Annotated in this window: 55 protein-coding genes, 1 pseudogene and 1 riboswitch (1 of these 57 cut by a window edge); of the genes and pseudogenes, 27 read left to right on the top strand and 29 right to left on the bottom strand. The window is 75.6% G+C overall.

The window, feature by feature from the left end; all coding sequences use genetic code 11:
- Positions 1-322, bottom strand: partial view of a VOC family protein gene (locus ACI79W_RS14045; protein WP_456562702.1) — the 5' portion only. It extends 164 nt beyond the left edge of the window; the window shows 322 of its 486 coding nt (coding positions 1-322); its start codon is at positions 320-322; the stop codon falls past the left edge of the window.
- Positions 323-661: 339 nt separating this feature from the next.
- On the opposite strand from ACI79W_RS14045, the gene ACI79W_RS14040 reads away from it, so the two are divergent.
- Positions 662-856: a hypothetical protein gene (locus tag ACI79W_RS14040; protein WP_456562701.1), complete on the top strand. Its 195-nt coding sequence runs from the start codon at positions 662-664 to the stop codon at positions 854-856.
- Positions 857-1,155: 299 nt separating this feature from the next.
- Here the strand turns inward: ACI79W_RS14040 and ACI79W_RS14035 are convergent, their stop codons facing one another.
- The 4 genes from ACI79W_RS14035 to ACI79W_RS14020 all read right to left on the bottom strand — a co-directional run bounded on the left by ACI79W_RS14035 (position 1,156) and on the right by ACI79W_RS14020 (position 6,561).
- The gene (locus ACI79W_RS14035; RefSeq protein ID WP_456562700.1) at positions 1,156-4,944 is read right to left on the bottom strand and encodes a DNA polymerase III subunit alpha; all 3,789 of its coding nucleotides are present in this window, start codon (positions 4,942-4,944) and stop codon (positions 1,156-1,158) included.
- A complete protein-coding gene (locus tag ACI79W_RS14030; protein ID WP_456562699.1) occupies positions 4,941-5,432 on the bottom strand; it encodes an SAV_6107 family HEPN domain-containing protein in 492 nt (163 codons plus the stop codon). Before ACI79W_RS14030 ends, ACI79W_RS14035 begins: the two co-directional genes overlap by 4 nt.
- Positions 5,432-5,755: a DUF6504 family protein gene (locus ACI79W_RS14025; RefSeq protein ID WP_456562698.1), complete on the bottom strand. Its 324-nt coding sequence runs from the start codon at positions 5,753-5,755 to the stop codon at positions 5,432-5,434. The genes ACI79W_RS14030 and ACI79W_RS14025 overlap by 1 nt, the downstream gene beginning before the upstream one ends.
- Positions 5,756-5,889: 134 nt before the next feature.
- Positions 5,890-6,561 carry a hypothetical protein gene (locus ACI79W_RS14020; RefSeq protein WP_456562697.1) on the bottom strand — a complete coding sequence of 224 codons (672 nt, stop codon included), beginning with the start codon at positions 6,559-6,561 and terminating at the stop codon, positions 5,890-5,892.
- 142 nt (positions 6,562-6,703) lie between these two features.
- Between ACI79W_RS14020 and ACI79W_RS14015 the strand changes: the two genes are divergently transcribed.
- The 6 genes from ACI79W_RS14015 to ACI79W_RS13990 are packed head-to-tail and all read left to right on the top strand — an operon-like array spanning position 6,704 to position 12,134.
- Positions 6,704-7,270, top strand: coding sequence for a YbaK/EbsC family protein (locus ACI79W_RS14015; protein ID WP_456562696.1), 567 nt, complete (start codon positions 6,704-6,706; stop codon positions 7,268-7,270).
- The gene (locus ACI79W_RS14010; protein WP_456562695.1) at positions 7,267-7,860 is read left to right on the top strand and encodes a GNAT family N-acetyltransferase; all 594 of its coding nucleotides are present in this window, start codon (positions 7,267-7,269) and stop codon (positions 7,858-7,860) included. The genes ACI79W_RS14015 and ACI79W_RS14010 overlap by 4 nt, the downstream gene beginning before the upstream one ends.
- Positions 7,857-9,521 carry a phytoene desaturase family protein gene (locus tag ACI79W_RS14005; RefSeq protein WP_456562694.1) on the top strand — a complete coding sequence of 555 codons (1,665 nt, stop codon included), beginning with the start codon at positions 7,857-7,859 and terminating at the stop codon, positions 9,519-9,521. The genes ACI79W_RS14010 and ACI79W_RS14005 overlap by 4 nt, the downstream gene beginning before the upstream one ends.
- On the top strand, positions 9,518-10,327 hold the full coding sequence (locus tag ACI79W_RS14000; RefSeq protein ID WP_456562693.1) for a carotenoid biosynthesis protein: 810 nt from the start codon (positions 9,518-9,520) through the stop codon (positions 10,325-10,327). The genes ACI79W_RS14005 and ACI79W_RS14000 overlap by 4 nt, the downstream gene beginning before the upstream one ends.
- Positions 10,324-11,463: a glycosyltransferase gene (locus tag ACI79W_RS13995; RefSeq protein WP_456562692.1), complete on the top strand. Its 1,140-nt coding sequence runs from the start codon at positions 10,324-10,326 to the stop codon at positions 11,461-11,463. The genes ACI79W_RS14000 and ACI79W_RS13995 overlap by 4 nt, the downstream gene beginning before the upstream one ends.
- Positions 11,460-12,134, top strand: a complete 675-nt coding sequence (locus ACI79W_RS13990; RefSeq protein WP_456562691.1) for a flavin reductase family protein — start codon at positions 11,460-11,462, stop codon at positions 12,132-12,134. The genes ACI79W_RS13995 and ACI79W_RS13990 overlap by 4 nt, the downstream gene beginning before the upstream one ends.
- 12 nt (positions 12,135-12,146) lie before the next feature.
- Here ACI79W_RS13990 and ACI79W_RS13985 read toward each other — a convergent pair whose 3' ends face one another.
- Positions 12,147-13,124, bottom strand: coding sequence for a carbohydrate kinase family protein (locus ACI79W_RS13985; protein ID WP_456562690.1), 978 nt, complete (start codon positions 13,122-13,124; stop codon positions 12,147-12,149).
- Positions 13,125-13,264: 140 nt separating this feature from the next.
- Positions 13,265-13,963, bottom strand: coding sequence for a CDP-alcohol phosphatidyltransferase family protein (locus ACI79W_RS13980; protein WP_456562689.1), 699 nt, complete (start codon positions 13,961-13,963; stop codon positions 13,265-13,267).
- 65 nt (positions 13,964-14,028) lie between these two features.
- Here ACI79W_RS13980 and ACI79W_RS13975 point away from each other — a divergent pair, with 65 nt between their 5' ends.
- Complete coding sequence (locus ACI79W_RS13975) at positions 14,029-14,829, top strand: lipase family alpha/beta hydrolase (RefSeq protein ID WP_456562688.1); 801 nt, start codon at positions 14,029-14,031, stop codon at positions 14,827-14,829.
- Here the strand turns inward: ACI79W_RS13975 and ACI79W_RS13970 are convergent.
- The 4 genes from ACI79W_RS13970 to ACI79W_RS13955 all read right to left on the bottom strand — a co-directional run bounded on the left by ACI79W_RS13970 (position 14,826) and on the right by ACI79W_RS13955 (position 18,325).
- Positions 14,826-15,635, bottom strand: a complete 810-nt coding sequence (locus tag ACI79W_RS13970; RefSeq protein WP_456562687.1) for an ABC transporter permease — start codon at positions 15,633-15,635, stop codon at positions 14,826-14,828. The genes ACI79W_RS13975 and ACI79W_RS13970 overlap by 4 nt on opposite strands.
- Positions 15,632-16,552, bottom strand: coding sequence for an ATP-binding cassette domain-containing protein (locus ACI79W_RS13965; RefSeq protein ID WP_456562686.1), 921 nt, complete (start codon positions 16,550-16,552; stop codon positions 15,632-15,634). The genes ACI79W_RS13970 and ACI79W_RS13965 overlap by 4 nt, the downstream gene beginning before the upstream one ends.
- Positions 16,549-17,658, bottom strand: a complete 1,110-nt coding sequence (locus tag ACI79W_RS13960; protein WP_456562685.1) for a sigma-E factor regulatory protein RseB domain-containing protein — start codon at positions 17,656-17,658, stop codon at positions 16,549-16,551. The genes ACI79W_RS13965 and ACI79W_RS13960 overlap by 4 nt, the downstream gene beginning before the upstream one ends.
- Before the next feature lie 85 nt (positions 17,659-17,743).
- The gene (locus tag ACI79W_RS13955; protein WP_456562684.1) at positions 17,744-18,325 is read right to left on the bottom strand and encodes a TetR/AcrR family transcriptional regulator; all 582 of its coding nucleotides are present in this window, start codon (positions 18,323-18,325) and stop codon (positions 17,744-17,746) included.
- A gap of 80 nt (positions 18,326-18,405) precedes the next feature.
- Here ACI79W_RS13955 and ACI79W_RS13950 point away from each other — a divergent pair, with 80 nt between their 5' ends.
- Positions 18,406-19,947, top strand: a complete 1,542-nt coding sequence (locus ACI79W_RS13950) for an AMP-binding protein (protein ID WP_456562683.1) — start codon at positions 18,406-18,408, stop codon at positions 19,945-19,947.
- Positions 19,917-20,711, top strand: a complete 795-nt coding sequence (locus tag ACI79W_RS13945; RefSeq protein WP_456562682.1) for a crotonase/enoyl-CoA hydratase family protein — start codon at positions 19,917-19,919, stop codon at positions 20,709-20,711. Before ACI79W_RS13950 ends, ACI79W_RS13945 begins: the two co-directional genes overlap by 31 nt.
- Positions 20,712-20,755: 44 nt before the next feature.
- Here the strand turns inward: ACI79W_RS13945 and ACI79W_RS13940 are convergent, their stop codons facing one another.
- Positions 20,756-21,133 (bottom strand): hypothetical protein, encoded by a 378-nt coding sequence (locus ACI79W_RS13940; protein WP_456562681.1) that lies wholly within the window; start codon positions 21,131-21,133, stop codon positions 20,756-20,758.
- A gap of 91 nt (positions 21,134-21,224) precedes the next feature.
- On the opposite strand from ACI79W_RS13940, the gene ACI79W_RS13935 reads away from it, so the two are divergent.
- Entirely contained in the window at positions 21,225-21,863 is a 639-nt protein-coding gene (locus tag ACI79W_RS13935; RefSeq protein WP_456562680.1) for a hypothetical protein, read from the top strand.
- Between the two features lie 4 nt (positions 21,864-21,867).
- On the opposite strand, the gene metF is transcribed toward ACI79W_RS13935, so the two are convergent.
- A complete protein-coding gene (gene metF, locus ACI79W_RS13930) occupies positions 21,868-22,773 on the bottom strand; it encodes a methylenetetrahydrofolate reductase [NAD(P)H] (protein WP_456562679.1) in 906 nt (301 codons plus the stop codon).
- Positions 22,774-22,903: 130 nt separating this feature from the next.
- On the opposite strand from metF, the gene ACI79W_RS13925 reads away from it, so the two are divergent.
- From ACI79W_RS13925 to ACI79W_RS13915, 3 genes are read left to right on the top strand one after another with little or no spacing between them, the layout of a single operon-like run.
- A complete protein-coding gene (locus ACI79W_RS13925; protein WP_456562678.1) occupies positions 22,904-24,100 on the top strand; it encodes a polyprenyl synthetase family protein in 1,197 nt (398 codons plus the stop codon).
- Complete coding sequence (gene crtI, locus ACI79W_RS13920) at positions 24,100-25,611, top strand: phytoene desaturase family protein (RefSeq protein ID WP_456562677.1); 1,512 nt, start codon at positions 24,100-24,102, stop codon at positions 25,609-25,611. Before ACI79W_RS13925 ends, crtI begins: the two co-directional genes overlap by 1 nt.
- On the top strand, positions 25,611-26,558 hold the full coding sequence (locus ACI79W_RS13915) for a phytoene/squalene synthase family protein (RefSeq protein ID WP_456562676.1): 948 nt from the start codon (positions 25,611-25,613) through the stop codon (positions 26,556-26,558). The genes crtI and ACI79W_RS13915 overlap by 1 nt, the downstream gene beginning before the upstream one ends.
- On the opposite strand, the pseudogene ACI79W_RS13910 reads toward ACI79W_RS13915, so the two are convergent.
- The 3 genes and pseudogenes from ACI79W_RS13910 to ACI79W_RS13900 form a co-directional block, all read right to left on the bottom strand.
- Positions 26,555-26,734, bottom strand: a pseudogene (locus ACI79W_RS13910) (lycopene cyclase domain-containing protein); the annotation flags it as partial. The gene ACI79W_RS13915 and the pseudogene ACI79W_RS13910 overlap by 4 nt on opposite strands.
- 26 nt (positions 26,735-26,760) lie before the next feature.
- Positions 26,761-27,126 carry a lycopene cyclase domain-containing protein gene (locus tag ACI79W_RS13905; RefSeq protein WP_456562675.1) on the bottom strand — a complete coding sequence of 122 codons (366 nt, stop codon included), beginning with the start codon at positions 27,124-27,126 and terminating at the stop codon, positions 26,761-26,763.
- A 43-nt stretch (positions 27,127-27,169) separates the two neighbouring features.
- Entirely contained in the window at positions 27,170-27,493 is a 324-nt protein-coding gene (locus ACI79W_RS13900) for an Rv2175c family DNA-binding protein (RefSeq protein WP_456562674.1), read from the bottom strand.
- A 13-nt stretch (positions 27,494-27,506) separates the two neighbouring features.
- On the opposite strand from ACI79W_RS13900, the gene ACI79W_RS13895 reads away from it, so the two are divergent.
- From ACI79W_RS13895 to ACI79W_RS13880, 4 genes are all read left to right on the top strand, one after another.
- A complete protein-coding gene (locus tag ACI79W_RS13895; protein WP_456562673.1) occupies positions 27,507-28,643 on the top strand; it encodes an alpha-hydroxy acid oxidase in 1,137 nt (378 codons plus the stop codon).
- Between the two features lie 4 nt (positions 28,644-28,647).
- Positions 28,648-28,732: riboswitch (ZMP/ZTP riboswitch) on the top strand.
- Positions 28,733-28,756: 24 nt separating this feature from the next.
- Positions 28,757-30,223 carry a glycine hydroxymethyltransferase gene (locus ACI79W_RS13890; protein ID WP_456562672.1) on the top strand — a complete coding sequence of 489 codons (1,467 nt, stop codon included), beginning with the start codon at positions 28,757-28,759 and terminating at the stop codon, positions 30,221-30,223.
- A gap of 174 nt (positions 30,224-30,397) precedes the next feature.
- The gene (gene pknB / locus ACI79W_RS13885) at positions 30,398-32,383 is read left to right on the top strand and encodes a Stk1 family PASTA domain-containing Ser/Thr kinase (protein WP_456562671.1); all 1,986 of its coding nucleotides are present in this window, start codon (positions 30,398-30,400) and stop codon (positions 32,381-32,383) included.
- A gap of 4 nt (positions 32,384-32,387) precedes the next feature.
- The gene (locus ACI79W_RS13880; RefSeq protein ID WP_456562670.1) at positions 32,388-33,293 is read left to right on the top strand and encodes a deoxyribonuclease IV; all 906 of its coding nucleotides are present in this window, start codon (positions 32,388-32,390) and stop codon (positions 33,291-33,293) included.
- A gap of 97 nt (positions 33,294-33,390) precedes the next feature.
- On the opposite strand, the gene ACI79W_RS13875 is transcribed toward ACI79W_RS13880, so the two are convergent.
- From ACI79W_RS13875 to ACI79W_RS13865, 3 genes are all read right to left on the bottom strand, one after another.
- On the bottom strand, positions 33,391-34,407 hold the full coding sequence (locus tag ACI79W_RS13875; protein WP_456562669.1) for a threonine aldolase family protein: 1,017 nt from the start codon (positions 34,405-34,407) through the stop codon (positions 33,391-33,393).
- A 69-nt stretch (positions 34,408-34,476) separates the two neighbouring features.
- Positions 34,477-35,814, bottom strand: coding sequence for a class II 3-deoxy-7-phosphoheptulonate synthase (locus ACI79W_RS13870; protein ID WP_456562668.1), 1,338 nt, complete (start codon positions 35,812-35,814; stop codon positions 34,477-34,479).
- 93 nt (positions 35,815-35,907) lie between these two features.
- Positions 35,908-36,933: a 6-phosphofructokinase gene (locus ACI79W_RS13865; protein WP_456562667.1), complete on the bottom strand. Its 1,026-nt coding sequence runs from the start codon at positions 36,931-36,933 to the stop codon at positions 35,908-35,910.
- Between the two features lie 50 nt (positions 36,934-36,983).
- Here ACI79W_RS13865 and ACI79W_RS13860 point away from each other — a divergent pair, with 50 nt between their 5' ends.
- Together ACI79W_RS13860 and ACI79W_RS13855 are read left to right on the top strand one after the other, a co-directional pair.
- Positions 36,984-37,895 (top strand): SDR family oxidoreductase, encoded by a 912-nt coding sequence (locus tag ACI79W_RS13860; RefSeq protein WP_456562666.1) that lies wholly within the window; start codon positions 36,984-36,986, stop codon positions 37,893-37,895.
- Positions 37,896-38,024: 129 nt separating this feature from the next.
- On the top strand, positions 38,025-40,175 hold the full coding sequence (locus ACI79W_RS13855; RefSeq protein WP_456562665.1) for a methyl-accepting chemotaxis protein: 2,151 nt from the start codon (positions 38,025-38,027) through the stop codon (positions 40,173-40,175).
- Between the two features lie 36 nt (positions 40,176-40,211).
- Here the strand turns inward: ACI79W_RS13855 and ACI79W_RS13850 are convergent, their stop codons facing one another.
- A complete protein-coding gene (locus ACI79W_RS13850) occupies positions 40,212-40,697 on the bottom strand; it encodes a polyadenylate-specific 3'-exoribonuclease AS (RefSeq protein ID WP_456562664.1) in 486 nt (161 codons plus the stop codon).
- 37 nt (positions 40,698-40,734) lie between these two features.
- Complete coding sequence (locus ACI79W_RS13845) at positions 40,735-41,643, bottom strand: SDR family oxidoreductase (protein WP_456562663.1); 909 nt, start codon at positions 41,641-41,643, stop codon at positions 40,735-40,737.
- 102 nt (positions 41,644-41,745) lie between these two features.
- Between ACI79W_RS13845 and ACI79W_RS13840 the strand changes: the two genes are divergently transcribed.
- The 3 genes from ACI79W_RS13840 to ACI79W_RS13830 are packed head-to-tail and all read left to right on the top strand — an operon-like array spanning position 41,746 to position 44,838.
- The gene (locus ACI79W_RS13840; protein WP_456562662.1) at positions 41,746-43,275 is read left to right on the top strand and encodes a flavin-containing monooxygenase; all 1,530 of its coding nucleotides are present in this window, start codon (positions 41,746-41,748) and stop codon (positions 43,273-43,275) included.
- A complete protein-coding gene (locus ACI79W_RS13835; protein ID WP_456562661.1) occupies positions 43,272-44,225 on the top strand; it encodes an alpha/beta fold hydrolase in 954 nt (317 codons plus the stop codon). The genes ACI79W_RS13840 and ACI79W_RS13835 overlap by 4 nt, the downstream gene beginning before the upstream one ends.
- Before the next feature lie 16 nt (positions 44,226-44,241).
- Entirely contained in the window at positions 44,242-44,838 is a 597-nt protein-coding gene (locus ACI79W_RS13830) for a TetR/AcrR family transcriptional regulator (protein ID WP_456562660.1), read from the top strand.
- On the opposite strand, the gene ACI79W_RS13825 is transcribed toward ACI79W_RS13830, so the two are convergent.
- Positions 44,835-45,596 (bottom strand): lysophospholipid acyltransferase family protein, encoded by a 762-nt coding sequence (locus ACI79W_RS13825; RefSeq protein ID WP_456562659.1) that lies wholly within the window; start codon positions 45,594-45,596, stop codon positions 44,835-44,837. The two genes, ACI79W_RS13830 and ACI79W_RS13825, sit on opposite strands and share 4 nt — an antisense overlap.
- A 109-nt stretch (positions 45,597-45,705) precedes the next feature.
- Here ACI79W_RS13825 and ACI79W_RS13820 point away from each other — a divergent pair, with 109 nt between their 5' ends.
- The 3 genes from ACI79W_RS13820 to ACI79W_RS13810 are packed head-to-tail and all read left to right on the top strand — an operon-like array spanning position 45,706 to position 48,429.
- Positions 45,706-46,524, top strand: coding sequence for an alpha/beta hydrolase (locus tag ACI79W_RS13820; RefSeq protein ID WP_456562658.1), 819 nt, complete (start codon positions 45,706-45,708; stop codon positions 46,522-46,524).
- A complete protein-coding gene (locus ACI79W_RS13815; protein ID WP_456562657.1) occupies positions 46,521-47,201 on the top strand; it encodes a hypothetical protein in 681 nt (226 codons plus the stop codon). The genes ACI79W_RS13820 and ACI79W_RS13815 overlap by 4 nt, the downstream gene beginning before the upstream one ends.
- A gap of 1 nt (position 47,202) precedes the next feature.
- Positions 47,203-48,429 (top strand): ornithine cyclodeaminase, nickel-pincer nucleotide-dependent, encoded by a 1,227-nt coding sequence (locus tag ACI79W_RS13810; protein WP_456562656.1) that lies wholly within the window; start codon positions 47,203-47,205, stop codon positions 48,427-48,429.
- A gap of 106 nt (positions 48,430-48,535) precedes the next feature.
- Here ACI79W_RS13810 and ACI79W_RS13805 read toward each other — a convergent pair whose 3' ends face one another.
- From ACI79W_RS13805 to ACI79W_RS13790, 4 genes are read right to left on the bottom strand one after another with little or no spacing between them, the layout of a single operon-like run.
- On the bottom strand, positions 48,536-49,510 hold the full coding sequence (locus ACI79W_RS13805) for an ROK family glucokinase (RefSeq protein ID WP_456562655.1): 975 nt from the start codon (positions 49,508-49,510) through the stop codon (positions 48,536-48,538).
- 11 nt (positions 49,511-49,521) lie between these two features.
- Positions 49,522-49,845, bottom strand: a complete 324-nt coding sequence (locus ACI79W_RS13800; RefSeq protein ID WP_456562654.1) for a hypothetical protein — start codon at positions 49,843-49,845, stop codon at positions 49,522-49,524.
- Positions 49,842-50,990 carry an ArsA family ATPase gene (locus ACI79W_RS13795; RefSeq protein ID WP_456562653.1) on the bottom strand — a complete coding sequence of 383 codons (1,149 nt, stop codon included), beginning with the start codon at positions 50,988-50,990 and terminating at the stop codon, positions 49,842-49,844. Before ACI79W_RS13795 ends, ACI79W_RS13800 begins: the two co-directional genes overlap by 4 nt.
- A 6-nt stretch (positions 50,991-50,996) precedes the next feature.
- Positions 50,997-51,428 (bottom strand): SRPBCC family protein, encoded by a 432-nt coding sequence (locus ACI79W_RS13790; RefSeq protein WP_456562652.1) that lies wholly within the window; start codon positions 51,426-51,428, stop codon positions 50,997-50,999.
- Between the two features lie 157 nt (positions 51,429-51,585).
- Here ACI79W_RS13790 and ACI79W_RS13785 point away from each other — a divergent pair, with 157 nt between their 5' ends.
- Complete coding sequence (locus ACI79W_RS13785; RefSeq protein ID WP_456562651.1) at positions 51,586-53,379, top strand: AMP-dependent synthetase/ligase; 1,794 nt, start codon at positions 51,586-51,588, stop codon at positions 53,377-53,379.
- 43 nt (positions 53,380-53,422) lie between these two features.
- On the opposite strand, the gene ACI79W_RS13780 is transcribed toward ACI79W_RS13785, so the two are convergent.
- From ACI79W_RS13780 to ACI79W_RS13770, 3 genes are all read right to left on the bottom strand, one after another.
- Positions 53,423-54,547: a glycosyltransferase family 4 protein gene (locus ACI79W_RS13780; RefSeq protein WP_456562650.1), complete on the bottom strand. Its 1,125-nt coding sequence runs from the start codon at positions 54,545-54,547 to the stop codon at positions 53,423-53,425.
- Positions 54,544-55,809 (bottom strand): M48 family metallopeptidase, encoded by a 1,266-nt coding sequence (locus ACI79W_RS13775; RefSeq protein ID WP_456562649.1) that lies wholly within the window; start codon positions 55,807-55,809, stop codon positions 54,544-54,546. The genes ACI79W_RS13780 and ACI79W_RS13775 overlap by 4 nt, the downstream gene beginning before the upstream one ends.
- 27 nt (positions 55,810-55,836) lie before the next feature.
- Positions 55,837-55,945, bottom strand: a 109-nt coding sequence (locus tag ACI79W_RS13770; protein WP_456561255.1) for an integrase core domain-containing protein, incomplete at its 5' end; no start/stop codon positions are given.

Genomic DNA, 55,945 nt, shown 5'->3' with positions numbered 1-55,945 from the left:
TGAGCCAGCCGCACATGCTTTCCTCCCCGCCGTCGGTCAGCCGGTCCCAGTAGTGGTCGGCCTCCTCCTGGTCGGCGCACATGATCTGGAAGGAAACCGCCTCGTTGAACGGGAACTGCGGGCCGCCGTTGAGGGCGGTGTACTCCTGGCCGTCGAGGGTGAAGTCGACGGTCAGGACGTCGCCCTCCTGCATCGGCGGGGGCATGCCGGGGCCGTAGCGGGTGACCTCGCCGATGCGGGAGTTCGGGAAGACCGAGGTGTACAGCGTCGCCGCCTCCTCGGCCTGGCCGTCGAACCACAGGCACGGGATCTGCTTGGGCATGGGGGGCGTTCCTCCTCCTTCTCCGAGCGCCGGCCGGGCGCCGGTGTCGCAACGTTGGACGCCTGCCGCGGGCCGGACTCATCGGTGGGCGGGCGGGTCGGTCGGCGCCGCCCACGCAGGCCGCACGAGATCGGCGTAGCGCTGGTGAGCGGCCGCGCCGGGGTGCACCCCGGCACCGGCGACCAGGACGGGCGAGGGAACAGACGCGCAGGTCGGAGGTCACCAGGGCCGTCCTGTCGGCCCGGCCCGGCCGGGTCGGGCGACCGCGCCGATCGTTTACCGTCCGGCGCCCCGAGGGCACTGGTGGCAGGTCGACGTCGCCTACCACGAGGAGATCCCATGGCCCGCTCCACCCGCCCTCGTACGCTCCGCCGGACCGCAGCCGCGTTCGCCCTCGCCGCGGCCGCCCTCACGACGGCCGCCTGCGGTGACGACGTCGTCGACGACGGCGTGGAGCAGAACATCCAGGAGGGCGTGGACGAGGTCGAGCAGGAGGTGGACGAGGCCACCGAGCCCGAGGGCGGCAACGGCTGAGCCGGGACGCCGGCGGAGCCCCGGGTGGTCCGGTCCCCGGTGGGGTGGGGGCCGCCGGCCTCCTGGCCGTGACGACCGTCCTCGGTGCGGGTCTGGTGCTCCTCGGTGCGGCGGTGGCCGTGCTGCCGGTGCAGGTCGCCGTGGCGCGGACCGAGCGACCGATCCGGATGTGGCACGTGTCGGAGGCGCTGCCGCGCGGGCAGCGGTACCCCTCCGACATCGGCATCGCGGTCCTCCCGCTCGCCGGGCCCTTCGGGCCCACCGCGGACCTGCGAGCGGTGGGGCAAGAGGGCCCTGCCTCAGTGGCCGGAACTGCCGGGGCTGGAGTGCCAGAGCTTCCGCGGCGGCCCGGCGGCGGCGCGGCGGGCCGCGACCTTGGTCTCGTCGCCGGCGGGCTTGATGTCGGCGTAGGGCGACATCCGGAAGCCGGTCGGGTGGACGAGGACCGGCCGCACGACCACCGGCCGGGAACCGTGCGAGGCGGCGGCCCCGGCGATCGCCTGCTCGGTGTACTCCCCCGGCGCAGCCATCAGCTCCCGGACGCCGTCCAGCCCGTCGGCCTCCCACGCCTCGTGCAGCGCCGGGAGCTCCCACGCCCCGGTGGCCCGCAGCGACACACCGCGCGGTCCGGTCCGGCGCAGCACCCCGCGGATGACCAGCAGCCACGAGTGGAAGACCGTCGCCGCGTAGGGGCCCTGCGCGTCCTCGAAGAAGGTCGAGTCGGTGCAGCCGGTGCCGTCGTCGAGGGTCACGAACACCACCCGGCGCCCGGACCGGATCGGCGGGGTCTGGGTGGCCACCTTGACCCCGGCGACCAGCACCTCGCTGCCGCTGCGGCAGCCGAGGAGCTCCCCGGCCGGCACCGCGCCGAGCGCGGACAGGAACGGCCGGTAGAAGTCGACGACGTGCCGGCTGGCGTCCAGCCCGAGCACCTCCAGCTCCGCCCGCACCAGTTCCGCGTCGGTGAACTCGGGCAGCCCGCTGCCCTCGGCCCACTCCGGGCCGGCCGGCTCCCCGGCTGACTCGCCGGTGAGCTCCTCGGGCAGCTCCAGCCCCATGAGGTCCAGGCTGAGCTGCCCGTCGGAGGTCGCCCGGGCGCCGCTGCGGCTCCACCGGTCGAGCTCGCTGATCTGCAGCAGCAGGTCGCGCCGGGTCACCTGGTGGCGCCGGCGGGTGGGCCGGCCGGCCTCCCGGTCGCGCATCCCGAACCCGTAGAGCGAGTCGAACCCGCCGGCCAGCACCAGCCGCTCGACCACCGGGCGGGACACCGACGCGCGCGCCCAGAAATCGCTCAGCGACCGGTAGGGCTGCCCGGCGACCACCCGCGCCACCTCGTCATCGGAGATGCCCTTCACGTCGGCCAGCGACAGCCGGATGCCGTACCGCGCGGGATCGGGCATCGCCGCGGGCATCCACTCCGGGCGCCGCCAGCCGGAACCCTCGACCTCCACCTCAACTACAGAGTCCTCGCCGGCGACGTCGTCCACCTCGCCGTCGAGCCGTTCGACCCGGTAGCTGCCGGTCGAGGCGTTGACGTCGAGCCCGAGCACCCGGATGCCGAAGTTGCGCGCGTCGTCGAGGATCAGCCGCTTCGGGTACATGCCGGGGTCGTGGGTGAGCACCCCGGCCAGGAACGCCGCCGGGTGGTGGGTCTTCAGCCACGCCGACTGGTAGGTGGGCAGCGCGAACGCCGCCGCGTGCGCCTTGCAGAAGCCGAACGAGCCGAAGGCCGCCAGCACCTCCCACACCCGCTCGGCGACCTCCACCGGGTAGCCGGCGTCCAGCGCCCGCGGCACGAACCACGCCCGCACCTCGGGATGGGCGTCCTTCTCTCCCAGCGCCCGGCGCACCTCATCGGCCTCGGCCAGCGTGCAGCCGGCCATCCGGGACACCACCTGCAGCACCTGCTCGTGGAAGACCACCACCCCGGCGGTCTCGGCGAGGGCGAACTCCAGGTCGGGATGGGGGTACTCGGCGTCGCGCCAGCCGTTCCGGGCCATGAGGAACGGGGTGACCATGTCGCTCTTCACCGGCCCGGGCCGGAACAGCGAGATGTCGATGATGATGTCCTCGAACGTCCGCGGCCCGAACTTTCCGACCAGCTCGCGCTGCCCCGGTGACTCGATCTGGAACATGCCGAGGGTGCGGGTGCTCCGGATCAGCTCGAACGTCGTCGGGTCGTCCCGCGGGATCGCGTCGATGTCCACCGCCTCGTCGTCGACCCGTTCGATCTCGTCGAGGGCGTGCGCGATCGCCGACTGCATCCGGATGCCGAGCAGGTCCAGCTTGAGCAGCCCCAGCTCCTCGACGTCGTCCTTGTCGAACTGGCTCATCGGGTAGCCGAGGTAGCTGCTCTCCACCGGCGTGCGGTCCAGCAGGGTGGCATCGGAGAGCAGCACCCCGCACGGGTGCAGCGCGATGTGCCGGGGCAGCCCGTCGAGCCGGGACACGAGGTCGAACAGCAGGTCGAGGTCGCCGGTGCCGCCGGCCCGCCGCGAGCCGTACCGGCTGGCCCGCAGCTCGGGCAGGTCGCGCAGCGCCGCGTGCACCTGGTTGGCCCGGATGTGCGGGAACGCCTTGGCGACGGCGTCGATCTCCGCCGGCGGCAGGCCCAGCGCGGCCCCGACGTCGCGGATCGCGTGGCGCACCCGGTAGGTGTCCATCATCGAGATGCAGCTGACCCGGTCGGCGCCGAAGCGGTCGATGACCGCGTCGTAGACCTCCATCCGGCGTGCGGACTCCACGTCGATGTCGATGTCGGGCAGCTGGTGGCGCAACGGCGAGAGGAACCGCTCCATCAGCAACCCGTAGCGCAGCGGGTCGACGTCGGAGATGCCCAGCAGGTAGGTGACCAGGCTGCCGGCGCCCGATCCGCGCGCCGCCGCCCGGACCCTCAAGCTCTTGATGAGGTCGACCACGTCCGCGACGGTGAGGAAGTAGGACGGGTAGCCGAGGGAGTCGATGACCGCCAGCTCTTCCTCCAGCCGCTGGCGCACCCGTGCCGTGGGCGCCATGCCCCGCCGCCCCAGCCCGGCCTCGCACCGGGCGCGCAGCACCTGCGCCGGGCCCATGCCCCGCTCGGCCGGGGTGGTGACCACGTCGAGCTCGGGGTACCGGACGCTGCCGATGCCCAGGTCGCCGGCCGGGTCGACGGCGCACTGCTCGGCCAGCCGGGCGGTGCGCTCGAGCAGCCGCAGGGCGGCGTCCCGGTCGGGGCCGGTGAGGTCCTCGGCGACCTCGGCCATCTCCTTGCCCGATTTCAGGTAGCCCTCGGCCGTGGTTCGGTCGACGTGCCGGGCGCCCAGCGGGACCAGCCGCCGGGCGGCGTCCAGCACGTCGGCGGTCGGGGCGTCGAGGGCGTCGACGTAGCGGACCGCGTTGCTCAGGACCACCGGCACCTGCTGCTCGGCGGCGAACCGGAGCAGGGCCTGCGCGCGCTGCCGGTCACCCCGGCCGCGGTGGTGCACCACCTCCAGCGCCAGCCCCGGGCCGAAGACCGCGCGCCAGGCGTCCAGCTGCTGGACGGCCAGGTCGGCCCGGCCGGCGAGGAGGGCCCGGCCCACCGGGGAGCCGGGACCGAGCAGGGGGACCAGCCCGGTGGCGTGCTCGGCGGCGATCGCCAGCGAGCTCACCGGCTCCCCGCGGGTGCCGCGCAGGTGGGTGGCGCTGGTGAGCCGGCACAGCGAGCGCCAGCCGGCACCGTCGCGCGCGAGGAAGGTGACCCGGGGCAGCCGCGGGTCGACGCTCACCCCACCGCGGGCCGGCGACCGGCGTGGAGGCGTCGCGGCCCGCGCCCGCGGGGGCCGGGCCGTGGCCGGGTCCTCCCCCAGCACGTGCGCGAGCGCCGGTGGCACGCTCGTGCCCAGCGCCGGCGCCACCGCCAGGTCGACCCCGAAGATCGGCCGCACCCCGGCCGACCGGCAGGCCAACGCGAACTTGACCGCGCCGTAGAGCCCGTCCCGATCGGTCAGGGCCAGGGCCGGCATGCCGTGCTCGGCCGCCCGCGCCACCAGGTCGGCCGGGTGGTTGGCCCCGTACCGCATGGAGTAACCGGACGCGACGTGCAGGTGGACGAAGGGGTCGCTCACCGCCGGGAGGACCGGGACGAGGACCCGCCGACCACGTGCGGCCGCGGGTAGCGGGGCGGCTCGGGCAGCGCGTCGACGCCCAGCCCGGCCTCGACCACGGCGAGGAAGCCCCGCACGTCGCGGACCAGGTCGTCGGCCTCCCGCTCGGTGACCGCCCGGGACAGCCCCGCCTCCGCCGCGGCGCGCTTGGCCGCACCGGCGGCGAAGAAGGTGGCCCACTCCCCCAGCTCGGGCGCGACGTCCCCGAGCAGGACCCAGGCGCTGCGCGGCCGCCGGCGGCCGCCCTCGGGGCGGGTGCGCGCGGCGAGCACCGCGGCGGCGGCGCGGAGGGCAGCCAGGTGGGCGGTGGCGTACCGCTCCCGCGGATCGGTGGCCGCGATCGCCTCCGCCAGGCCGCGGTGGGCCTGGCGGAGCAGCCCGGCCGCCGCGGCGGGCAGCGCGGGGGGCAGCGGCAGCTGGCCGGCCGGCACGGCGCGTGCGGCGCCCATCAGTCGTGCACCCGGACGAGCCACCAGCGGTTGCCGGAGGCGTCCCACGTCAGGTCGTAGACGCCGGCGAAGCTCATGCGCGACCGCCCGGCCCGCACCGCCTCCACACGCCAGACCTGGCGGGGCGCGACCAGGTCGTCCGACGCGCCGCCCGCCTCGGCGTCCCGGAGCCACCACGGCGCCGTCTCCACCCACGAGTCGAGCAGCTCGCCCACGACGTACCGGGACTGCCCACGCCAGAACTGCACCGGGCCCAGCGGGCCGCGCTCGACCTGCACCTCCTCGCCGGCCCGACCGACGACCTCACCGAGCACCCGACCCATGACAGCCTCCCCACGCCTCGCCCCGCGCACGCCCGCCACCCCACCGGCGGGGAAGAGAGCCGGGAAGGACGGGCCGAACATCGTTCGAACATTCGTTCGAACGGATCCCAGTAGACCGGAGCTCACCCCCCTCGTCAAGCCGGAGCGCGGCGTGTCCGGCCACCCGGCGCACCGCCCGGGAGCCGTGTGCCGCACGGGACCGGGGCAGCCGGACGCACGCCCCGCCCAGGCCTCTCGCCTCGCAGTTCCGCCACGCCCGGGAGGAGGTACCGCCTCGCCCGGGACAGGAGGTACTGCCTCGACCGGGACGCGAGCGCCCTCCCGGACAGCCCCCGGTGGGCGGCGGCGACGGCGTCGGAGGCGTCGCCCAGCAGGTCGAGCAGGATCCGCACCTTGCGGATGCTCAGCCGTCCGGCGGACATCTCCGCCCACGTGGCGGCGAGCGTCGTGGTGAGCAGGATCAACTCGGCGGCCAGGCGGCCGACCTCGGCCTCCGAGCAGTTGCGGATCGTCGCCAGCTCGGACACGAAGTCGTCGGAGACGTCGGCGAGCGCAGCCGGCCGCGCCGCTCGGTACCGGCCCCGGCCTGCCGCGGGGGCCGTGGCGGCATCCCGCTCCACCGACCGACGGCGTGCCAGCTCGGCGATCGCGGCCGCCTGCCGGGCGTGCTCCCGGGCCATGTGCGCGGCGGCCGACCAGGTGTCGCACACCAGCTCGAACTCGTCCGACGCCGGCGGCACCACCTCACCGGGGCGCAGCGGCATCGGCACGCCGTCGCCGGGCGGGCACGAGCCGTCGCCCTCCATGGCTGCACGCCAGGCCGGGGGTACGACAGCTGTCGCTGGTCAGACCTCCCGAGGGCTGCGCGGACCGGCCGGTCCGGCGGACGCACCCGGCTGACGTGCACCGCCGGGCGCGCGCACCCCCGGGCGGTGGCAGGATCGACGCATGAGCCCACCCCAGCACCCCCGGGTGGCCGCCGTCGCCCGGGCCCTCGCCGCGGCCGGCGCGGAGGGTGAGGTGCGCACCCTCCCCGCGGAGGTCCGCACCGCGGCCGCTGCCGCCGAGGCGCTGGGCGTCCCGGTCGGCGCGATCGTCAACAGCCTGGTCTTCCTCGCCGACGGCGCGCCCCTGCTCGTCCTCACCAGCGGCGCGCACCGCGTCGACGTCCTCCAGGTCGCCGCGCTGCTCGGCGTCGGCTCCCTGGTCCCCGCGCCGCCGGAGGTCGTCCGCGAGCACACCGGCCAGCCCATCGGCGGCGTCGCCCCGGTCGGGCACCCCGCTCCCCTGGGCACCCTGGTGGACGTGGAGCTCGCCCGCTACGACCGGCTGTGGGCCGCAGCGGGGCACCCCGCCGCCGTGTTCCCCACCAGCTACGACGAGCTGCTCCGCATCACCGCCGGCACCGCGGCCGAGGTCGGCGGGGGCCTGGTCGACGGCACCGGCACCACGGTCGGCGGGGACCCGCTGCCCGACGCGCCCCCGCCGGACACCGCCGGGGCGGTCGCCCCGTGACGGGCACCCGCCCCGCCACCCGGATCCTCGAGCTGCCCGCCCCCTGGATGCGCGAGCACATGCACGAGGTGCTGGCCATCTACGGGCTGGCCATGGGCTACGACTCGGGCATCGTCGCCGGCCGGTACGGCTACGCCGTCCAGCACACCGAGCGCCCCGGGTTCCGCGCGGTGGGCGCCTTCGCCCGCACCCCCGAGGGCGAACGGCTGGTCGGTTTCGGCTACGGCTACCTGATCGCCCCGGGGCAGTGGTGGCACGACCAGGTGCGCGCCGCGCTGGATCGCCGCACGGCGAAGAAGTGGCTGCCGGGCGCCTTCGAGGTGTGCGAGCTGCATGTCCACCCCGACGCCCAGAGCCAGGGGCTGGGCCGGCAGCTGCTGCACGCCCTCGTCGAGGGGCTGCCGCACCCGGTCGCGCTGCTCTCCACGCCGGACGCCGACACCAAGGCCTTCCGGCTGTACCGCGCCGACGGCTTCGTCGACCTGGCCCGCGGCTACCACTTCCCGGGCGACTCCCGGCCCTTCGCGATCCTGGGCGCCCGGCTGCCGCTGCATCCGCACGACCCGTCCGCGGCGAACCCCCGGTCGTGACCACCTCCCCCTCCCGCCCCGTTCCCCCCGACCCCGTGGACGTCGTCGTCGTCGGCGCCGGGCACAACGGCCTCGTGGCGGCCTGCTACCTCGCCCGGGAGGGCCTGTCCGTGGTGGTCGTCGAGTCCGACGACGTCCTGGGCGGGGCGGTCTCCACCGTGGAGCGCTGGCCCGGGGTGCGGGTGGACCGCGGCTCCAGCGCCCACGTGATCGTCCGGCACAGCGGCATCGTCGAGGAGCTCGGGCTGGCCGAGCACGGCCTCCGCTACATCGACTGCGACCCCTGGGGTTTCGCGCCCGCCCCCTCCCCCGGCGACCCGGGCCCCGACGGCCGGCCGCTCGTCCTCTCCGTCGACCTCGACGCCACCTGCGCCTCCATCGAGGCCGCCTGCGGGCCGGACGACGCCGCCGCCTACCGCCGGTTCGTCGAGGTGTGGGGGCCGCGCAGCCGCGCCGTCGTCGCGTCGTTCGGCAGGGCGCCGTCGGCCGGCGGGCTGCTCCGCTCGTTCTGGCCGCTGGGCGCGCCCGCCGAGGGGCGGCCGCGCACCCCGGGCGGCGAGCTGGCCGCCGACTTCCTGGGCTCCGGCGATGCGCTGCTGGACAGGTGGTTCACCAGCGAGCGGCTCAAGGCCGCGCTGGCCTGGTTCGGCGCGCAGTCCGGCCCGCCGATGTCCGAGCCCGGCACCGCCGCGATGGTCGGCTGGGTGGCACTGCTGCACGACGTCCCGCCGGGCCACCCGGTCGGCGGCTCCGGCGGCCTGACGCAGGCCCTGCGCCGGCGGCTGGAGCACGACGGCGGCCGGGTGGTGCTCGGCGACGGCGCCGCGCAGCTGCTGGTGGAGGACGGCCGGGTCGCCGGCGTCGAGACCCGGTCCGGCCGGGTCGTGCGGGCGCCCGCGGTGGTGGCCGCCTGCCACATCGGGGTCACCCGGGAGCTGGCCGGGGACGCCGCACCGCCCGTGCTCGCCGACGCCGCGCCGCCCGTGGGCAACGGTTTCGGGCTGGTCGTGCGGGCGCTGACCGACGCTCCGCCGTCCTACCCCGGCGCCGGCCCGGAGGCGCTCCAGGGCCTGCAGCTGCTGTGCACCGACCGCGCCCAGCTCGCCGCCGCGCACGGCGACTGGGGCGCCGGGCGGCTGCCCCGCGAGCCGGTGCCGCTGGCGATGTCGTTCTCCGCCAGCGACGAGACGCTGGCCCCGCCCGGGCGGCACGTGGTCACCGTCTGGGGTCAGTGGTACCCGTACGCGCTGGCCGACGGTGGCGACTGGGACGCGCTGGCCGACGCCGAGGCCCGCCGCCTGGTGGCCGCCGTCGACCGCTACGCCCCCGGCTTCGCGGACTCGGTCCGGGAGACCTACGTGCAGACCCCGCTGGCGCTCGAGCGGGAGCTGTCGCTGCCCCGTGGCAACGTCATGCACGTGGAGATGGGGCTGGCCAGCATGTTCGCCCTCCGCCCCACCCCGGGGCTGTCGGGCTACCGCGTGCCGGGGCTGGGCGGGCTCTACCTGGCCGGCGCCTCCACCCACCCCGGCGGTGGCGTCTCGGGCAACTCCGGGCGGACGGCGGCGCGCACGGTGCTCGCCGACCGCCGCGCGCTCCCCCGCGCCCGGGCGGTCGCCGGCCGGGTGCTGCAGGGCGTGCGTGGCCGGGGACGCCGATGACGACGACCGCGCCGGCGCCCGCACCCGCCGCCGTCCGCGTCGTTCCCTGGGCCCTGGTGGCGGCGCTGGTCGCGACGGCGATCGCCTACCCGCTGGCGTCGGGGTCCTCCCGCGACGCCGTCTCGTGGGCGATCGTGCTGATCGGCTCCGCCCTGTCGGTCGCGCACGCAGGCCTCAGCCGCGGCGCACGGACCGGTGCCGGGGTGCTCGTGCTCGTGGTGCTCACCTCGGTGGTGTTCGAGTCCGTGGGGCTGGCCACCGGCTACCCCTACGGCACGTGGACGTACAGCGACGTCCTCGGCCCCACCCTGCTCGGCGTGCCGTTCCTGGTACCGCTGGCGTGGCTGATGATGGCCTGGCCGAGCTGGCTGCTCGGCGAGGTGCTGGCGCGGCCGGTGCGCGCGTCCCGCCGGCGGCCGGCGCGCATCGCCTGGGCCGCTGCCGTGTTCGCGGCGTGGGACGTCGTCCTCGACCCGCAACTGGTCCAGGCCGGCTACTGGACGTGGGCCGACCCGAGCCCCGGCCTGCCGGGCATCGACACCGTGCCGCTGACCAACCTGGCCGGCTGGCTGCTGGCCGGGCTGGTGCTCATGACGCTGCTGGACCTGCTGGTCGAGCGCACCGCCCGGCCACCGCGCACCGGGCCGGGCGCCCCGCTCCTCGCGCTGGCGTGGATGACCCTCGGCGGCGCGCTGGCCCACGCGGGCTGGCTGGACCTGCCCGGGTCGGCGGCCTGGGGCGCGGGCCTGGGGGCGGCGGTGCTGGCCGTCCTCGCGGTGCAGCACCGGCGCGCGGGACGACGGTGAGCGGGCGCCTGCTGCGCGCGCTGGCGGGCGCCTCGGTCGCCGGCGCCGTGCACGCCGCGGTGAACGCCGCGCTGCTGCGCCGCCCGCCGGCCGACCCGCCCCCGGTGACCCGCCCGGTCACGGTGGTGCTGCCGGTGCGCGACGAGGCCGACCAGGTCGCCGGCTGCCTGGAGGCGCTGCTGGACCAGCGGGGGCTGGCGCGGCTCCGCGTCGTCGTGGTCGACGACGGCTCCACCGACGGCACCGCCGACGCCGTCCGGGCCGTGGCCGACCCGCGGGTGCGGCTGGTCACCGCACCGCCGCTCCCGGCCGGGTGGCTGGGCAAGCCGCACGCCTGCGCCGTGGGGGCCGCCGCGGCCGAAGCCGCGGCCGAGGTGCTGGTGTTCGTCGACGCCGACGTCCGCCTCTTCCCTGACGCGGTCGCGGCCGCCGTCGCGGTGCTCGACGAGCACCGGCTGGACCTCGTCTCCCCGTGGCCGCGGCCGCTCGCGGTGGGCGCCGCCGAGCGCCTCGTGCAGCCGCTGGCCCCGTGGCTGTGGACGACGACGCTGCCGCTCCGGCTGGCCGAGCGTTCGCCCCGCCCCTCGCTGGCCGCCGCGAACGGCCAGTTCCTCGTGGTGCGCCGCGGCGCGTACGCGCGCGCGGGCGGCCACGCGGCGGTACGGGGTGAGGTGCTGGAGGACATCGCCCTGCTCCGGGCGGTCAAGCGCGCCGGCGGCCGGGGCGTGCCGATCGACGGTTCCCGCCTCGCCGCCTGCCGCATGTACGAGGGCTGGGCCGCGGTCCGCGACGGCTACGCGAAGTCGCTGTGGGCCTCGGTGGGCGGGACCCCGGCCGGTGCGCTCGCCGCCGCGGCCGCGCTCACCGCCGTCTACGTCATCCCGCCGCTGGCCGCCGTCCGCGGGTCGCGCGCCGGGCTGGTGGGCTACCTGGCCGGGGTGGCCGGCCGGGTGGCCAGCGCGCGGGTCAGCGGCGGGCGGGCCTGGCCCGACGCGCTGGCCCACCCGGTGTCGGTGCTGGCCCTGGACGCCCTGGTGCTCCGCTCGGTGCGGGAGCGGCGGCGCGGCACGCTGCGGTGGCGCGGCCGACCCGTCGACGCGACCCGGCCGGCGGCGTCGGAGACGATGGGCCGGTGACCTCCGCCGAGCAGCAGCGCCCGCGCACCTCCTTCGACCCGGCCGCGATGGACCCCGGCGCCTTCTACCGGGTGCTCAACAGCGTCGTCGTCCCCCGCCCGATCGCGTGGGTGTGCAGCCGCTCCGCCGACGGGGTGCACAACCTGGCGCCGCACTCCTTCTACACCGTCGCCTGCGTCGACCCGCCGGTCGTGCAGTTCACCTCCGTGGGGCGGAAGGACTCCCTGCGCAACGTGGAGGCCACCGGCGAGTTCACCGTGAACCTCACCCCGGAGCCGCTGTTCGAGCAGGTCAACGCCACCGCGACCGACTTCCCGCCGCACACCAGCGAGGCGGAGCAGGCCGGGGTGCGGCTGGAGCCGGCGGACACGGTGGGGGCGATGCGCGTGGCGGAGTCGCCGGTCTCCATCGAGTGCGTCCTGCACGCCACCCTGCGCCTCGGCGACAGCACCGTCGTCCTCGGCCGGGTGCAGCACATCAGCGTGTGGGCCGACGCCGTGCGGGACGGGCGGCCGCGGATCGAGCACCTCCGGCCGCTGGCGCGGCTCGGCGGCAACGAGTGGTCGACGATCGGCGAGGTGCGCGAGATCGCCCGGATCCCGCACCGCACGTGGGCCGAGGACCCGTCGATCGGGCAGGCGCTGCGCCGCCGCGACGATCAGGGAACCTGATCCCGGCGGCGGTCAGCCCGGCAGGTGGGCGGCGACCTCGTCGGCGGCCTCGGCGCCGAACGCCTCGGCGAACCGCTCCAGGAAGCTCTGCCGCGGGAGGTCGTACTCCTGGGTGCCGATCACCTCGACCGCGGCGGTCGCGACGGCGGAGCCCAGCTGCGTGGCCCGCTCCAGCCCGAGGCCCCAGGTGCGGCCGGCGATGAACCCGGCGCGCAGCGCGTCGCCCCCGCCGGTGGGCTCCACCGGCTTGGTCTCGGGCACCGCGATCACCGACAGCGGCTCCTCGCCCTCCCGCCGCACCAGGACGCCGTCGGCGGCGCGGGTGGTCACCCAGGTGCCGACCCGGGCGAGCACCTCGTCGGCCGTCCACCCGGTCTTCTGCAGCAGCAGCGCCGACTCGTACTCGTTGGTGAACAGCACCTCCGCGCCGTGCACCAGCTCGCGGATCATCTCGCCGTCGGCCCAGGCCAGCTGCTGGCTGGGGTCGGCGGCGAAGGGGTAGCCCCGCTGCCGGCACTCCTGCGTGTGCCGCACCATGGCGGTCGGGTCGTTGGGTCCGATGACGACGAGGTCGGGGCCGCCGACCCGCTCGACGACCGGCGCCAGCTCGATCCGCGCGGCCTCGGCCATCGCGCCCGAGTAGAACGACGCGATCTGGTTGTTGGCCTCGTCGGTGGTGCACACGAAGCGGGCGGTGTGCTTGAGCTCCGACCAGTGCACGCTCGCGGTGTCCACGCCGTGGCGCGACAACCAGGCCTCGTAGTCGGCGAAGTCGCTGCCCACCGCCCCCACGAGCACGGGGGTCAGGCCGAGCAGGCCCAGCCCGTACGCCATGTTCGCCCCCGCGCCCCCGCGGTGCTGGACGAGGTCGTCGACGAGGAAGGAGAGCGAGACGTTCTCCATCTGCCCCTCGACGAACTGCTCGGTGAACCGGCCGGGGAAGGTCATCAGGTGGTCGGTGGCGATGGAACCGGTGACGACGACGGGCACGGGAGGCGCTCCTCCGGGTCGGGCTGCCTCGGGCCGCTGCGCCGCGGGGGGGACCGGGCGGGGAACGGGAGAGGAACGGCGGGGATCGGGCACCGCACACCCTAGGGGCACCGTGCCGGCGCCGCCGTCGGAGCGGCGGGTCAGCCCGACGGCGGGCGGTCGCCCTGGCCGGGCCCGGCCAGCTCGGCCCCGAGCCAGCGACCCAGCTGCGCCGTGCCGACGACGCCGAGCAGGAGCCCGGCGGCGGCACCTGCGGTGACCGCGAGGGTGGCGCCGTCGACCCCCGCGACCTCCAGGCCGCTGACCACGCCCGCCCCGCCGAGGGTCAGCCCGGCCATCGCCACCCGGGTCGGGCGCTCCCACAGCGAGATGGGGCCGGTCCGGTGCACGCCGGCCTGCCCGGCCCGGGCGCGCAGGTAGTCGGGCAGCCAGCAGAACGCGCCGAACGCGACGGCCAGCCAGCCCGGCGCGCCGGCCACCCACAGCGCCGCCGCATAGGCGACCTCGGTGAGCCGGTCCACCACCGAGTCGAGGACGAACCCGCGCTGCGAGGCCCGCCCGGTGCCGATGGCCAGCGCGCCGTCGAGGCTGTCGAGCAGGCCGGAGAGCCCCACCAGCACCCCGGCAAGGACCAGCCAGGCGCCGCCCGCGGCGGCCGGGGGCACGGCCGCGGCCGCGACGACCGCACCGGCGGCGGTGGCGACGACCGGGGGCAGCGCCGCCAGCGGACGGGCGAGCGCGTGGGCGATGGTCAGCCAGGCCCGCACGAGCGGTGCCGACGTGTCGGCGTCGCCGTGCCAGCGCGACCAGGCCTCGAGGTACTCCTCCCGGCTCAGCACGGCGCCCCCTCCCGCGACCGGCGCCGTCCGCTGGCGCCGGCGCCTCCACCAGGGACAGTAGGTGAGTGCTCGCCGGTCTCTCCCCCGCCCGCCGCCGTCTGGTCGTCGCGGTGCTCGCCCTGGTCACCGCCGCGGTCGTCGCCCTCGGCGTGCTGCTGGCCACCCGCGGCGCCGACGTCGAGGGACCCGGCCCGCAGGCGCGCCCGGGGCCGGTGCTGCTGGTCCCCGGCTACGGCGGGGGGACTGCGTCGCTGCGGACGCTCGCCGACCGGCTGGAGCAGGCCGGGCGCGACGCCACCGTCGTGCCGCTGCCCGGCAACGGCACCGGCGACCTGGGCGAGGCGGCCGCGGCGCTCGACGACGCCGCCCGCGCGGCCCTGGAGCGCACGGGCGAGGAGAGCGTGGACGTCGTCGGGTACTCGGCCGGCGGGGTGATCGCCCGCCTGTGGGTGGCCGACGGCGGCGCGGAGGTGGCCCGCCGCGTGGTGACCCTGGGCTCGCCGCACCACGGCACCGGCCTCGCCGACCTGGCCGGGCAGCTCGCGCCGTCCTCCTGCCCGGAGGGGTGCCGGCAGCTGGCCACCGACAGCCCCGTCCTCGCCCGGCTGAACGCGGGTGACGAGACCCCGGACGGGGTGGGCTGGGTGTCGGTGTGGACCACGCTCGACCGCACGGTCACCCCGCCGGACTCGGCGCGGCTCGAGGGCGCGCTCAACCTGACCGTGCAGGAGGTCTGCGCGGACAGCCGGGTCGGGCACGGCCAGCTGCCCGGCGACCCGCTGGTGCAGGCGATCGTGCTCGAGCAGCTCACGGCCGGGGAGCCGGTGGCGCTCGGCAGCGCCGACTGCGCCCGACTCGGCGGTTAGCTGGTGATGTCCTTGGTGGTGAAGTTGGCCCACGCCGCGGCGAGCAGCACGCCCACGTAGACCGCCTGGAGCGCGAGCCCGCGGGTGATGTCCCGCCAGAGGACCGGGTCGCGGAACAGGTCGACGAAGGCCAGCCAGTAGCGCGTCGGCAGGTAGGGCGCGATCGGCGAGGCGGCGTCGAGGGTGAACAGCAGCGACGACGTCACCAGCACGGCCAGCGCCCCCATCGTGGCGCCGAGCGGGGAGTCGGTGACCGTCGAGAAGAAGAGCGCGAAGGCCGCGACGCCGAGCATCGACACCCCGACGTAGCCGACCGCCAGCACGGTGCGGAGGGCCAGCTGCTCGGAGCTGAGCGACGTGCCCGACACCGACGTGCCCGCCGCCGGCTGCGCCTCGAACAGCGTCGTCCCGACCAGGTAGCCGACGGCCGCGACCACCACCACGGTGACCAGCACGAAGGCGAGGACCGCCACGAGCTTGGCCACCAGCAGCCGGGTCCGCCCCGCCGGCCGGGCCAGCAGGTAGCGCAGCGTGCCGGCCTGGGCCTCGCCGGCGACCGAGTCACCGGCCACCACCGCCACCGCGATCGGCAGGAACAGCGGCAGCACGATCGCCAGGGCGGCCAGCGGGTAGAGCGCGCCGTTGGTGAGGACCGCGGAGAGGAACGGCGGGCCCTCCCCCGGCCGCGGCGCCAGATCGGTGAGCACGAGCAGCACCGCCACGAGCACCGGCAGCGCGTTGAGGACGGCGATCGTCGCCCAGGTGCGGGGTCGCCGGAACAGCTTGCGCAGCTCGACGGCGATCACCGGACGCGCTCCACCCGGTCGGCGCTGGTGGCCGCGGCCGCCAGCACCACCTCCTCGAGGGTCGGGCGGTCTGCCGCGAGGCCGGTGACCGGGACGCCGGCGCGCACGAGCAGGGCGTTGACCTCGGCCGGGTCCCCGCCGCGCACCACCACCCGCTCGCCGTCCACCGCGGTGACGCGACCGTCGAGCACCGCGCGCACCTGCTGGGGCGCGGGCGTCCGGACGACGGTGGCGCCGGTCGGCGCGGTGAGGGCGGCGAGGTCGTCCTGCAGCACCAGGCGCCCGCGGTCCAGCACGCCGACGCGCGTGCAGAGCTGCTCCACCTCGGCCAGCAGGTGGCTGGAGAGGAACACCGTGGTCCCGCCGCGGTGCAACTCCAGCAGCAGCTCGCGGATCTCGGAGATGCCCTGCGGGTCCAGCCCGTTGGTCGGCTCGTCGAGCACCAGGAGCTCGGGCCGGCGCAGCAGGGCTCCGGCGAGCCCCAGGCGCTGCCGCATGCCGAGCGAGTAGGCCTTCACCGGCCGGCGCCCGACGCCCCCGAGCCCCACCTGGTCGAGCACCTCGGCGACGCGCCGGCGCCGGTCGCGGCGCGCCCCGCCGGGGCCGGCGGCGTCCAGCAGCGCGAGGTTCTCCCGGCCCGAGAGGTGGCCGTAGGCGGCGGGCGACTCGATCAGCGCGCCCACCCGGGGGAGCACGCGGCGGCCGGCGCGCGGCATCCGCTCGCCGAGCAGGTCGATCTCTCCGCGCGTCGGCAGCACGAGGCCGAGCAGCATCCGGACGGTGGTCGTCTTGCCCGAGCCGTTGGCCCCCAGGAACCCGTAGACGTCGCCCTCGCGCACGTCCAGGTCGATCCCGTCGACGGCGTGCAGCCGCCCGTACTGCTTGACCAGGCCACGGGTCGCGATGACGGCGCTCACCGCTGCCGCCCCAGCACCGGGAGCTCGGCGGCGGCCTCCACCAGTGCGTGGAGGGTCACCGTCCCGGTGAGCACGTACGGTTCGGCGTCCTGCGGGTCGACGAGCATGAGCCCGAAGGGGCCGGCCGCGATGCGGGTGCTGGTGTCGTCGGTGACGGCCTCGGGGCTCTGCGCCAGCGTGCGGCGCAGCCCGTCGGCCAGCCGGCGCGGCACCGGGGCGACGGCGAGCAGCGTGACCCCGCGTCCGTACAGGCCGATGCCGGCCGGAGCCCCGTCGAGCGTCCGGCGCGGCAGACCGGCCACCGTGGGAGGGAAGCGCACCGGCGAGAGCCGCCGCCCGGCCTCCAGCACGATCACCCCGTCCTCCGCGGTGCGCAGGCGGGCCTCCGCCGGAGGGGCGAAGGCGGTGGTCGCGGCGTCCGGGACGCCCAGCTCCAGGTCCAGGAAGCGCGTGTCCAGCGCCGGCACCTCCGAGGTCTCGTCCAGGAGAACCACCTGCAGCGGCAGGCCGCTGGCCCGGTCCACCCACACGTCCACGTGGCGCACGGCCGAGGCCGGCTCCGCCGGGGTCACGCGCAGCCCGAGCGCGTCCCGGCCGGCGATCCGCCGGGCACCGACGCGGGCCAGCTCCCCGTCGGCGGCCTCGGAGAGCAGCCGACGGCCCAGGGTCGTCGGCAGCAGGTCCGGCGGCGCCGGGAGCGCGAACGGCGTGGCGACGGCGCGCGTGGCGGTGGCCCGCTCGTACTCCCAGGTCCAGGTCCCCCGCCCGTCGCGGTGGATGCCCGTCTCGCCGGCCGTGGTGATCACGTCGACCCGGTGGTCGTCGGGGCCCCGCCACCACACGCGCATCTCGGTGCGGTCGCTGAACAGGTCGGCGACCGAGTCGAGCTGGTCGGTGACCGGCAGGGCCAGCCCCCCGGCCGACTCGGCGTACCCGGAGTAGGCCACGTCCGCCGAGCCCAGGACCGCCCCGCGCAGCTCGGCCGCGGGCACCGCCGGGTCGGTGACCGGCAGCGCACCCACGATCGCAGGCAACGCCGCGAGGACGGCGACGACCACCCCCACGACGGCCCACCGCGGAGCCGCCGCCCGGAATCCGGACGCCATGGCGGCCACCGTAGCCCGCGGCTCCCGGCCCGGCGGGCTGGCCGGCAGCCTGCACAGGAGGCTCACCGCGGCCCGGCCGGTGCACTCAGCCCGCGGGCCGCGCCGGGGTGCTGAGGACGCGGTCGACCCACAGCTGCAGGACGCGCCGGTCGAGGTCGCCGTCGTCCCGCAGCACGCTGGTGAGGGCCAGCCCGCGGTAGAGGGCGAGCAGCCCGTCGATCTCGGCCCGGTCCCGCGGGACCCCCGGGAAGAGCTCGGCGACCAGCTCCCGCACGGCCGCGCCCACCCGCCGCTCGGCGGGCAGGAGCGCCGAGCGCAGCACCGGTTCCGTCCGGGCGGCCGACCACAGCTCCAGCCCCGCCAGGAAGAGCGGTCCGGACATCACGCGGTGCAGGAGGTCCACCTCGTCGCGCACCCGGCCGGCGCCGGCGTCGGCGCGCACCCGGCCGATCTGCGCGTCGGCGACGTGCGAGACGGCGGCGACCAGCAGCGCCTCCTTGGTGGCGAAGTGGTGCAGCAGCGCCCCGCGCGACAGCCCGGCCCGCTCCTGCACCCGCTGCGTGGTCGTGCCCGCGTAGCCGTGCTCGACGAGGCAGTCGATCGTCGCGGCGAGCAAGCGCGACCGCGTGCCCGCGCGCCGCTCCTCCTGGGTCCGTCGCTCGCTCACCGGGAGAGGATAGGCGCTGCCAAACCGTCCGGACGGACTGTAAGTTGCCCCGCACCAGCGGCGAGAGGGAGTGGGAACCGGTGTTGACGGTGGATCTGGTGCGGCGGGGCGCCCGGCGGTTCGCGGACCGCACGGCGGTGATGAGCGGCGACGCGTCGCTGACCTTCCGGGAGGTGGACGGCACCGCCAACCGGATGGCGAACGTGCTCATCGGGCTGGGGGTCGCCCGCGGCGACCGGGTCGGCCTGCTGGTCGACAACGGCCTGTGGTCGGTGCCGATCGACTTCGCCTGCCTCAAGGCCGGCGCCGCCCGGGTGCCGCTCAACGCCCGGCTCTCGGTCGACGAGCAGGCGCGGATGCTCACCGCCACGGGCGTGCGGCTGCTCGTGCACGGAGCCGCGCAGACAGAGCGCGCGGCGGAGCTCGCCGACCGGGTGGACGGGCTGCGGCTGGTGAGCCTGGGGCAGACCGCCGACCTGGAGACCCTGGACCTGCTCGACGAGATGGGTCAGGCCAGCGCCGCCGATCCGCACCTGCCGGCCGAGCCCACCGATCCGGTGCTGGTCCTCTACACCTCGGGCACGACCGGCTCGCTCAAGGCGGTCGTGCACACCCAGGCCAGCTACGCGGCGATCTGCGCCAACATCCTGGCGAACCTGGTCTCCCCCGGCCGTGGCTCCGTGATGCTGCACGCGGCGTCGCTGATCCACGCCAGCGGCACGTTCGTGCTGCCGTACTGGATCCGCGGCGGCGCCGCGGCCGTCCTGCCCGGCTTCGACCCGGGCAGCTACCTCGACTCCCTCGCCCGCTACCGGGCCACCGAGATCAACCTCGTGCCCACCATGCTGGGGATGCTGCTGTCCTCCGGCGCCGCCGAGCGCGCCGACGTCTCGAGCCTCCGGACGGCGGTGTACGGGGCGAGCCCGATGCCCGGGCCGGTGCTCGCCCAGGCCCTCGACGTCTGGGGCCCCCGCCTGGTGCAGTACTACGGCCAGACGGAGGCGCCCCTGGCGATCACGGTCCTCGACGCCACCGACCACACCGACCCCACCCTCGCCGGCACCTGCGGCCACCCCTCCGTGGACGCCGAGGTGCGCGTCGTCGGTACCGACGGCGGCGCCCTCCCGGCCGGCGAGATCGGCGAGCTCCAGGTGCGCGCCCCCTTCGGCATGGCCGGGTACCACGACGCACCGGGCCTCACCGCCGAGACGATCGACGCCGACGGCTGGATCGCCACCCGCGACCTCGCCCGGCTGGACGACCGCGGCTACCTGACCCTCGTGGACCGCACCAGCGACATGATCATCACCGGCGGCTACAACGTGTACCCCCGCGAGGTGGAGGAGGCGCTCATGGCGCACCCGGCGGTCGCCGGGGCGGCCGTCGTCGTCGCGCCCGACCCGACCTGGGTCGAGGCGGTCACGGCGTTCGTCACGCTCCGACCCGGTGCGAGCGCCACCCCGGACGAGCTGCGGGAGGCGGTCCGCGGCGCGCTGGCCGGCTACAAGGTGCCGAAGGCCGTGCACCTGGTCGACCAGCTGCCCCTCTCCCCCGTCGGCAAGGTCCTCCGCCGGGCCCTGCGGGAGCCGCTGTGGACCGACGCCGCGGGGCGCTCGTCGTGAGCGAGGCGGTGACCGTCGAACGGGACGGCCCGGTGACGACCGTGCGGCTCTCCCGGCCGACGGCGCGCAACGCCGTCGACGGGCCCACCGCCGCGGCGCTGGCCGACGCCTTCCGGGCCTTCGACGAGGACGAGGGGGCCGCCGTGGCGGTGCTGCACGGCGAGGGGGGCACCTTCTGCGCGGGCGCGGACCTGCGGGCGATCGGGACCGGCCGCGGCAACCGCACCGAGACCGACGGGGACGGGCCGATGGGGCCCACCCGGATGCGGCTGCGCAAGCCGGTGATCGCCGCCATCGCCGGGCACGCGGTCGCCGGCGGGCTGGAGCTGGCGCTGTGGTGCGACCTCCGCGTCGCCGACGAGACGGCGGTGCTCGGTGTCTACTGCCGCCGCTGGGGCGTCCCGCTCGTCGACGGCGGCACCGTGCGGCTGCCCCGGCTCATCGGCACGTCCCGGGCGATGGACCTCGTCCTCACCGGGCGCGGCGTGGACGCCACCGAGGCGCTGCAGATCGGTCTGGTGAACCGGGTGGTTCCCCCCGGCCGGGCGCTGGCCGAGGCCCAGGCGCTGGCGGCCCGGATCGCCGCCTTCCCGCAGACCTGCCTGCGCGAGGACCGCGCATCGCTGCTCGAGCAGGACGGCATGGAGGAGGAGGCGGCGATGGCCAACGAGTTCCGGCACGGGCTGATCTCCCTCGCCGTCGACGCGCTGCCGGGCGCCGCGCGGTTCGCCGCCGGTGAGGGGCGGCACGGCACCGGGGTGTGACCCGGCCGGTCGGGGGCGCGCTCGGCGTCCCCGACCGGCAGCCCTCAACCGAGCGCGACCACCAGGCAGCACCCGGCGAGCACCAGCACCAGCGGCGTCATGACGAGCCGCTCGGGCCGGCTCCTGGAGATGCCGTTCATGACGATGCCGAGCGCGAGGTAGCCGGTGAGCACCCGGATGCCGACGTCGGCCACGGCCGCGGGCAGCACCGCCACGAGCCCGGCGGCCTGCAGGATCACCACGGCGGACACCGCGTACAGGACGACGGAGACCGCGCTGCCGACGCGCAGCCGCGGTGGCAGCACGTCGTGCTGACCGCCCCACGCGGACCGGCCCCACGAGCCCCCGGCGGCGAGCGCTGCCTGGAACAGGGCGAGGCCGCCCAGCACGGCGCAGGCGAGCGCCGCGGCTCCGGTGATCACCGGCGCAGGGTAGGGCCACGCCGGCGCGTCCGGACAGGGACCTGGGGACCGCCAGGGTGTCGGGGGCCGGGAGGCGGGTTACCCCGCACCCATGGCTGCCCCGATCAGCGATGCCGTCGTCGTCGACGTCCTGCGCCGGCTCGACCGGCTGCTCACCCCCCTGGCCAACCGGCTGGGCCGTCCTCCGGCGATGCCGCGCGCGGAGCGGGACGAGTGGTGGGCCGACCGGGTGTCCCGGGTGGCGGCCGGGGTGTCGGCCGCACCCCGCTTCGCCGGCAAGCTCGCCGACCTGCTGCCGCTGCAGAACACGGTCGGCACCGCGGTGCAGTCCCTCGTCGTCCTCGGCGTCGCGGGCGAGCACGACGTGGAGGTGCCCGCCGAGCGGGTCTCGCTGCTGGCTCGGGTGCTGCTGCGCCGGGAGCTGACCGCCGCGCAGGTCGAGCCGCTGCTCACGCGCACCAAGGGGACGTACGTGGAAGGCGCGCTCGGCCCCCGCGACGAGCGCCGCGGCGCCACCGGCGCGGTCCGGACGCTGTGGCGCGCCGCGCGGCTGCTCAGCCGGATCGACGACGCGCTCGACGCGCGGCCGAAGGGGAGGCTGCTCGCCCGCGCCGTGTCCAACCTGCCGGTGGTCGGGGTCGCCGGTGGGTACGCGTCCGAGCGCGAGGGCCTGCGCCGGGCCGCCGCCCGCGCCGCCGACCTGCTGGAGGGGGTCGGACCGGCCCGGTGACCGCTCAGCGGGCGGCGGGCACCCTCCCGGCCAGGTTGGCGAACACCTCGCGCGTCGCCGTCGAACGGTTCATGGTGATGAAGTGGATGCCGGGCACGCCCTCGTCCAGCAGCCGGCGGCACAGGTCGGTGGCCACCTCGACGCCGAGGGCGCGGACCGCGGCCTTCGCCTCCGGCCGGTCGCCGTCGAGGGCCTCGAACCGCTCGGCCAGCTCCGCCGGGAACGCCTGGCCCGACAGCTGGACGATGCGGGTGATCTGCCGGACGTTGGTGACGGGCATGACGCCGGCGATGACCGGCACCTCGCACCCGCGCGCGACGACCCGGTCCCGCATCCGCAGGTAGTCCTCGGCCCGGAAGAACATCTGGGTGATCGCGAAGTCCGCACCGGCCCGGCACTTGGCCACGAACATCTCGACGTCGGTGTCGAAGTCGGGCGAGCGGGGGTGCCGCTCGGGGAAGGCGGCGACGCCGACCGAGAAGTCGCCGACCGACCGGATCAGCTCCACCAGCTCGAAGGCGTACCGCAGCCCCTCGGGGTGGGCGACCCAGTCCGCCTGCGGATCGGCGCCCGGCGGGTCACCGCGCAACGCCATGATGTTGCGGACGCCCGCCGCGGCCAGCCGGCTGATCACGTGCCGCAGCTCCGCGACGCTGTGGTCGACCGCGGTCAGGTGCGCCAGCGGCGTCATCGTGGTGTCCGCCGCGATCCGCTCGGTCATCGCCACGGTGCCCTCGCGGGTGGAGCCGCCGGCCCCGTAGGTCACCGACACGAACGAGGGGTGCAGGCGCTCGAGCTCGCGCAGCGCCGTCCAGAGCTGCTCCTCCCCCGCCGGCGTCTTCGGGGGGAAGAACTCGAACGACCACGTCGGGTGGTCGGTCGCGAGGAGCTCGCGGACGGTGGGTGTCACGGCACCCGAGGGTACGGGCGCCACCGCCGTGGACCCGGCACCGTCCTCCGGCGGGCGCCCGCGGGTGCATCCGGATGGGCCGGCGGCGCGGAAGAGGGCGTGTCCCGGACGACGGAGCGACGGAGGAACGATGCAGCCGACCCCCTCGGCCACCCCGCTGGTGGGGCGGCGCCCCACCGGGTTGGGCGATACTGACCACATGACCGCCGGGGCGCAGCAGCGCGCGACCGCCCGCCTCGCCCCTCCGCTGTCGGTCGCGGAGCTCGACCGGGTGCGGGCCGCGGTCGCCGAGGCGCTCACCGGCTTCCTCGACCAGCAGCGCGCCACGCTCGCCGCGATGGACGCCAGGCTCGTGCCGGTCGTCGACGAGGTCTGCGCTGTCGCCGAGGGCGGGAAGAAGCTCCGCCCCTCGTTCGCCTACTGGGGCTGGCGCGGGGCCCGCGGTCAGGGCCCGGGCGCCGGGGAGGACGAGGAGGCGGTGCTGCGCGCGGTCGCCGCCCTGGAGTTCGTGCACGCCAGCGCCCTGGTGCACGACGACGTGATGGACGCCGCGGGCACCCGGCGCGGTCGCCCCACCACGCACGTCGGGTTCGCCGACCGGCACACCGCCCACGGCTTCTCGGGCGACCAGGAGCTGTTCGGGGTCGGCGCGGCGATCCTCGTCGGCGACCTGGCGCTGGTCTGGTCCGACGAGCTGCTGCGCTGCTCCGGCATCTCCGACGCAGCGCTGGGTCGCGCCCGCGCCGTCTGGGACACCATGCGCACCGAGGTCACCGCCGGCCAGTACCTGGACCTGCTGCGGGCCGCCGGCGGCCTGCCGGGCCCCGACGGCGCGCTCACCGTCGCCCGCTACAAGAGCGCGGGGTACACCGTCCAGCGGCCGCTGCAGCTGGGCGTGGCGATCGCCGGGGCCGGGCCGCGGGTGGTCGAGGCCTGCACGGCCATCGGGCTGCCCCTGGGCGAGGCGTTCCAGCTGCGCGACGACCTCCTCGGCGTCTTCGGCGACCCGGAGGTCACGGGCAAGTCCGCCGACGACGACCTGCGCGAGGGCAAGCAGACCTTGCTGGTGGCCCTGGCCGCGGAGGCGGCCGACGCCCCGGGGCGGCAGCTGCTCGGCGAGCTGCTCGGGAACCCCGAGGCCGGGCACGAGGAGTTCGAGGCGCTGCGCACCCTGCTGGTCACCACGGGCGCCCGCGACCGGGTCGAGGAGCGCATCGCCCTCGGCACCGCGCGGGCCCGCGAGGCGATCGCCGAGTCGCCGCTGGCCGACGACGCCCGCCGGGCGCTGGACGCGCTCGCGGTCGCCGCGACGTCGCGCACCGCCTGATGGTCCGCACGGTTCCCGGCCGTACCGACCGCGTCGTCGTCGTCGGGGCAGGCCTCGCGGGGCTGGCCACCGCGCTCCGGCTGCGCGGCGCCGGCCGCGAGGTCACCGTCGTCGAGCGCGCCGGCGGCCCCGGCGGTCGGGCCGGCCGCATCGAGCGCGCCGGCTACGTGCTGGACACCGGACCGTCGGTCTTCACCGCGCCGGAGATCGTCGAGGAGACCCTCGCCGCCGTCGGTGAAGGGATGGCCGACCGGCTGCAGCTGCGCCGGCTGGGGACCAGCTACCGGGCGCAGTACGCCGACGGCACGCACCTGGACGTGCACGCCGACCCGGAGGCCTTCGCCGCCGAGGTGCGTGCGCTCTGCGGGCCGGGCGAGGCCGATGCCCTGCGGCGCTACCTCGCCGACCTCGCCGAGCTCTACCGCCTGCAGCTCACCACCTTCATCGACCGCAACCTGGACTCGCCGCTGGACCTGCTCGGGCCCGACCTGCTGGCGCTGGCCCGCCGCGGCGGCTTCGGCCGCCTGTCGACCCACGTGGGCAGGTACTTCGCCGACGACCGGCTCCGCCGGCTGTTCAGCTTCCAGGCCCTCTACGCCGGGGTCTCCCCCTTCCGCGCCATCGCCGCCTACGCGGTCATCGCTCAGCTCGACATCGGCGCCGGCGTGTGGCACCCCGTCGGCGGGATCGGCGCGGTGCCGCGCGCGCTGGCCGCCGCAGCGGCCGACGCGGGCGTCACCTTCCGGTACGGCACCGCCGTCGACGAGCTCGAGCTCCGCGGCGACCGCGTCACCGGGGCGGTCCTGGACGGCGGCGAGCGGCTGCCCGCGGACGCCGTCGTCGTCACCACCGACGCCCCGCACGCGCTGGTGCCGGGCCTGCGCGGCCCCCGCCGCCCGGTCTACTCGCCCTCCTGCGTCGCGCTGCACCTCGGGGTGCGCGCCGAGCTGCCCGACCAGGCGCACCACACCATCAGCTTCGGGCGCTCCTGGCGCCAGGTGTTCGACGAGCTGACCCGGGACGGCCGTCCGATGAGCGACCCCAGCCTGCTCATCAGCATGCCCTCGCGCACCGACCGGTCCCTGGCCCCCGACTCCGCGGACGGGAAGCACTGCCAGGTGCTGAGCGTCGTCGCCCCCACCCCGAACCTGGACCCGCGCAGCGGTGGCAACCCGCGCCTGGACTGGGAGGCCCTCGGTCCGCGCTACCGGCAGGAGCTGCTGGCCGCGCTGGAGGCCCGCGGGCTGACCGGCGTCACCGGCGCGATCGAGGTGGAGCACATGGACACCCCGGCCACCTGGGCGGCGCAGGGCATGGCGGCCGGGACGCCGTTCGCGCTGGCGCACACCTTCGGCCAGACCGGCCCGTTCCGCCCGTCCACGCTCCCGCGCCGCGGCCCGGAGAACGTGGTGCTGGCCGGGTCGTCGGTGCAGCCGGGCGTCGGCGTCCCCATGGTGCTGATCAGCGGCCGGCTGGCCGCCGAGCGGATCACCGGGCCGGTGGCGCGCTGATGCTGCAGCCCCCCGGCACCCAGGCCGCCCGGCAGGAGCAGCTCGCCACGGCCTACCGGCACTGCGCCGCGATCGCCGCCGAGCACGGCAAGAGCTACCACCTGGCCACCCGGCTGCTCACGCCCGAGCGGCGGCCCGCGGTGCACGCCCTCTACGCCGCCGCCCGGGTCGCCGACGACTTCGTCGACCACCCCGGCGCCGACCCGGCCGGCGACCTGATGACCTGGTCGAAGGCGCTGCTCACCGAGCTGGGGACCGGCTGGTCCGACGACCCCGTGCGGCTGGCCCTGGTGCACACCTACCGCCGCTACGCGATCCCCGTCGAGCACCTCGTCGACTTCCTCGCCGCGATGACCAGCGACCTCGACGTGACCGGTTACGCCGACCTGGACGCCCTGGACCGCTACATGTGGGGCTCGGCCTCGGTGATCGGGCTGCAGGTGCTGCCGGTGCTCGGCACCGCCCCGGGGGTCACCCGGGAGGAGGCGGCGCCGCACGCCATCGCCCTCGGCGAGGCGTTCCAGCTGACCAACTTCCTGCGCGACGTCGGCGAGGACGTCGACCGCGGCCGGGTCTACCTCCCCGCCGACCTCATGGCGGCCCACGGCGTGACCCGCGAGCAGCTGGCGGCCAAGCGCTTCGACGGGAACTTCCGCGAGCTGATGCGCGAGATGGTCGCCGTCGTGCGCCGCCGCTACGACGACGCCGCGCCCGGCACGCCGATGCTCGCGCCGGAGTCCCGCGACTGCGTGCGTGCCGCCACCGACCTCTACGGCGGCATCCTCACCGAGATCGAGCGCGCGGACTACCGGGTGCTCGACCGGCGGGTGTCGGTGTCCAGGCCGCGCCGCCTGGCGGTGTTCGCCCGCCGGTTGACCGCCGCCCAGCTCGCCAGGGTGAGGGTGACCATGGCGAAGCCGAAGAGCAGGTCCTCCACCGGGGCGTAGGCGACGCGCGGGCCCCAGATGGTCCCCGGGTCGTAGGTGACCACGTCCAGCCCGGTGAGCACGCCGTTCATCAGCAGCTGGAAGGTCAGGATGATCGCGTAGGCCACCCAGAACACCGGCCGGGTGACCATCCGCGTGCGGTAGACGGCCAGGTCGACGACGAGGACGGCGACCACCGCGGTCACCGCCAGGGCGCTGTAGCTCACCGATCGCCCCGCTCCCCGGCCGGCAGGGCCTCCTCCGCGGGGTATCCCGCGTCCCACCGGGTCACCTTCCGCACGGCCTCGAGCGCCAGCACCGAGCACAGCGGGACGACGAGGAAGAACAGGATCTCCTCCACCGGGATCCCGCCGGGCAGCCGGATGCCGACGGTCCGCTCGGCCGAGTACTCCCAGTGCCCCTGCGCGATGGCGTAGAGCACCCAGCTGACGAACACGACGAACTCGGGCAGGACGGCGACCAGGAAGCGCCGCCAGCGGGCGTACACCCGGACGCCGAGCACAAGCTCCAGCGGTGCGGTGACCACCAGGCAGCCGGCCAGCAGGCCGAGGTACGTCAGCTGCTCCACGGGTCGGGCTTCCGTTCCCGCGCCGGTCCCGGATGCACCCGGCTCAGAACGCCAGCGCCTGGGCCCGGCGGGTGACCTCGGTGTGCCGGTCGTCGCGCAGCGCCTGCACCGGGGTGCCGGGCAGCGACTCGTCCTCGCGGAAGAGCCAGTCGAAGGCCTCCTCGTCGCTGAAGCCGCCGTCGCGCAGGACGGTCAGCAGCCCCGGCAGGTGCTTGAGCACGGCACCGTCCTGCACGAACGCGGCGGGGATCTTGCCGTTGCCGCTGCCGGGGACGGCCATCAGCTTCCGGTCGCGCAGCAGCTGCCGGACCCGGTTGGGCGAGGTGCCCAGCAGCTGGGCGACCTCCGCGGGCGTGAGCGTGTCCATAGAGTGTCAGCCTATGGCGAGCGGAGGACCAGCGAGCAGCCCGGTACCGGGGTCGAACGGGCAGGACGAGGCGGCCGAGGTCGCCGAGGAGCCCCGCACTGAACCGCCCTTCGTGGACTTCGAGGAGCTGGAGCACCGGTCGCGGCAGCTGCTCTCCGAGCCGGTGTACGACTACTACGCCGGTGGCGCCGAGACCGAGACGACGATGCGCGAGGCCACCGCCGCATGGCGCACGTGGCGGCTGCGGCCGCGCGTGCTGCGCGGCACCACCACCGCCGCGCTCGGCACCGAGCTGCTGGGCAGCCCGGTGCGCACCCCGATCGGCATCGCCCCGTGGGCCTACCAGGCCATGGCGCACCCCGACGGGGAGCTCGCCACCGCGCGGGCGGCCGCCGCCACCGGCGCCCTGATGACCGTGTCCACCAGCGCGAACCACAGCCTGGAGGAGGTCACCGCCGTCGCCCCGGGGAGCCCGAAGTGGTTCCAGCTCTACCGGCTGCACTCCGAGCGGCACACCGACGACCTCGCCCGGCGCGCCGGTGACGCCGGCTACCGCGCGCTGGTGCTCACCGTCGACGTCCCGCTGCTGGGCAGGCGCCGCCGCGACCTGCGGCACGACTTCGTGCACCGCGCCGGCGTGCGGATGGCGAACCGGCCACCCGAGGGCGAGGAGCCGACCCTGGACGGCCTCGCCACCGGCACCTGGACCTTCGACGAGATCAGCCGGTTCGGCGAGCTGTCCGGGCTGCCCGTGGTGGTCAAGGGGGTGCTCCGGGGCGACGACGCCATCCGCTGCGTGCAGGCCGGCGCCGCCGCCGTGTGGGTCACCACGCACGGCGGCCGGCAGGTGGACCCGGCGATCAGCAGCGCGCAGGCGCTCCCCGAGGTGGTCGAGGCCGTGGGCGAGGAGGTCGAGGTCTACGCCGATGGCGGCGTCAGGTCTGGCTCGGACGTGCTGACCGCCCTCGCCCTCGGCGCCTCCGCGGTGTTCCTCGGCCGGCCGATCGTCTGGGGGCTCGCCACCGGCGGGGAGGCGGGCGTGGCCCGGGTGCTGTCGGGGCTCACCGACGAGCTCGAGCACACGATGGTGCTGTGCGGGCTCGACGACGTCCGGTCGGTGCCCTCCGACACCGTGGTGGCCGCGCGCTAACCTCTCCGAGGGCCGTGACTGGCGCGTCGAGGTGGGCCACCACCGGGGAGCGGTCCGCACCACCGTCGCCGTGCGCCTGGGCACCTCACCGTCGTTCAGCGCAGGAGGCACCCGTGACCGCAGCCCGCACCACCACCCACTCCTTCGACGGCGCCGCCGCCTCGGCCGCCTACCGCAGCGCCCTGGAGGTCATCGGGGCCGTCGAGCCCCGGGTCGCCGACGCGATCAGCCAGGAGCTCACCGACCAGCGCGGCTCCCTGAAGCTGATCGCCAGCGAGAACTACGCCAGCCCCGCCGTGCTGCTCACCATGGGCAACTGGTTCAGCGACAAGTACGCCGAGGGCACGGTCGGGCACCGGTTCTACGCCGGCTGCCAGAACGTCGACACGGTCGAGGCGCTCGCCGCCGAGCACGCCCGGGAGCTGTTCGGCGCGCCGTACGCCTACGTCCAGCCGCACTCGGGCATCGACGCCAACCTGGTCGCCTTCTGGGCGGTGCTGGCCCAGCGGGTGGAGCTGCCCGCGCTGCAGCAGGCCGGCGCCCGGCACGTCAACGACCTCACCGAGGCCGACTGGGCGACGCTGCGCCGCGCCCTGGGCGACCAGCGGATGCTCGGGATGTCGTTGGACGCCGGGGGCCACCTGACGCACGGCTTCCGCCCGAACATCAGCGGCAAGATGTTCGAGCAGTCCTCCTACGGCACCGACCCCGCCACCGGGTTGCTCGACTACGCGGCGGTCCGCGCCCGCGCTCGCGAGTTCCGGCCGCTGATCATCGTGGCGGGCTACTCGGCCTACCCGCGGCGGGTGGACTTCGCGGCCATGCGCGAGATCGCCGACGAGGTGGGCGCCACCCTGGTGGTGGACATGGCCCACTTCGCCGGGCTGGTCGCCGGCAAGGTCCTCACCGGCGACTTCGACCCGGTGCCGCACGCGCACATCGTCACCAGCACCAGCCACAAGTCCCTGCGCGGTCCCCGCGGCGGGTTCGTGCTCGCCCAGCCGGAGTTCGCCGACGCCGTCGACCGCGGGTGCCCGATGGTGCTCGGCGGTCCGCTCCCCCACGTCATGGCCGCCAAGGCGGTGGCGTTCGCCGAGGCCCGGCGTCCCGAGTTCGCCGGCTACGCCCGGGCGGTCGCCGACAACGCGCAGACCCTGGCCGAGGGCCTGACGAAGCGCGGCGCGCGGCTGGTCACCGGCGGCACCGACAACCACCTGGTGCTCGTCGACGTCACCGGGTTCGGCCTCACCGGCCGCCAGGCGGAGTCCGCGCTGCTGGACGCCGGCATCGTCACCAACCGCAACGCCGTCCCGGCCGACCCGAACGGCGCCTGGTACACCTCGGGCATCCGGCTGGGCACCCCGGCGCTCACCAGCCGGGGCTTCGGCCCGGCGGAGTTCGACCGGACGGCGGAGCTGGTCGTCGACGTGCTCTCCGCCACGACGCCCACCGCGACGCGCGACGGCGGGACGTCGCAGGCGAAGTACGTGGTCGCCGACGGCGTCGCCGACCGCACCCGCGCGGCCGCCGCCGAGCTGCTGGCGGCCCACCCGCTGTACCCGGGCCTCGACCTCGCCTGAGGAAGGACCCGTCCCCCGCCCCGCTCGCACCCGGCCTCCCCGCAGGGTCCCGGTGCGAGCTCGCGAACGCCGGGGGGCGGGGAGGTCCTTCTCCATTCGCCACAGCCGCCCCGGTGACCCCCGTCGCCGCGTCGTGGAGCGACCAGGGCCCTCGCCACTCCTACACTCGGCCGTGTGGACACCGCCGTGACCGACCCCGTGGTCGGGCTCGTTCTCGAGGGGCGCTACCGCCTCGAGGAGCGGGTGGCGCGGGGTGGCATGTCCACGGTCTACGCGGCCACCGACCTCCGCCTGCACAAGACCGTCGCCGTGAAGGTGATGGCCGAGCACCTGGCGCACGACCCCACGTTCGTGGACCGGTTCACCCGTGAGGCGCGGGCGGCGGCGATGCTCAGCCACCCCAACGTCGTGGGCGTCAGCGACCAGGGCAGCGACCAGGGGCTGGTCTTCCTGGTCATGGAGCTGGTCCGCGGCCGCACGCTGCGCGACCTGCTCAGCGCCCGCGGCCGGCTCACCGTCGCCGAGGCGTTCGCCGTCCTGGAGCCCGTGCTCGCCGGCCTCACCGCCGCCCACCGCGCCGGGATCGTGCACCGCGACATCAAGCCGGAGAACGTGCTGATCGGGGTCGACGGCGTGGTCAAGGTGGCCGACTTCGGCCTCGCGCGCGCCGTCGTCGGCACCGGGCAGACCAGCCAGACCGGCGGGGTGCTCATCGGCACCGTCGCCTACCTCTCCCCCGAGCAGCTCGAGCGCGGCCGCGCCGACGCCCGCAGCGACATCTACGCCGCCGGCATCGTGCTGTACGAGATGCTCACCGGGCACCCGCCCTTCGGCGGCGACACCCCGCTGGCGGTGGCCTACCAGCACGTGCACCACGACGTGCCCGCGCCGTCCGCCGAGGTCCCGGGTCTGCCCTGGCAGGTCGACGAGCTGGTGGCCCGCACCACCCGGCGCGACCCGGCCGGCCGTCCCCTGGACGCCGGGGCGTTCCTCGCCGAGCTGAACGACGTCCGCAGCGACCTCGGCATCGAGCCGGTCCCCGTGCCGACCGGGCAGAGCACCGCCGGCCCCGGCACGCTGCGGCCGACCAACCGGCCGACCCGGCCCCGCCCGGGCCACCCGAGCAACCCCGGCACCGAGGTGCTCGGCGACCGCGGCGCCCGATCCGGGCGCACCAGCACGCTGCCGGGGATGGGCGCCGGACCCACCACCGACGTCCACGGCCGCCGGCCCGCACCCGGTCGGGCGCGTCCCGGCGTCCCCGACCACGTCCGCCGGCGCCGCGCCCGGCTGGCCATCGCCGTCGTCCTGCTGATGGCCGTCACGGTGGGTGCCGTCGGCTGGTGGCTGGGCTCCGGCCGCTGGACGGACGTGCCGGCGCTGACCGGCAAGCCCGAGAGCGCCGCCATCGATCTGCTCCAGGACGCCGGCCTCGACCCCGACCCGGTGGTCCAGGAGTGGAGCGAGGAGGTGCCCGCGGGCGTCGTGATCTCCACCGACCCCGCATCGGGTGAGGTCATCCGGGGCACCGACGTCCGCGTCGTCGTCTCCAAGGGGCCCGAGCGCTACACCGTGCCGCCGGAGCTCGTCGGCCTGCCGGTCGACGAGGTGGAGGCGCGGCTGCAGGCCGACCTCCCCATCCAGGTCACCCGCGGCCAGACCTTCGACGACGAGGTGCCCCCGGGCCACGTGGTCGCCTTCGACCCGCCCGCCGGGACCGCTCTCAAGCGCGACCAGGTGGTGACGGTCGTGGTCAGCCAGGGCCGGGCGCCGGTCGCCGTCCCCGACGTGACCGGGCAGACCCCCGAGCAGGCGCGGTCCAACCTCGAGGCGCTGGGCTTCGTCGTCGAGCGCGCCGAGGACGGCCGCAGCGACCAGGTCGACAAGGGCGAGGTCATGTCCGTCGAACCCGGCCCGGGGGCAGGGCAGGTCCCCTACGGCAGCACCGTCCGCATCCAGGTCTCCGCCGGCGTCCCGCTGGTCACCGTGCCCGACGTCGTCGGCCGCAGCGGCGACGAGGCCACCTCGATCCTGCAGCAGGCGGGCCTGGAGGTGGAGGCCACCCGATTCTTCGGCAACCGGGTGCTCCGGCAGAGTCCCGCGGCCGGCGAGACGGTCGAGCGCGGCACCCCCGTGACCATCCTGCTCAGCTTCGGATAGGCCCGTGCCGGACACCTCACCCGTGCCGCCGATCGGGGCGCACATCCAGATCAAGGGCGGCCTGGCCAAGGGCGGCCTCCCCTACGCCGACGCCGTCGGCGCCCGCGCCGTGCAGGTCTTCGTCGGCAACCCGCGCGGCTGGCGGCTCACCGACGGGGACCCGGAGCAGGACGCGCTGTTCACCGCCGGGTGCGCCGAGCGCGGGGTGCCGTCGTTCATCCACACCCCGTTCCTGGTCAACGTCGGCTCCCCCACCGAGGCGACCGTGACGCAGTCGGTCGCCTCGATCGCCCACAATCTGCGGCGCGGGGCGCAGCTGGGCTGCCAGGGGGTGGTCGTGCACGCCGGCTCCGCCGTGGGCGAGGACCGCTACGAGCCGGCCCTGCGCCAGCTGCACGAGCAGCTGCTGCCGGTGCTGGAGGCCGCCGATCCCGTCGGGCCGCGGCTGCTGATCGAGCCCACGGCAGGCGGCGGCAAGGCGCTGGCCGCCACGGTCGAGGACCTGGGGCCGTACTTCGCGGCCCTGGAGCAGCACCCGCTGCTCGGCGTCTGCTTCGACACCTGCCACGCCTGGGCCGCCGGGCACGACCTCGCCGCACCGGGTGGGATGTCGGCGACCCTCGACGCGCTCGAGGCGACGGTCGGCCCCGGCCGGCTGGGCCTGGTGCACGTGAACGACTCGCTGGACGAGTGCGGCTCCAAGCGCGACCGGCACACCACCATCGGCGAGGGGCTGATCGGCTCCGGCGCGTACGGCACCGGCCCGTTCGCCGAGCTGGTGCGGCACCGCACGACCGCCGGGGTGCCCATGGTCGTCGAGACCCCCAGCCTGCGGGACGGCGACCCGTGCGGGGGCCACGCGGCCGACATCAAGCTGCTGAACTCCCTGATCGGCGATCCCACCGCCTGACCCTGGGCGACATCTGCACACTCGCCCCCGTCAGCCGCTCGATGGAACCCACAGCGCAGCATCTCGCTGTGCCGGCCGCTCCTACCGGTCTGCCCGGCTAGCGGTCGAGGAGCTCCGCGAGGACGTCGGCGGCGCGCTCGACCGCGGCCCGGTCGACGTCCAGGTGCGTCACCAACCGGATCCGGGAGGCGCTGACCTGGCTGACCAGCACGCCGCGGGCCTTCGCGGCCTCGGCCACCATCGGGGCCTCGATGCCGTCGAGCACGACCATGTTCGTCTCGACCGTCGCCGGGTCCACGCCCAGCCGCTTGGCCAGCAGCCGCGCGTTCTCCTGGTCCTCGCCCAGCCGCGGGAGGTGGTGGTCGAGGGCGTAGAGGCAGGCGGCCGCCAGCACGCCGACCTGGCGCATGCCGCCACCGAGCCGCTTCCGCCAGAGCCGGGCGGTGGCGATCCGCTCCGCCGACGCCACCAGCACCGAGCCGACGGGCGTCCCGAGGCCCTTGGAGAAGCAGACGGACGCGGTGTCGGCCAGCCCGCCGTAGGTGGACAGCGGCACACCGGAGGCGGCGTGCGCGTTCCAGATCCGGGCACCGTCGAGGTGCACCGCGACGCCGGCCTCCCGCGACCAGTCCCACAGCGCCTGCAGCTGGTCCAGCGGCTGCACCAGGCCACCGCCGCGGTTGTGCGTGTTCTCCACCGCGACCGCGGCCGTGGCGGTCAGGTGCCAGTTGTCCTTGGGGCGGACCTGCTCGATGAGCTGTGCGGCGTCCAGCCGGCCCCCCGGTGAGACGACGGTGCGCGTCGAGATGCCGAAGATCGCCGCCGCGGCCCCCATCTCGTAGGTGACCACGTGGGCGTCGGCGTCGCAGAGGACCTCCTGCCCCGGCTCGCAGACCAGGCGCATGCCGATCTGGTTGCCCATCGTCCCGCTCGGCACGAACACCGCGGCCTCGTGGCCGAACAGCTCCGCCGTCCGCTCCTCCAGGGCGCGGACGGTGGGGTCCTCGACGTAGACGTCGTCCCCCACCTCGGCCTCGGCCATGGCCCGGCGCATGCCGGGCGTGGGCCGGGTGACGGTGTCGGAGCGCAGGTCGACGAAGGACGGGGAGGTCATTCCGCTATGCCTTTCGGTCCTGTCCCGAGGTTCGTCCCGAGCCTGCGAGGGATGAGGAGGGCGGGGTCCTCACCCACGCAGCATCTCCGCGACCAGGAACGCGAGCTCCAGCGACTGGCCGGTGTTCAGCCGGGGGTCGCAGGCGGTCTCGTACCGGCTGTTGAGGTCCTCGTCGCTGATCTCCATCGCCCCGCCGAGGCACTCGGTGACGTCCTCGCCGGTGAGCTCGACGTGGATGCCCCCGGGCCAGGTGCCCAGCGCCCGGTGCACGTCGAAGAAGCCGAGCACCTCGTCGACGACGCGGTCGAAGTGGCGCGTCTTGTAGCCGGTCGGCGACTCGTGCGTGTTCCCGTGCATCGGGTCGCACTGCCACACGACCTGGTGCCCGCTCGCGGTCACCTTCTCGACGATGCCCGGCAGCACGTCCCGGATCTTCCCGTTGCCCATGCGGCTGATCAGCGTCAGCTTGCCCGGGATGCCGTCGGGGTCGAGGCGCTCGACCAGCTCCGTCGCCTGCTCCGGCGTCGTCGTCGGGCCGATCTTCACACCGACCGGGTTGGCCAGCTTCGACGCGAACTCGATGTGGGCGCCGTCCATCTGGCGGGTGCGCTCACCCACCCAGACGAAGTGGGCCGACAGCGCGTACGGACGGCCCTCGTGCATCCGCAGCAGCGCCCGCTCGTAGTCGAGGATCAGCGCCTCGTGCGAGTTGAACAGCTCCACGCCGCGCAGCGCGTCGGAGTCGATGCCGCAGGCCCGCATGAACGCCAGCGCGCGGTCGATCTCCCGGGCGATGACCTCGTACCGCACCCCGGCCGGGGAGTTGGCCACGAAGTCGCGGTTCCAGTCGTGGACGGCGTGCAGGTCGGCCAGGCCCCCGCGGGCGTAGGCCCGGATCATGTTCATGGCGGCGGCGGAGTTCGCGTAGGCCCGCACCAGCCGGTTGGGGTCCGGGATCCGCTTCTCCAGCACCGGCTCCAGCGAGTTGACCATGTCGCCGCGGTAGGACGGCAGGCCGAGGGCGTCGGTGTCCGACGACCGCGGCTTGGCGTACTGGCCGGCCACGCGGCCGACCTTCACCACCGGCACGCTGGCGCCATAGGTGAGGACCACGGCCATCTGCAGCATCGTGCGGGTGGTGGCCTGCAGGTGCGGCTCGGTGTTGAGGTCGAACGTCTCGGCGCAGTCACCCCCCTGCAGCAGGAAGGCCTTGCCCTGGGCGACGTCGGCCAGCTGCGCGCGCAGCGTGTCGACCTCGCTGGGGGCGACGATCGGCGGCACGGTGGACAGGGTCTCCAGCACCGCGTCCAGGGCGGCCCGGTCGGGCCACCTCGGCTGCTGGGCGGCGGGCAGCTCCCGCCACCGGTCCAGACCGGGGACCAGCTCGGCAGGTTCGGGGAGGCTCACGGGCCCCAGCCTACGGCGCGCCCCCACCGGTCCAGGGAGGACGGCTCCTCCCCACGGCCCTCCCGCCCGCCGCGGAGCGGGGACGTGCGCCCCTCAGCCGAAGAAGACCTCGGCCTCGGCGTAGCGCCCGGCCGGCACCAGCTTCAGCCGGGCCGTGGCGGTGGCCAGCGGGACCCGGATGATGTCGGTGCCGCGCAGCGCGACCATCACGCCCGTCTCGCCGTCGTGAGCCGCCTCCAGGGCCGCCAGCCCGAACCGGGTGGCCAGCACCCGGTCGAACGGTGAAGGCGTGCCGCCGCGCTGCAGGTGGCCCAGGACGACGGCGCGCGACTCCCGGCCGGTCCGCTCCTCGATCAGGGCGGCCAGCGCCGGGCCGATGCCGCCGAGCCGGACGTGCCCGAACGCGTCCGCCTGCCCGCCCGCCACGGTGAGCGCGCCGTCCCTCGCCTGCGCGCCCTCGGACACCACGACGATCGGCGAGAAGCCGGTGTCGAAGCGGTGCTGCACGTGCGCGACGACGGCGTCGACGTCGAACGGGTGCTCGGGGATGAGGATGACGTTCGCCCCGCCGGCCATGCCCGCGTGCAGCGCGATCCACCCGGCGTGGCGGCCCATGACCTCGACGACCAGCGTGCGGTGGTGGCTGTCCCCGGTGGTGTGCAGCCGGTCGATCGCCTCCGTCGCCACACCGACCGCGGTGTCGAAGCCGAACGTGTAGTCGGTGGCGTCCAGGTCGTTGTCGATGGTCTTGGGCACCCCGACCACCCGCACCCCGCGGTCGGCCAGGCGGGTTGCGACGCCGAGGGTGTCCTCCCCGCCGATGGGCACCAGCGCGTCGATGCCCCACCGGTCCAGGCAGGCCAGCACCCGGTCGGGGCCGTCCTCCAGGGCGTAGGGGTTGGTGCGCGAGGTGCCGAGGACGGTGCCCCCGCGCGGCAGTATCCCGCGCACCGCCGCCAGGTCCAGCGGCACCGCGTCGCCGTCCAGCAGGCCGCGCCAGCCGTCGCGGAAACCCACCACCTCGTCGCCGTCGTGCCCGACGCCCTTGCGCACGACCGCACGGATGACCGCGTTCAGGCCGGGGCAGTCGCCGCCCCCGGTCAGGATGCCGATGCGCATGCGTTCCTCCGCGGAAGCGACCGGGCGGCACCCGGGTTGTCCCGCACATGATGCCGCAGGCCACCGCCCCGTCCAGCCCTTCCCGCACGGTCGCCGTCACCGGTGCCACCGGAGCGCTCGGCGGCCGGGTCGCCTCCCGGCTGGCCGCCGCCGGTGCGCGGCTGCGGCTGGTGGTCCGCGACCCCGGCCGCGCCCCCCGGCTGCCCGGGGCGGAGATCGCGGCGAACCCCGCCGGCTACGCCGACAGGGAGGGGCTGCGGGCTGCGCTGGCCGGGGCGCACACCCTCTACCTGGTGTCGGCCGCCGAGGCGGAGGACCGGCTGCAGCAGCACCGCACCGCCGTGCAGGCCGCCGCGGAGGCCGGGGTGGAGCGGATCGTCTACACCTCCTTCCTCGGTGCGGCGCAGGACGCGGTCTTCACCCTCGCCCGCCAGCACGCCGCGACCGAGGAGGCGATCGCGGCCACCGGTGTGCGCCACACCGTCCTCCGCCACGGCATGTACGCCGACTTCATGCCGTTCTTCGCCGTCCTGGAGGGGGAGCAGGTGGTGATCGCCGCCCCGGCCGGCGAGGGCCGGGCGTCGTTCGTCTCCCGCGACGACCTGGCCGACGTCGGTGCCGCGGTGGTGCTCGACGACTCCCCCGCGCTCGACGGCGCCGTCCTCGACGTGACCGGCCCCGAGGCGGTGCCGCTGGGCGAGGCTGCTGCGCTGCTCGGCGAGCTGACGGGGCGACCGGCCCGGTACCGGCGGCAGACGGTGGAGGAGGCGTGGGCCACCCGGCGGCCCTCCGGTGCCCCGGACTGGGAGATCGAGGGCTGGGTGAGCAGCTACGAGGCGATCGCCGCCGGCGAGCTGGCCGCGGTGAGCGACGTCGTCCAGCGGCTGACCGGCCACCCCGCCACCTCCGTGGCCGAGCACCTCCACCGGCACCCGGAGGACTGGGCGCTGCTGCGCCGCTGACGCCCCGGGCGGGTCGCCGGACGGCACCGGGGTCACGATCCGACCGCTCCGGTACGAGATCGGCCTCGCGCTGCCGATGGCGTCGGGGACGGCGGCACCGGAACGCCGCCCCGATCCGGAAGGCCGAACATGCGCTGGACGAACCTGCCCTCCTGGGCGGTTCCCTCGAACACGGGCATCCGCACCAAGGTGGTGGCACTGGCCGTCGCCAGCGTCGCCGTGACCGGCGTGGCCATGGGCGGCGTCAGCGCCTGGCAGAGCGGCCGGTTCGCCGACGACGCCGCGCAGGACATGGACGTCCTCGTCGAGGAGAACATCAGCCGCGCCGCGCGGGGCGCCTACGACCTGGTCGCCACCCAGGGCGCGTCGACGGCGATGAAGGTGGACTACGACCTCAACGCGGCGCGGTACGTGCTGCAGCAGTCCGGGGGCTTCGCGATCGACGACTCCGGCCGCAACCCCGTCACCTGGGACGCCAGGAACCAGATGGACGGCCAGGTGACCCGGGTGACCCTGCCGCGCGTGCTGGTCGGCGGCCAGTGGCTGGGCAACAACACGGACATGGCCGTCCGGACCCCGGTCGTCGACGACATCATGTCGATGGTCGGCGCCACCGTGACCATCTTCCAGAAGACCCCCGAGGGGAACTTCCTGCGCGTCGCGACCAACGTGCAGGCCGCGTCCGGTTCCCGGGCGATCGGCACCTACATCCCGGCCGTGAACCCCGGCGGCAAGCCCAACCCCGTCGCCGCCGCGGTGAGCAGCGGGCAGACCTACCGCGGCAACGCGTTCGTCGTCGACTCGTGGCTCGTGTCGGCCTACGAGCCGATCCTGGGCCCGGCCGGCGACGTCGTCGGCGTCCTCTACGTCGGCGTCAAGCAGACGAACCTGCCCGCTCTCCGCCAGGGCCTCGAGTCCACGACCATCGGCGAGAACGGCCACATCGAGGTGTACGGCGGCACCGGTGACCGGGCCGGCACCGTCCTGGTCAGCCCGGGCGGGGCGCTGGACGGCGAGGAGCTGATCGACGCGACGGACGCCGAGGGAACCCCCTACGTGCAGCAGCTCGTCGACGCCGCGCTGCCGCTGCAGGAGGGCGAGCAGGCGACGGTCCGCTACGTCGACCCGGAGCAGGGCCCCATGACGGCGCGCGTCTCCTACTACGCGCCGTGGGACTGGGTGATCGCCGCCGTCACCCGCGACGCGGACTTCGCCGGCGCGAGGGACGCCCTCGACGAGGGCCGCACGTCCATGGTCTGGGCGATGGTGCTCGCCGCGCTCGTCATCGCCGTCGTGGGCGGGCTGATCGCGCTGTGGGTCGGACGCCGCCTCACCCGGCCGCTGGCGCGCCTGCGCGACCGCATGGCCGAGATCGCCGACGGGGAGGGCGACCTCACCCAGCGGATGGACGACTCCCGCGACGACGAGGTCGGGCAGCTCTCCGGTGCGTTCAACCGCTTCGTCGACAAGGTCGCCGGCACCGTGCGCGACATCCACCGCTGCGCGCAGGAGGTCGCGTCGTCCGCCGCCGGGGTCTCCGCTGTGGCCGACGGGCTGGCGCAGCGCGCCTCCCGCAGCCGGGACCAGGCGCAGGGGGCGCACGGCGCCGCGTCGGAGATCAGCAGCAGCGTCTCGTCGGCCGCTGCGGGCGCCGAGGAGATGGGCGCCTCCATCACCGAGATCGCCCGCAGCGCCGCCGAGGCCGCCGAGGTGGGGCGCCAGGCCGCCGCGCTCGCCGAGCAGACCGAGACGACGATCGCCGCGCTCGGGGCCAGCTCCGCGGAGATCGGCGACGTCGTCAAGGTCATCTCCGGCGTCGCCGAGCAGACCAACCTGCTGGCCCTCAACGCCACCATCGAGGCGGCCCGCGCCGGCGACGCGGGCAAGGGCTTCGCCGTCGTGGCCAACGAGGTCAAGGAGCTCGCCCAGGAGGCGGCCAAGGCCAGCGAGGAGATCGCCCAGCGGGTCCAGGGCATCCAGTCCGAGACCACCGACGCGGTCCGGTCGATCTCGCGCATCGCCGAGGTCGTCCGGGCGATCAACGACCACCAGACGACGATCGCCAGCGCCGTCGAGGAGCAGACGGCGACCACCCGGGAGCTCAGCCGCAGCGTGGCCACCGCGGCGGAGGGCGCCGGCGCCGTCACCACCACGCTCACCTCGGTGCGCCGGGACGCCGACGACAGCGCGTCCGACGTGGAGCGGGCCCGCTCGGCGGCGCAGGAGCTCGACGCCCTGTCCAAGGAGCTCAACCGGCTGCTGGCGGCCTTCACCGTCTGACGAGGGACCCCGTCACGACCGGGGCCGTCCGCGGGATCACCCGCGGGCGGCCTCGATCGCCTGCCAGCGCGCCAGGTTGTAGCGGGCGTCGACCAGCGCGTCGTGCGTGCCCTGGGGCTTGGGGGGCAGCGGCGGCTGCCCGCGGTCGTCCCAGCGCTGGCGCAGCTCACGGGTGAACCGTGGGATCGGGCGCGGGAGCGCCGGCATCGCGCCCCACAGCTGGCAGAGCGCCACGTGGTCGTAGGCGGCGAGCCAGGCCCAGAGCTCGATCTCCTCCCCCGGCGCGGTCAGGAAGGAGAGCAGGTCCTCGCGGATCCGCTCCCGGCTCCGCCAGGCCTTGTCCGCCGGCGGGGGCAGCTGGTCGAGCACGTTCCGGCGGACCCACGGGATCGCCCGGTCGGGGTCGAACTCCGTGCTGACCGCGTAGAACTCCCGGCCTGTCTCGTCGACGACGCCGATGGAGACGAGGTCGATCGTGGTGCCGTCCTCGATGAACTCGGTGTCGTAGAAGAAGCGCCGCACGGCGTCCACCGTAGGTGGCGACGGCCCGGCAGACCGGTCAGGCGGCCGGTCCGCCGCCGCGCCGGGCACCGAGCGAGTGCGTGCCGAACTCGCGGCCGTCCAGCGCCGCGATGTCCCGCTCCAGCTGCGGTACCCGCTTCGCCGAGACCACCGAAGCCACCTTCTCGGCGAGGACGCCGGTGACCACCTGGCGCAGCGCGGCCACGGTGCCCACGGAGCGGGGCACGAAGACCCGGCGGCGGCGCGTCTCCAGGTTCTCCACCAGCGCCTCGGCACAGGCTTCGACCGACGTGTAGGCGCCCAGCGGCCCCGGCAGTCGGCGGCGGGTCGCGGCGAAGGTGGGCAGCGCGGCCTCGGTGTCGCGCACCAGGTCGGTGTCGATCCACGTCGGGTGCGCGCTGGCCACCGTGACGCCGCGGTGCGCGACCTCCAGGCGCAGCGCGTCACCGAAGCGCTCGACGCCGGCCTTGGAGGCGCAGTAGGCGCTCATGCCGGGGAGGACGGTGAACGCCGCGGCGGAGCTGACCAGCAGCACGTGCCCCCGGCGCTCAGCGATCGCGGGCAGGGCCGCGTGCGCGGTCAGCATCGTGCCGATCAGGTTGACCTCGATGGTGCGGGCCAGCGCGTGGGCGGAGCTGGTCATCACCGTGGTCAGCGGCGCGATGCCCGCGTTGGCGACGACGACGTCGAGCCCGCCGAAGGTGTCCACCGTGCGCCGCACCGCCCCGGCCAGCGCCTCGGCGTCGGTGACGTCGGCCTCCACCCACAGGTGCTCGGGCCCCAGCTCGTCGGCGACCCGCGCCAGCTCCTCGGGCTCCAGGCCGACCAGGGCGACGCGCGCGCCACGCGCGGCCGCCTTGCGGGCCAGCGCGGCGCCGATACCCCGCGCGGCGCCGGTGATGAGGACCGACTTCCCGGCCAGCGGGGTGCGGTGTCGTGACGCCATGGGGCTGCTCCTCGGCTCGTCGCGCTCGAATTGAGCACTGCTCAACGGCTGTTGTAGCTTGTTGACCGTTGCTCAGCAAGCCGAGGGAAGGAGCCGACCGAGGTGACCAGCACGATGCGGGCGCACGCCAGCACCTCCCCCGCCCTGCGCGAGGTCAAGGTGGCGGTCATCGGGTCCGGCTTCGCCGGCCTGGCCATGGGGATCACGCTGCGCGAGCGCGGCGAGACCGACTTCGTCCTGCTGGAACGCGCCGGGGACGTCGGCGGCACCTGGCGGGACAACACGTACCCGGGCGCTGCGTGCGACGTGCAGTCGCACCTGTACTCCTACTCGTTCGCGCCCAACCCGGACTGGCCCCGCTCCTACTCCGAGCAACCCGAGATCCAGGCCTACCTGCAGGCCACGGCCGACCGGTACGGCGTGCGGGCGCACTGCGTCTTCGGGGCCGAGGTGACCGACGCCCGCTGGGACGACGCGGCGCGCCGCTGGCTGGTGCGGACGACGGCCGGTGAGTTCCGCGCCCAGGTGCTCGTCTCCGCCGCGGGTGCGCTCGCCGACCCGACCTACCCCGACATCCCGGGCCTGGAGACCTTCGAGGGCACCGTCATGCACTCGGCGCGCTGGGACGCCTCGCACGACGTCGGCGGCGAGAAGGTCGCCGTCATCGGCACCGGCGCCTCGGCGGTCCAGATCGTGCCGGCCATCCAGCCGCGGGTGGAGAGCATCGCCGTCTACCAGCGAACGCCCGCCTGGGTGGTCCCCCGTACCGACCACCCGGTGAAGCCGTGGGCCCGCCGGCTGTACCGGCTGGTGCCCGGGGTGCAGCGCGCCGTCCGCGGGGCGCTGTACGCGCTCCGGGAGCTCCTCGTGATCGGCATGGCGAAGCGGCGGGCGTTCCTGAGGCCCGTCGGCCGTCTGGCGAAGGCGCACCTGCACCGGCAGGTCCGGGACCCGCGGCTCCGCGCGGCGCTGACGCCGGACTACACGATCGGCTGCAAGCGGATCCTGATCAGCAACGACTACTACCCCGCCCTCTGCGCCCCCAACGCCGAGCTCGTGACCGCGGGCATCGCCGAGATCCGGCCCCGCTCGATCGTCACGCAGGACGGCGTCGAACGGCCCACGGACACCCTCGTGCTCGCCACCGGCTTCCACGTGACCGACCTGCCGATCGCCGAGCGGATCCGCGGCCGCGACGGCCGGTCCCTGGCGGAGGTGTGGGCCGGCGGCATGGTGAGCAACCGCAGCACCACCGTCGCCGGCTTCCCGAACCTGTTCCTGCTGGTCGGTCCCAACGTCGGCGTCGGGCACACGTCGATGGTCTACATGATCGAGTCGCAGGTGGCCTACGTCGACGACGCGCTGCGCACCATGGCGGCCGAGGGCCTCGCCGTCCTGGAGACCACCCCGCAGGCCCAGGAGGCCTACCGCGACCTCATCGCCCGGAAGTCGCAGGGCACCGTCTGGCTCGGCGGCGGCTGCGCCAGCTGGTACCTCGACGAGCACGGCCACAACACCACGCTGTGGCCGGACTTCACCTTCCGGTTCCGGCGGCTCACCCGGAGCCTGGACCGCGAGAACTACGTCGGCGTCCCCGCCGAGGCCCCCGTGCGCACGGAGGAGGCTGCGTGACCGGCACGCTCACCCGCACCGTCCGCAGGCGCACCGCAGCCGTGACCACCTCCGACGGCGCGCGGCTGCACGCCACCGTCGAGGGCGCCGACGACGCCCCGGTCACCGTCGTCCTCGCCCACGGCTGGACCTTGTCGCAGGCCGCCTGGGACGACGTCGCCGGGCTGCTGGCCGGCCCGGTGGCCGACGGCGCGTTGCGCCTCGTCCGCTACGACCAGCGCGGCCACGGCCGCTCGACGTGGCCCGATCCCCACCCGGCGCAACCGGTCTCCATCGACCGGCTCGGCGAGGACCTGGCCGACGTGCTCGACCGGCTGGTCCCCGAAGGGCCCGTCGTGCTCGGCGGTCACTCCATGGGTGGCATGACCGTCATGTGCCTCGCCGCCGCCCGGCCGGAGCTCTTCGGCGACCGTGTGCGCGGCGTCGCGCTGGTGTCGACGTCTGCCGGTGACCTGACCTCCGACCCGCGGTCGGCGGGCGGCCGCATGGCCCGGATCCGCCCCGGCGTGCTGACCGCCGCGCTCACCGGCGCAGCCCTGATCGAGCGGCTGCGCGGGCTGGTGCCGCCGACCCACCCGCGGCACCGGAAGATGGTGCGGGACCTGCTCTACGGCGCCGATGCCACCGACGAGATGGTCCTGGAGGGGGCGCAGATCATGCACGCCTCGACCGTGCGCTCCTTCGTCGAGTTTCTGCCCGCCCTCGGCGACCACGACAAGCGGACGCGGCTCGACCCCCTCGCGCGGGTCCCCGTCGAGATCTTCGTCGGCGACAGCGACAAGCTCACCCCCGAGCGGCACAGCGCCCAGCTCGCCGAGGCGCTGCCCGCGGCCCGCCTGCACCGGGTGGAGCGGACCGGCCACATGCTGCCCCAGGAGCGCCCCCGGCTCGTCGCCGACGGGCTGCTGCGCCTCGTGTCCACCGCCACCGGCGACCGGGACCTCGCGTGAGCGGGAGCGCCCGGCCGTGACCACGCCGCCGACCGGACCGGGTCGCAGCCGCCGGTCGGCGGGCGACCGGCGGGCGCAGCTCGTGCAGATCGGCCTCGAGCTGCTGCCCACCACCCCGGTGCAGGAGCTGACCATCGACGAGGTCGCCCGCCGGGCCGGCATCAGCCGCAGCCTGCTCTTCCACTACTTCCCGAGCAAGCGCGACTACTACGCGGCCGTGACCCGGGCGGCGGCGGAGCTGCTCTGGACCCACCTGCTGCCCCGCCCCGGCGCGGCCGGGGCGGGCACCCCCGCCGCCACCGTCGACGGGATGCTCGACCGCTACGTCGGCTGGGTGGAGACCTACCGCGAGACCCACCTGGCCTTCGTGCGCGGCGCCGCGGGCGGCGACCCCTGGGTGGCCGAGGTGTACGCGGAGACCCGTGACCGGCTCGTCGAGGTGGGGCTGCGCACCCTGGGGCTCCCGGGCGACGCCCGCCGCCGCCAGCTCGTGCTGGCGTTCTTCGCCTTCACCGAGGACCTCGTCGCGCAGTGGGTCCTGGAGCCGACGATGCCCCGCGACGAGCTGCTCACGCTGCTGCGCGACGTCCTCGACCGGCTGCTGCCGCGTTAGCCCGCGAGCGTCGTCGGGGCGCGGTCGGCGGCCTCGGCGACCGGAGGCTGGAGGGTCGCGACGACGTCGTGCGCGCTGGCACCGGTGGCGTCCATCGACTTCTTCACCGCGGCGCCGTAGACGTCGACGTACTCCTGGCCGGACAGGGTCATGATCTCGTACATGATCTCGTCGGTGACCGAGCGCTCGACGAACCGGTCACCGGCCAGCCCCTCGTAGCGGCTGAAGTCCAGCGGCTCACCGATGCGCACGCACACCTTCAGGAGGCTGCGGCCGAACGGCAGACGGCGGGAGGTGTAGACCATCGCCACCGGGACGACCGGGACGCCGGTCTCCAGCGCCATCCGCGCGACGCCGATCTTGCCGCGGTACAGGCGGCCGTCCGGCGAACGCGTGCCTTCCGGGTAGATGCCGAGCAGCTTGCCCTCGCGGAGGATGCGGATGCCGGTCCGGATCGCGTCCTCGGCAGCCGAGGCGCTGGAGCGGTCGATCGGGACCTGCCCGGCACCGGCGAAGAACGCCCGCTGGAGGAAGCCCTTGACCCCCGAGCCGGTGAAGTACTCGGCCTTGGCGAGGAACGTCACCCGGCGCTTGAGCTGCAGCGGCATGAAGATCCAGTCGGCCGCCGAGAGGTGGTTGCTCGCCAGGATGGCCGCACCCGACGCGGGCACGTGCTCGATGCCCTCGACCTTGGGGCGGAAGACCAGGCGCGCCACCGGGCCGATCGCGACGAACTTGAGGAACCAGTAGAACAACACGCCTCCCTCGGGGACTGCCAGACTAGGGAGCCTGGGGCCGGGATCACAATCCGAGCCCACCGTGAGCCAGCCGACACCGGCGCGACGCCGGATGCCCAGGAGGAGCGCCGTGGCCGGACCGACCGCCGTCCCCGAGGTGATGCCCGGCGCGGAACCCTTCGAGCTACCCGGGGGCGACGGGCCCGAGGGGCGCACCGGGGTGCTGCTCGTCCACGGGTTCACCGGGACGCCGATGAGCATGCGGCCCTGGGGGGAGCACCTCGCGGCCGAGGGCTTCACCGTCCGGTGCCCGCTGCTGCCCGGGCACGGCACCCGCTGGCAGGACTGCAACGCCAGCACCTCCGACCAGTGGACGGCGACGGTCGAGCATGCCTTCGACGAGCTGGCCGCCCGCTGCGACCGGGTCTTCGTCGCCGGGCTGTCGATGGGCGGGACGCTCGCCACGCGGCTGGCCGAGGTCCGCCCGGACGAGGTCGCCGGGCTGCTGCTGGTGAACCCGGCGCTGCTCACCCGGCGGCTGGACGCGAAGCTGCTCCCGCTGCTGGCCCGCGTCACCGCCAGCTGGGCCCCCATCGCCAGCGACATCAAGAAGCCAGGCGTGACCGAGCTGGCGTACCCCCGCCTGCCGATCCGGGCCATGATGCAGCTGCGCGGCCTCTGGGCCGCGACCCGCGCCGACCTGGGCCGGGTCACGTCGCCGGTCATCGTCTTCCGCAGCGCCGAGGACCACGTCGTGGAACCGGTGAACAGCACCATCCTGCTCGCCGGGGTGGCGAGCGCGGACACCACCGAGGTCGTGCTGGAGGACAGCTACCACGTGGCCACCCTGGACAACGACGCCCCGCTGGTCTTCCGCCGCTCCGCGGAGTGGATCCGCGCCCGCGTGCCCGCCGGCGAGCCCGGCGCCCCGTCGGGCGGGCTCCGGTGACCGACCGGCGCGGCCGGGGACGCCGCGACAACGGGCTGGACGCCGTGCTCTGGAGCCCGGTCCGCGACGTCGACCCGCGGGTGGGCGAGCACCTCCTGGACGTGCTCGAGGCCGCCGGCATCGCCGCCTACCTGGAACCGGCCGCCGATGTCGGCCCCTACACCCGTTCGGTGGTGCTACCCAGCCCGCCCTCGGACCGGCTGTTCGTCGACCGGGCGCGCAGCGCCGAGGCGCGCGGACTGGTGGAGCAGCACGCCGACGAGCACCCCGTCGAGCGGCGGGTCCCGCGCCGGCCCGCCGGGCGCGACCTGGACGAGGACGCCGAGTGGCGGCGCATCGTGGCCGCGTTCGAGGCCGAGCACGGTCGTCCGGTGGTCCAGGAGGCACCCGCGGACCCGCCACCCCCCGCCCCCCACGAGGTGCCGGTGCTCGACCGGCCCGAGGAGCACTACGAGCCGCCGGCACCGCCCCCGCTGCCGGTCCCGGCGCCCGCCGTGCTCTACGCCCTGCTCCTGGTGCTCGCGGGCATCCTGCTCATCGGCGTCCCCTCGGTCATCGGCCTCTCGGCGGACGCGGGACTCGTGCTGGGCGTGGCGGTGATCGCCGGCGGGGTCGCGCTGCTGGTCTCCCGCATGCGCGACCGCTCCGACGACGGCGACGACGGGGCCGTGGTCTGACGTGGCCACCACCGCGACCGTCACCGTGACCGGCCACCTCGTGGACACGGGCGTCCTCGCCCGCATCCTCGACGACGTCCTCGAGTACGGGGGCGACTACCGGATCGAGAGCCTGGATCTCGGCCGGCATCACGAGGACGAGTCCCGGGCGCTGATCATCGTCAGCGCGGACCAGCCCGAGCGGCTCGAGCGGATCCTCATGCGCGTGCAGGTCCACGGCGCCAACGCCGTCGACCCGGGGACGGCCACGACCCGGCCCGCCCCCGCCGACGGCGTCTTCCCCGACGACTTCTACTCGACCACCAACCTGGAGACCCTCGTCCGGCTGGACGGCGAGTGGCTGCGGGTACGCAACCCCGAGATGGACTGCGGCCTCGTGGTGACCACCGAGGAGGGCGGCACCGTGGTGCGCACGGTCCCGGTGAGCGACGTGCGGGCCGGCGACGCCGTCGTCTGCGGGGCGCACGGCGTGCGGGTGGAGCTCCCGGCGCAGGCGCCGCGCGGCGAGGAGGACGACTTCGGGTTCATGTCCTCGGCGGTGTCCAGCGAGAAGCCGCAGGCGCTGCTGGTCCGCCAGATCGCGGAGCGGATGCGGGAGGTCAAGGCCGCCGGGCAGCGGGTGCTGTGGGTGGCCGGCCCGGCCGTGGTGCACACCGGAGCCGCCCCGGCGATGGTGCGGCTGGTCCGCGCCGGCTACGTCGACGTCCTCTTCGCCGGCAACGCCCTGGCCACCCACGACATCGAGTCGGCGCTCTTCGGCACCTCGCTGGGCGTCGACCTCGCGAAGGGCGCGGGGGTGCCGCACGGCCACGAGCACCACATCCGGGCGATCAACACCATCCGCGCGGCGGGGTCGATCGAGGCGGCGGTGGACTCGGGCGTCCTCACCGGCGGTGTCATGCACGCGATGGTGCAGGCGGGCAAGCCTTTCGTGCTGGTCGGCTCGGTGCGTGACGACGGCCCGCTGCCCGACGTGCACACCGATGTCATCGAGGGTCAGCGGGCGATGCGCGCCGAGCTGCACGACGTCGGCTTCGCGATCATGGTGGCGACGATGCTGCACTCCATCGCCACGGGGAACCTGCTCCCGGCCTCGATCCCGCTGGTGTGCGTCGACATCAACCCCGCGACGGTGACGAAGCTGGCCGACCGGGGCAGCGCCCAGGCGATGGGCATCGTCACCGACATCGGCCTGTTCCTCGAGCAGCTCGCCCGCGAGCTCTGCTGAACGTCGACCTGCCGGCCGACACCGCGATCAGGAGCCGTCCCCGACGTGCGCTGAGCCGTTGCGTCGCCCCTGCGCGGACCCCTCCGGGGCCCACTCGGGGCGACCGTCAGGCTTCTCGTTCGGCGACGGCCTTCCGCACGAGGTCGGCGGCACCGACGATGCCGGCCTGGGCACCGAGCGCGGCGGCGACGACGCGCGGCCCCGGCCGGAACCCGCGGCCGGGCAGGGCTCGCTCGAGGCGCTCCCGCGCCGGGCCGAGCACCATCTCGCCGAGCACGCTGACCCCGCCCCCGATCACCACCACCTCGGGGTCGAGCACGGCGGCGAGGTCGGCGATCCCCTGCCCCAGCCAGCACCCGACCTCGGTGACCAGCTCCAGGGCGAGCGGGTCGCCGTCGTGGGCGGCGCGGGCCACGTGCTCGCCGGTCAGCCGCTCGGGCTCGCAGTCCACCCGCTCGAGCAGCAGCGCGGCGGCGGCCGGCGACGTGCGGGCCACCTCGCGCGCGGTCTGGCCCAGCGCCGTGCCGCTGGCGTACTGCTCCCAGCAGCCGCGGTTGCCGCAGGCGCACAACCGGCCGTCGGGGACGACGCGCATGTGCCCCCACTCCCCCGCGACCCCGTGCGATCCGCGCCGCAGCCGCCCGTCGAGGACGATGCCCCCGCCGATGCCCGTCCCCAGGGTGATCATCAGCGCCAGGTCGGCGCCGCGGGCGGCGCCGTAGCGGTACTCGGCCCAGGCCGCGGCGTCGGCGTCGTTGCCCACCCACAGCGGGCGCTGCAGGCGCGCGGCAAGGTCCTTGCGCAGCGTCGAGTTGCGCCACGCCAGGTGCGGGCTGAACAGCACGGTGTCCCCGGTGCGGTCGAACCACCCCGCGGCGCCCACGCCGACCCCGACGATCTCGCCGTCGTGCCCGGCGGCGAGCTCTTCGACGACGGCGGCGATCGCGTCCTCGGTGTCGCTCACCGAGGCGCCGGGCGTCGCCCGCCGCGCGGTGGCCAGGATCGAGCCGTCGGGGGCCACCAGCCCGCCGGCGACCTTGGTCCCGCCGATGTCGATGCCGAGCGCCGGCAGAGCCGTCACGTCCGGCACGGTCACGCGATGTCGATCCGCTGCACGGCCGGGTGCCCGGCCGCCGGCTCCCCCGGATCGGCGCCTGCGGCCTCACCGGCACCGTCGGCCGGCGGCTCGGCGAACGTCCGCAGGGCGGTGGCCGCGGCCGTGAGGACGTCGGCCAGCGCCGCGGTCACCTCGGGGCGCTCGCCGCGCAGGACGGCGGCCGCCTGGCAGACCGGGCACCAGCGGCAGTCGTCACCACCGTGCTCCGCCGCGCCGGTGGCGGGGGTCTGCCCCGCCTGCGCGCGGACGGCGTCGAAGAGGCGGCGGGCCTGCTCGGCCCAGTCGGCACCGCTGGTCATCTGGTCCTCTCCTCGGCCGCCAGGAGGTCGGCCGGCCACTGCTGCGGATCCGGGCGGAAGCTGATCTCGAGGTGCGCGGCGGCGGCGCCGGGGGCGAGCAGTCGGCCCCCGGTCACCTCGCACCGGCGCAGCAACGAGTCCAGGCGCAGCGAACGACGATCATCCCCCACGGACACCACGAGGTCATCGCCCCACCGGGTCAGCCCGACGTCGGCGCGCTCGGCGAAGGGCAGCGGCACGGCCAGCCGCCACCCGACCTCGCCCCGCTCCGGGCCCGGCGGCACCGGTCCGCCCGAGGCGGGGAGGTCCAGCCCGTCGAGCAGCGCGGTCGCACCGGCCACGTCCGCCGGCGGCACGGCGAGCTCGGGGACCTCGTGCACCGGCGCCACGTCCGCGAGCCCGCCCCGGGCGGCGTCCTGCTCGGCGGCCCGGGCGCGCCACCACTCCCCCGGCCCACCGGCGGGGAGCACCCGGGCGAGCACCGCCGCGACCCGGAGCCCGTGCAGACCGAGGACGGTGGCCGCGTGCCGCACCGCCGGCACCGCGGACCGCTGCGCCCCCGTGACGACCCAGACCGCCGTCGCGGTGGCCTCGGTGAGCCGGTCCCGGGCGAGCAGCCGCTCGACGGCGGGCAGGGCGTCCAGCACGGTGTCCAGGGGCCCGCGGGGGGCGACGCCGGCCGCCACCGACGCCGTCCGGACGGCGGCCAGCGCACGCGCCGTCGGCGGCAGCGCCTGGTCCAGCCACCAGCGCAGCGAGCCGGGCAGGGCGGCGAGGGTGAGCCCGTCCGCGAGCGGTCCGGCGTCGACGACCACCAGGTCGGCGTCCGCCGAGCCCAGCGCCGCCAGCAGCGCGAGCTCCCCGGCGCCGGGCACCGGCACCACCGACGTCGCCGGCGGCAGCTCCAGGTGCGGGAGCAGGGCGCCCAGGGCCTCGGCCGAGGCGCCCCAGAGCTCCTCGACCGCCCGGCGCCCGTCCACCCGCCGGACCTGCAGGCCGGGCACCTCGTCGAGTCCGGGGAGGGCGGCCGGCCGGCGGGACAGCAGCAGCGTGCCCCGGCCCGCCCGGGCGGCGCGCACGGCGGCGGCCGCGGCCACCGTCGACGACCCCGCCCCGCCGGAGCCGGTGACCAGGAGCGTGCGCACGGCGGCTCAGCCCTCGACGCGCTTCTTGAGCTCCTTGAGCGCGGTGTCGAGGATGACCTTCTCCGCCTTCCGCTTGATCATGCCGAGCATCGGGATGGAGAGGTCGATGGTGATCGAGTAGGTGACCTCGGTCCGGCCACCGGTCTCGACGAGGGTGTAGGAGCCCTCCTGCCGCTTCTGCATCTGGCCCTTCACCAGGGTCCAGGAGACGCGGCGGTCGTCGTCCCACGTGTACTCCAGGACGTAGTCGTCCTTCACCGCCCCCGCGTCGAGCACGAAGTGGACGCGGCGGGCCCGCCCGTCCGCGCCGGTCTCGAGCACCTCGACCTTCTTGGCGGCGCCGACCCACTGGGGGTAGGACGGGAAGTCGGCGATCACCGCCATGACCTCGGCCGCAGGCGCCTCGACGACGATCGACTGGGTGGACTGGTCGGCCATGGGCAGCAGGCTAGCCGCTCGGCCCCCGGCCGGCCCCGTGCACCGCGGCACGCCGCTACTGCCCGGTAGCACCAGCGGCTAGATTGGCCCGGACGTCCCCGCACCGGGGCCTCGGGCGACGGAGCCCGGCGGGCGGTCGGGGAGGAGAGGACCGGGCGTGCGCGAGTTCAGCGTTCCTGCAACCCACGAGGTGGGCCCCGACGAGGCGCTCACCGACATGCTGGCGGCCAACGTCGCCGGGCACGGTGACGAGGTCGGCCTCCGGCGCCGGGTGGACGGCCGCTGGACCGACGTGACCTGGCGGCAGTTCGGCGAGGAGGTCCGGGGCGTCGCCAAGGGCCTGGTCGCCGCGGGGGTGGCCGCCGGGGACCGGGTCGCGCTGCAGGCGAAGACGCGCTACGAGTGGACCGTCCTCGACTACGCCATCTGGACCGCCGGCGCGGTCGTCGTCCCCATCTACGAGACCTCCAGCGCCGACCAGGTGGCCTGGATCCTCTCCGACTCCGGTGCCACGGTCGCCGTCGTGGAGCGCGACGAGCACGCCGCTGCGATCGAGTCCGTCCGCGACCAGGCCCCGGAGCTGAAGGCCGTCTTCGTCATCGACGACGGCGCGGTGGAGCAGCTGACCGCGACGGGCACGGACGTGCCCGACGGCGAGCTGGACGCCCGCCGCGCCACGCTCCGCGCCGACAGCCTCGCCACGCTGATCTACACCAGCGGCACCACCGGCCGCCCCAAGGGCTGCGAGCTGACGCACGGGAACTTCCTGTTCGAGATCGGCAACGGCATCACGCTGCTCGACCGGTTCATGAACGTGCAGGGGTCGCTGCTGCTGTTCATCCCGCTGGCCCACGTGCTCGCCCGGGTCCTGCAGGTCGGCGCCATCAAGAACCGGACGGTCATCGGCCACACGCCGGACGTGAAGAACCTCGTCGAGGACCTCGGCGAGTTCAAGCCCACGTTCGTGCTCGCCGTCCCGCGGGTCTTCGAGAAGGTCTACAACTCGGCGAAGGCGAAGGCCGAGGGCGACGGCAAGGGCAAGATCTTCGACCGGGCCGCCCAGGTGGCGATCGACTGGTCGCGCGCCCAGGACACCGGCGGTCCGGGGCTGGGGCTCCGCGTCCAGCACGCGCTGTTCGACAAGCTCGTCTACGGCAAGCTGCGCGCGGCGCTCGGCGGGCGCTGCCTCGGCGCCATCTCCGGCGGGGCCCCCCTCGGTGAGCGGCTCGGTCACTTCTTCCGCGGCATCGGGGTCACCGTCTTCGAGGGCTACGGCCTGACCGAGACCACCGCGGCCGCCTCGGTGAACCACGACGAGGCGCTGCGGATCGGCACCGTCGGCCGCCCGCTGCCCGGTGTCGCCTTCTCGGTCGCCGAGGACGGCGAGCTGCTCATCCGCGGCGGCATCGTGATGCGCGGCTACTGGAAGAACGAGGACGCCACCCGGGAGGCGATCGACGCCGACGGCTGGTTCCGCACCGGTGACCTCGGCGAGATCGACGACCAGGGCTTCGTCCGGATCACCGGCCGCAAGAAGGAGATCCTGGTGACCGCGGGCGGCAAGAACGTCGCCCCCGCCGTGCTCGAGGACCGGCTGCGGGCGCACCGCCTGGTGAGCCAGTGCATCGTCGTGGGCGACCAGCGGCCGTACATCGCCGCGCTGGTGACCCTCGACGAGGAGGCCCTGCCGCAGTGGCTGGAGTCCAAGGGCAAGGACGCCGGGCTCACGGCCGCCCAGCTGCGCGAGGACCCCGACCTGCTCGCCGAGCTCGACGCCGCGGTGACGGAGGCCAACAAGGCGGTGTCCCAGGCCGAGGCCATCAAGAAGTTCACGGTGCTGGCCACCGATTTCACCGAGGACAACGGGATGCTCACGCCGAGCCTGAAGCTCAAGCGGAACGTCGTCATGAAGGAGTTCGGCTCCGACGTGGAGGCGCTCTACTCCCGCTGAACAGCTCGGCCGAGGCCCGTCGCGCGAACCCGCGCGGCGGGCCTCAGTGCGTCGTGAGGAGGTCGGCGAACGTCGCGGCGATGGACGTCCACGACCAGCGCTGCTCGACCCAGGTGCGCCCCGCGGCGCCCATCGCACGGGCGCGCGCCGGGTCGTCGAGCAGCCCGGCCAGCGCCGTCGCCACCGCGTCGGGCGAGCGCGGGTCCACCACGTGCCCGGTGACGCCGTCCCGCACGGCCTCGGGTGCACCGCCGGAGGTGCCGGCCACGACCGGGCGGGCGCACGCGGCGGCCTCGAGGAACACCATGCCGAGCCCCTCCACGTCCAGCCCCCCGCGACGGGTGCGGCACGGCATGGCGAAGACGTCGCCGGCGGCGTAGTGCGCGGGCAGCTCGGCGTGGTCCACCGGCCCGGTGAGGACGACGGAGCCCTCCAGACCCCGGGCGGCGACCGCGCGGCGGAGCTTCCCCTCGTCCGGCCCGCCGCCGACCAGCAGCAGCCGCGCGGCCGGGTGGCGGGCCAGCACCTGCGGCCAGCCCGCGACCAGCACGTCCTGCCCCTTGCGGGCGACCAGCCGCGAGACGCAGGCCACGACCGGCGCGTCGCCCAGGCCGTGCCGCTCGCGCACCGCGGTGCCGTCGACCTGCGGCGTGAACCGGTCGATGTCGACCCCCGGGGAGAGCTGGGCCAGCCGGGTGCGCCCGCCCAGCGGTGGCGCGAGGCGGTCCCGCGTGTACTCGCTGATGTAGGTGAGGACGTCCAGGCCCGAGGCGATCCGCTGCATCACCTGCCGGCTCCCCGGAAGGGCCACCCAGCCGGTCTCGTGCCCGTGCGTGGCCCCCACCAGGTGCCGCACCCCGGCGGCGCGCAGGGTGGGTGCGAGCAGCCCCAACGGCGCGGCCGCGCCGAAGAAGGCGCTGTCGCAGCCGTACCGCCCCACCAGGTCCACGGCCGCGCGCGCCGTCGCCCGGGTCGGGAGGAGCATGCCGGTCGGCCGGCGCACCACCGGGTAGGGCAGGGCCGCGTCGTGCTCGGCCGAACCCGGGTGGTCCGACGCCAGCACCACCAGGGAGTCCGGTGGCCGCCGCTCCAGCAGCGCGGCGACGAAGGTCTGGATGCCCCCCTGCCGCGGCGGGAAGTCGTTGGTCACGACGAGCGTCCGCTTCACTCGCCCTCCAGCCGGCTCCAGTCGGCGGCCATCGCGATGCGCTGCGCGGTCGTCGGGTGGCTGCCGAAGAACCAGTGCCAGGCCGCCGGCGGGTCCGGGTCGCCGAGGTTGGTCCCGGCCAGCCGCTGCTGCATCTCGACGAACGCCTCCGGGTCGCGGGTGAGCTCGAGGGCGTGGAGGTCCGCGCGCTCCTCGATCTGCCGGGACACCAGGTTCTGCACCGGCGTGGCGAACAGCCCGCCGGCGGACACGAGGAAGAGCAGGAGCGGGACCACGCGCGGGTCACCGGGGCGTTCGACGCCGGCCCGGCGGAGCAGCGGTGTCCAGGTGAGCAGCCAGCCGAGCAGCGCGGTGGCCGCCCCCGCGCCGAGGGCACCCATCAGCGTCCCGGTGAGCACGTCGTCGGCGGCGACGTGGCCCAGCTCGTGCGCCACGATGGACTCGATCTCGGCGTCGGGCAGCTCACCGAGAAGGGTGTCGTAGACGACGATCCGCCGGGTCGAACCGAAGCCCGACACGTAGGCGTTCAGCGCGGTCGTCCGCCGGGAGGCGTCGGAGACCAGCACGTCCTGCACCGGTGTGCCGTTCTCCTCGGCGAGGGCGAGCAGGTCGCTGCGCAGCTCCCCCGCCGGCAACGGCTCGAAGGAGTTGAACGCCGGCTCGACGACCACCGGGTAGAGGAACGACCCGACGACCACCAGGCCGGACGCAGCCGCTCCGGCCCAGGCCCACCAGGTGCGCGGGGCGCGCCGGACGAGCCAGAGGAGGGCCAGCACCACCACGACGGTCAGCGCCGCGCTGATGGCGAGGGACACCGCGACGTCGCGGAGCCACAGCCACCAGCCGCGGGTGGAGAGCCCGTAGCTCCTGCGCACCGACTCCGCGTAGGCCGAGATCGGGAGGGTGACCAGGCGACCCAGCAGCAGCAGGACCGGCACCGCCACCAGCACCTGGACGAACCACCGGCCGGAGAGGCGGGCACCCACGGCCCGCACGAGGCGGGCGCCCAGCGGGGTCAGCCCGAGCACCGCCGAGACCGCCAGGCCCAGCACGAGGGAGAGCAGGGAGGCCGGGCGGAGGGCGCTCGCGAAGGCCTCGGCGCGCTCGATCCGGTCGGGATCCAGGCCGGCGGTCGGATCGGGCTCGGTGTACTCCCCGGGCGGTTCCGGCAGCAGGGTCCACGGGGTGCGCACCGCGATGACGACGCCGACGGCGATCCCCAGCAGGGCCGCGGCCACCAGGGCGGCCCGGCGAGCGTTCACCCGGGCGATCCTAGGTGTACCGAGCCATCACGTTGGTGCCAGTCGGCTGATCGGGGGCTCCCCGCCGAGGGCGCTGTGGCGGCGTTGAGTGTTGTAGTGCTCCAGCCAGGGAGCAAGCGCGGCTGAGCGCTGGTCG

This window comes from Blastococcus sp. SYSU DS0533, assembly GCF_054050775.1.
This window is presented reverse-complemented; position numbering and strand designations above follow the sequence as displayed.

Excerpts from the sequence above, each read along its gene's own strand:
- ACI79W_RS14015 (WP_456562696.1), top strand. The coding sequence starts at position 6,704 with ATGAGCCCACCCCAGCACCCCCGGGTGGCCGCCGTCGCCCGGGCCCTC.
- ACI79W_RS14030 (WP_456562699.1), bottom strand. The coding sequence starts at position 5,432 with ATGGGCGCCGCACGCGCCGTGCCGGCCGGCCAGCTGCCGCTGCCCCCC.
- ACI79W_RS14025 (WP_456562698.1), bottom strand. The coding sequence starts at position 5,755 with ATGGGTCGGGTGCTCGGTGAGGTCGTCGGTCGGGCCGGCGAGGAGGTG.
- ACI79W_RS13865 (WP_456562667.1), bottom strand. The coding sequence starts at position 36,933 with ATGCGCATCGGCATCCTGACCGGGGGCGGCGACTGCCCCGGCCTGAAC.
- ACI79W_RS13900 (WP_456562674.1), bottom strand. The coding sequence starts at position 27,493 with ATGGACACGCTCACGCCCGCGGAGGTCGCCCAGCTGCTGGGCACCTCG.
- ACI79W_RS14020 (WP_456562697.1), bottom strand. The coding sequence starts at position 6,561 with ATGGAGGGCGACGGCTCGTGCCCGCCCGGCGACGGCGTGCCGATGCCG.
- ACI79W_RS13935 (WP_456562680.1), top strand. The coding sequence starts at position 21,225 with ATGGCTGCCCCGATCAGCGATGCCGTCGTCGTCGACGTCCTGCGCCGG.
- ACI79W_RS13895 (WP_456562673.1), top strand. The coding sequence starts at position 27,507 with ATGGCGAGCGGAGGACCAGCGAGCAGCCCGGTACCGGGGTCGAACGGG.
- ACI79W_RS14000 (WP_456562693.1), top strand. The coding sequence starts at position 9,518 with ATGACGACGACCGCGCCGGCGCCCGCACCCGCCGCCGTCCGCGTCGTT.
- ACI79W_RS13800 (WP_456562654.1), bottom strand. The coding sequence starts at position 49,845 with ATGACCAGCGGTGCCGACTGGGCCGAGCAGGCCCGCCGCCTCTTCGAC.
- ACI79W_RS13860 (WP_456562666.1), top strand. The coding sequence starts at position 36,984 with ATGCCGCAGGCCACCGCCCCGTCCAGCCCTTCCCGCACGGTCGCCGTC.
- ACI79W_RS13960 (WP_456562685.1), bottom strand. The coding sequence starts at position 17,658 with ATGGCGTCCGGATTCCGGGCGGCGGCTCCGCGGTGGGCCGTCGTGGGG.
- ACI79W_RS13790 (WP_456562652.1), bottom strand. The coding sequence starts at position 51,428 with ATGGCCGACCAGTCCACCCAGTCGATCGTCGTCGAGGCGCCTGCGGCC.
- ACI79W_RS13875 (WP_456562669.1), bottom strand. The coding sequence starts at position 34,407 with ATGACCTCCCCGTCCTTCGTCGACCTGCGCTCCGACACCGTCACCCGG.
- ACI79W_RS13915 (WP_456562676.1), top strand. The coding sequence starts at position 25,611 with ATGCTGCAGCCCCCCGGCACCCAGGCCGCCCGGCAGGAGCAGCTCGCC.
- crtI (WP_456562677.1), top strand. The coding sequence starts at position 24,100 with ATGGTCCGCACGGTTCCCGGCCGTACCGACCGCGTCGTCGTCGTCGGG.
- ACI79W_RS14040 (WP_456562701.1), top strand. The coding sequence starts at position 662 with ATGGCCCGCTCCACCCGCCCTCGTACGCTCCGCCGGACCGCAGCCGCG.
- ACI79W_RS13845 (WP_456562663.1), bottom strand. The coding sequence starts at position 41,643 with ATGGCGTCACGACACCGCACCCCGCTGGCCGGGAAGTCGGTCCTCATC.
- ACI79W_RS13855 (WP_456562665.1), top strand. The coding sequence starts at position 38,025 with ATGCGCTGGACGAACCTGCCCTCCTGGGCGGTTCCCTCGAACACGGGC.
- ACI79W_RS13925 (WP_456562678.1), top strand. The coding sequence starts at position 22,904 with ATGCAGCCGACCCCCTCGGCCACCCCGCTGGTGGGGCGGCGCCCCACC.